At 65.0% G+C, this 55,527-nt stretch carries 56 protein-coding genes and 1 pseudogene (1 of these 57 only partly in view); 21 read left to right on the top strand and 36 right to left on the bottom strand.

Annotated features, from left to right (window positions below; translation table 11 throughout):
• Positions 1-17 carry the start of a bifunctional methylenetetrahydrofolate dehydrogenase/methenyltetrahydrofolate cyclohydrolase gene (locus tag AC3WTE_RS17160; protein WP_492439309.1) on the bottom strand. 835 nt of this gene lie to the left of the window's left edge, so only the first 17 of its 852 coding nucleotides appear in the window; the start codon lies at positions 15-17; its stop codon lies beyond the left edge, outside the window.
• A gap of 99 nt (positions 18-116) precedes the next feature.
• Between AC3WTE_RS17160 and AC3WTE_RS17155 the strand changes: the two genes are divergently transcribed.
• On the top strand, positions 117-2,822 hold the full coding sequence (locus AC3WTE_RS17155; RefSeq protein ID WP_492439307.1) for an FHA domain-containing protein: 2,706 nt from the start codon (positions 117-119) through the stop codon (positions 2,820-2,822).
• Between the two features lie 21 nt (positions 2,823-2,843).
• On the opposite strand, the gene AC3WTE_RS17150 is transcribed toward AC3WTE_RS17155, so the two are convergent.
• Together AC3WTE_RS17150 and AC3WTE_RS17145 are read right to left on the bottom strand one after the other, a co-directional pair.
• Positions 2,844-5,249, bottom strand: a complete 2,406-nt coding sequence (locus AC3WTE_RS17150; protein WP_492439306.1) for a CocE/NonD family hydrolase — start codon at positions 5,247-5,249, stop codon at positions 2,844-2,846.
• Between the two features lie 125 nt (positions 5,250-5,374).
• Complete coding sequence (locus AC3WTE_RS17145; protein ID WP_492439304.1) at positions 5,375-5,944, bottom strand: pentapeptide repeat-containing protein; 570 nt, start codon at positions 5,942-5,944, stop codon at positions 5,375-5,377.
• Between the two features lie 20 nt (positions 5,945-5,964).
• Between AC3WTE_RS17145 and AC3WTE_RS17140 the strand changes: the two genes are divergently transcribed.
• Positions 5,965-6,738, top strand: coding sequence for a DUF1906 domain-containing protein (locus tag AC3WTE_RS17140; protein ID WP_492439302.1), 774 nt, complete (start codon positions 5,965-5,967; stop codon positions 6,736-6,738).
• On the opposite strand, the gene AC3WTE_RS17135 is transcribed toward AC3WTE_RS17140, so the two are convergent.
• From AC3WTE_RS17135 to AC3WTE_RS17115, 5 genes are all read right to left on the bottom strand, one after another.
• A complete protein-coding gene (locus AC3WTE_RS17135) occupies positions 6,735-7,343 on the bottom strand; it encodes a GTP-binding protein (RefSeq protein WP_492439300.1) in 609 nt (202 codons plus the stop codon). The genes AC3WTE_RS17140 and AC3WTE_RS17135 overlap by 4 nt on opposite strands.
• Positions 7,324-7,710: a DUF742 domain-containing protein gene (locus AC3WTE_RS17130; RefSeq protein ID WP_492439298.1), complete on the bottom strand. Its 387-nt coding sequence runs from the start codon at positions 7,708-7,710 to the stop codon at positions 7,324-7,326. The genes AC3WTE_RS17135 and AC3WTE_RS17130 overlap by 20 nt, the downstream gene beginning before the upstream one ends.
• A 12-nt stretch (positions 7,711-7,722) precedes the next feature.
• On the bottom strand, positions 7,723-8,121 hold the full coding sequence (locus AC3WTE_RS17125; protein WP_459366417.1) for a roadblock/LC7 domain-containing protein: 399 nt from the start codon (positions 8,119-8,121) through the stop codon (positions 7,723-7,725).
• Positions 8,121-10,793, bottom strand: a complete 2,673-nt coding sequence (locus AC3WTE_RS17120; protein ID WP_492439297.1) for a HAMP domain-containing sensor histidine kinase — start codon at positions 10,791-10,793, stop codon at positions 8,121-8,123. Before AC3WTE_RS17120 ends, AC3WTE_RS17125 begins: the two co-directional genes overlap by 1 nt.
• A 233-nt stretch (positions 10,794-11,026) precedes the next feature.
• The gene (locus tag AC3WTE_RS17115; RefSeq protein ID WP_492439295.1) at positions 11,027-11,392 is read right to left on the bottom strand and encodes a DUF4345 domain-containing protein; all 366 of its coding nucleotides are present in this window, start codon (positions 11,390-11,392) and stop codon (positions 11,027-11,029) included.
• Positions 11,393-11,477: 85 nt separating this feature from the next.
• Between AC3WTE_RS17115 and AC3WTE_RS17110 the strand changes: the two genes are divergently transcribed.
• Positions 11,478-12,101 carry a TetR/AcrR family transcriptional regulator gene (locus AC3WTE_RS17110; RefSeq protein ID WP_492439294.1) on the top strand — a complete coding sequence of 208 codons (624 nt, stop codon included), beginning with the start codon at positions 11,478-11,480 and terminating at the stop codon, positions 12,099-12,101.
• On the opposite strand, the gene AC3WTE_RS17105 is transcribed toward AC3WTE_RS17110, so the two are convergent.
• Positions 12,102-12,503, bottom strand: a complete 402-nt coding sequence (locus AC3WTE_RS17105) for a hypothetical protein (protein WP_492439292.1) — start codon at positions 12,501-12,503, stop codon at positions 12,102-12,104.
• Positions 12,504-12,719: 216 nt separating this feature from the next.
• Here AC3WTE_RS17105 and AC3WTE_RS17100 point away from each other — a divergent pair, with 216 nt between their 5' ends.
• Complete coding sequence (locus tag AC3WTE_RS17100; RefSeq protein ID WP_492439574.1) at positions 12,720-13,181, top strand: tRNA (cytidine(34)-2'-O)-methyltransferase; 462 nt, start codon at positions 12,720-12,722, stop codon at positions 13,179-13,181.
• Between the two features lie 74 nt (positions 13,182-13,255).
• On the opposite strand, the gene AC3WTE_RS17095 is transcribed toward AC3WTE_RS17100, so the two are convergent.
• The 4 genes from AC3WTE_RS17095 to AC3WTE_RS17080 all read right to left on the bottom strand — a co-directional run bounded on the left by AC3WTE_RS17095 (position 13,256) and on the right by AC3WTE_RS17080 (position 19,779).
• Positions 13,256-13,897: a nitroreductase family protein gene (locus AC3WTE_RS17095; RefSeq protein WP_492439291.1), complete on the bottom strand. Its 642-nt coding sequence runs from the start codon at positions 13,895-13,897 to the stop codon at positions 13,256-13,258.
• A 92-nt stretch (positions 13,898-13,989) separates the two neighbouring features.
• On the bottom strand, positions 13,990-14,562 hold the full coding sequence (locus AC3WTE_RS17090; RefSeq protein ID WP_492439289.1) for a TetR-like C-terminal domain-containing protein: 573 nt from the start codon (positions 14,560-14,562) through the stop codon (positions 13,990-13,992).
• Between the two features lie 80 nt (positions 14,563-14,642).
• Positions 14,643-16,196: a succinic semialdehyde dehydrogenase gene (locus AC3WTE_RS17085; protein WP_492439287.1), complete on the bottom strand. Its 1,554-nt coding sequence runs from the start codon at positions 16,194-16,196 to the stop codon at positions 14,643-14,645.
• Between the two features lie 283 nt (positions 16,197-16,479).
• Positions 16,480-19,779 carry an error-prone DNA polymerase gene (locus tag AC3WTE_RS17080; protein WP_492439285.1) on the bottom strand — a complete coding sequence of 1,100 codons (3,300 nt, stop codon included), beginning with the start codon at positions 19,777-19,779 and terminating at the stop codon, positions 16,480-16,482.
• Positions 19,780-19,889: 110 nt separating this feature from the next.
• On the opposite strand from AC3WTE_RS17080, the gene AC3WTE_RS17075 reads away from it, so the two are divergent.
• Positions 19,890-20,318, top strand: a complete 429-nt coding sequence (locus AC3WTE_RS17075) for a BlaI/MecI/CopY family transcriptional regulator (RefSeq protein WP_492439283.1) — start codon at positions 19,890-19,892, stop codon at positions 20,316-20,318.
• A gap of 10 nt (positions 20,319-20,328) precedes the next feature.
• Here the strand turns inward: AC3WTE_RS17075 and AC3WTE_RS17070 are convergent, their stop codons facing one another.
• The 3 genes from AC3WTE_RS17070 to AC3WTE_RS17060 all read right to left on the bottom strand — a co-directional run bounded on the left by AC3WTE_RS17070 (position 20,329) and on the right by AC3WTE_RS17060 (position 23,128).
• Positions 20,329-20,703, bottom strand: a complete 375-nt coding sequence (locus AC3WTE_RS17070) for a histone-like nucleoid-structuring protein Lsr2 (protein WP_492439281.1) — start codon at positions 20,701-20,703, stop codon at positions 20,329-20,331.
• Between the two features lie 139 nt (positions 20,704-20,842).
• Positions 20,843-22,084 (bottom strand): GNAT family N-acetyltransferase, encoded by a 1,242-nt coding sequence (locus tag AC3WTE_RS17065; RefSeq protein ID WP_492439279.1) that lies wholly within the window; start codon positions 22,082-22,084, stop codon positions 20,843-20,845.
• 132 nt (positions 22,085-22,216) lie between these two features.
• On the bottom strand, positions 22,217-23,128 hold the full coding sequence (locus tag AC3WTE_RS17060; RefSeq protein ID WP_492439277.1) for an MBL fold metallo-hydrolase: 912 nt from the start codon (positions 23,126-23,128) through the stop codon (positions 22,217-22,219).
• Between the two features lie 370 nt (positions 23,129-23,498).
• Here AC3WTE_RS17060 and AC3WTE_RS17055 point away from each other — a divergent pair, with 370 nt between their 5' ends.
• Genes AC3WTE_RS17055 through AC3WTE_RS17045 form a run of 3 tightly spaced genes read left to right on the top strand, consistent with a single transcriptional unit; the run spans position 23,499 to position 26,712 of the window.
• Positions 23,499-24,680, top strand: coding sequence for an iron-containing alcohol dehydrogenase (locus AC3WTE_RS17055; protein ID WP_492439572.1), 1,182 nt, complete (start codon positions 23,499-23,501; stop codon positions 24,678-24,680).
• Positions 24,677-26,059 carry a MadS family sensor histidine kinase gene (locus AC3WTE_RS17050; protein WP_492439276.1) on the top strand — a complete coding sequence of 461 codons (1,383 nt, stop codon included), beginning with the start codon at positions 24,677-24,679 and terminating at the stop codon, positions 26,057-26,059. The genes AC3WTE_RS17055 and AC3WTE_RS17050 overlap by 4 nt, the downstream gene beginning before the upstream one ends.
• Positions 26,056-26,712 carry a MadR family response regulator transcription factor gene (locus AC3WTE_RS17045; RefSeq protein ID WP_459366431.1) on the top strand — a complete coding sequence of 219 codons (657 nt, stop codon included), beginning with the start codon at positions 26,056-26,058 and terminating at the stop codon, positions 26,710-26,712. Before AC3WTE_RS17050 ends, AC3WTE_RS17045 begins: the two co-directional genes overlap by 4 nt.
• Positions 26,713-26,760: 48 nt before the next feature.
• Here AC3WTE_RS17045 and adhP read toward each other — a convergent pair whose 3' ends face one another.
• Positions 26,761-27,828 (bottom strand): alcohol dehydrogenase AdhP, encoded by a 1,068-nt coding sequence (gene adhP / locus AC3WTE_RS17040; protein WP_492439273.1) that lies wholly within the window; start codon positions 27,826-27,828, stop codon positions 26,761-26,763.
• A 355-nt stretch (positions 27,829-28,183) separates the two neighbouring features.
• Between adhP and AC3WTE_RS17035 the strand changes: the two genes are divergently transcribed.
• On the top strand, positions 28,184-29,551 hold the full coding sequence (locus AC3WTE_RS17035; protein WP_492439570.1) for a TIGR00366 family protein: 1,368 nt from the start codon (positions 28,184-28,186) through the stop codon (positions 29,549-29,551).
• A gap of 14 nt (positions 29,552-29,565) precedes the next feature.
• Here the strand turns inward: AC3WTE_RS17035 and AC3WTE_RS17030 are convergent, their stop codons facing one another.
• Positions 29,566-31,011 carry a DUF2252 domain-containing protein gene (locus AC3WTE_RS17030; RefSeq protein ID WP_492439272.1) on the bottom strand — a complete coding sequence of 482 codons (1,446 nt, stop codon included), beginning with the start codon at positions 31,009-31,011 and terminating at the stop codon, positions 29,566-29,568.
• A gap of 44 nt (positions 31,012-31,055) precedes the next feature.
• On the bottom strand, positions 31,056-31,532 hold the full coding sequence (locus tag AC3WTE_RS17025) for a DUF1707 domain-containing protein (RefSeq protein ID WP_492439270.1): 477 nt from the start codon (positions 31,530-31,532) through the stop codon (positions 31,056-31,058).
• Positions 31,533-31,944: 412 nt separating this feature from the next.
• On the opposite strand from AC3WTE_RS17025, the gene AC3WTE_RS17020 reads away from it, so the two are divergent.
• Both AC3WTE_RS17020 and AC3WTE_RS17015 read left to right on the top strand, forming a co-directional pair.
• Positions 31,945-32,328, top strand: a complete 384-nt coding sequence (locus AC3WTE_RS17020) for an STAS domain-containing protein (RefSeq protein ID WP_492439268.1) — start codon at positions 31,945-31,947, stop codon at positions 32,326-32,328.
• Positions 32,329-32,369: 41 nt separating this feature from the next.
• Positions 32,370-32,819, top strand: coding sequence for an ATP-binding protein (locus AC3WTE_RS17015; RefSeq protein ID WP_492439267.1), 450 nt, complete (start codon positions 32,370-32,372; stop codon positions 32,817-32,819).
• 3 nt (positions 32,820-32,822) lie between these two features.
• Here the strand turns inward: AC3WTE_RS17015 and AC3WTE_RS17010 are convergent, their stop codons facing one another.
• The 6 genes from AC3WTE_RS17010 to AC3WTE_RS16985 all read right to left on the bottom strand — a co-directional run bounded on the left by AC3WTE_RS17010 (position 32,823) and on the right by AC3WTE_RS16985 (position 37,806).
• On the bottom strand, positions 32,823-33,269 hold the full coding sequence (locus AC3WTE_RS17010) for a response regulator (RefSeq protein WP_492439265.1): 447 nt from the start codon (positions 33,267-33,269) through the stop codon (positions 32,823-32,825).
• Positions 33,266-34,843: a sensor histidine kinase gene (locus tag AC3WTE_RS17005; RefSeq protein WP_492439263.1), complete on the bottom strand. Its 1,578-nt coding sequence runs from the start codon at positions 34,841-34,843 to the stop codon at positions 33,266-33,268. Before AC3WTE_RS17005 ends, AC3WTE_RS17010 begins: the two co-directional genes overlap by 4 nt.
• On the bottom strand, positions 34,840-36,057 hold the full coding sequence (locus AC3WTE_RS17000; RefSeq protein WP_492439568.1) for a PP2C family protein-serine/threonine phosphatase: 1,218 nt from the start codon (positions 36,055-36,057) through the stop codon (positions 34,840-34,842). Before AC3WTE_RS17000 ends, AC3WTE_RS17005 begins: the two co-directional genes overlap by 4 nt.
• Before the next feature lie 149 nt (positions 36,058-36,206).
• Positions 36,207-36,956 (bottom strand): SigB/SigF/SigG family RNA polymerase sigma factor, encoded by a 750-nt coding sequence (locus AC3WTE_RS16995; RefSeq protein ID WP_492439261.1) that lies wholly within the window; start codon positions 36,954-36,956, stop codon positions 36,207-36,209.
• Positions 36,953-37,372 (bottom strand): ATP-binding protein, encoded by a 420-nt coding sequence (locus AC3WTE_RS16990; protein ID WP_492439566.1) that lies wholly within the window; start codon positions 37,370-37,372, stop codon positions 36,953-36,955. The genes AC3WTE_RS16995 and AC3WTE_RS16990 overlap by 4 nt, the downstream gene beginning before the upstream one ends.
• A 278-nt stretch (positions 37,373-37,650) precedes the next feature.
• Positions 37,651-37,806, bottom strand: a complete 156-nt coding sequence (locus tag AC3WTE_RS16985; protein ID WP_492439259.1) for a hypothetical protein — start codon at positions 37,804-37,806, stop codon at positions 37,651-37,653.
• A gap of 274 nt (positions 37,807-38,080) precedes the next feature.
• Between AC3WTE_RS16985 and mbp1 (AC3WTE_RS16980) the strand changes: the two genes are divergently transcribed.
• Together mbp1 (AC3WTE_RS16980) and AC3WTE_RS16975 are read left to right on the top strand one after the other, a co-directional pair.
• On the top strand, positions 38,081-38,326 hold the full coding sequence (gene mbp1 / locus AC3WTE_RS16980; RefSeq protein ID WP_492439257.1) for a microaggregate-binding protein 1: 246 nt from the start codon (positions 38,081-38,083) through the stop codon (positions 38,324-38,326).
• A gap of 222 nt (positions 38,327-38,548) precedes the next feature.
• Positions 38,549-39,226 carry a hypothetical protein gene (locus AC3WTE_RS16975; protein WP_492439255.1) on the top strand — a complete coding sequence of 226 codons (678 nt, stop codon included), beginning with the start codon at positions 38,549-38,551 and terminating at the stop codon, positions 39,224-39,226.
• 40 nt (positions 39,227-39,266) lie between these two features.
• Here AC3WTE_RS16975 and AC3WTE_RS16970 read toward each other — a convergent pair whose 3' ends face one another.
• The 3 genes from AC3WTE_RS16970 to glgX all read right to left on the bottom strand — a co-directional run bounded on the left by AC3WTE_RS16970 (position 39,267) and on the right by glgX (position 42,915).
• Positions 39,267-39,713: a response regulator gene (locus tag AC3WTE_RS16970; protein WP_492439253.1), complete on the bottom strand. Its 447-nt coding sequence runs from the start codon at positions 39,711-39,713 to the stop codon at positions 39,267-39,269.
• 190 nt (positions 39,714-39,903) lie between these two features.
• Positions 39,904-40,650 (bottom strand): TetR/AcrR family transcriptional regulator, encoded by a 747-nt coding sequence (locus AC3WTE_RS16965; protein ID WP_492439251.1) that lies wholly within the window; start codon positions 40,648-40,650, stop codon positions 39,904-39,906.
• Between the two features lie 105 nt (positions 40,651-40,755).
• On the bottom strand, positions 40,756-42,915 hold the full coding sequence (glgX, locus tag AC3WTE_RS16960; RefSeq protein ID WP_492439250.1) for a glycogen debranching protein GlgX: 2,160 nt from the start codon (positions 42,913-42,915) through the stop codon (positions 40,756-40,758).
• A gap of 187 nt (positions 42,916-43,102) precedes the next feature.
• Here glgX and AC3WTE_RS16955 point away from each other — a divergent pair, with 187 nt between their 5' ends.
• The 4 genes from AC3WTE_RS16955 (at position 43,103) to AC3WTE_RS16940 (ending at position 46,215) form a co-directional block, all read left to right on the top strand.
• A complete protein-coding gene (locus AC3WTE_RS16955) occupies positions 43,103-43,258 on the top strand; it encodes a hypothetical protein (RefSeq protein WP_492439248.1) in 156 nt (51 codons plus the stop codon).
• A gap of 100 nt (positions 43,259-43,358) precedes the next feature.
• Positions 43,359-44,525, top strand: coding sequence for an AI-2E family transporter (locus AC3WTE_RS16950; protein ID WP_492439247.1), 1,167 nt, complete (start codon positions 43,359-43,361; stop codon positions 44,523-44,525).
• Between the two features lie 193 nt (positions 44,526-44,718).
• Positions 44,719-44,964: a microaggregate-binding protein 1 gene (gene mbp1, locus AC3WTE_RS16945; protein WP_492439246.1), complete on the top strand. Its 246-nt coding sequence runs from the start codon at positions 44,719-44,721 to the stop codon at positions 44,962-44,964.
• A gap of 162 nt (positions 44,965-45,126) precedes the next feature.
• On the top strand, positions 45,127-46,215 hold the full coding sequence (locus AC3WTE_RS16940) for an NADH:flavin oxidoreductase/NADH oxidase (RefSeq protein WP_492439245.1): 1,089 nt from the start codon (positions 45,127-45,129) through the stop codon (positions 46,213-46,215).
• Positions 46,216-46,283: 68 nt separating this feature from the next.
• Here AC3WTE_RS16940 and AC3WTE_RS16935 read toward each other — a convergent pair whose 3' ends face one another.
• The 3 genes from AC3WTE_RS16935 to AC3WTE_RS16925 all read right to left on the bottom strand — a co-directional run bounded on the left by AC3WTE_RS16935 (position 46,284) and on the right by AC3WTE_RS16925 (position 47,999).
• Positions 46,284-47,036: a hypothetical protein gene (locus AC3WTE_RS16935; RefSeq protein ID WP_492439243.1), complete on the bottom strand. Its 753-nt coding sequence runs from the start codon at positions 47,034-47,036 to the stop codon at positions 46,284-46,286.
• 6 nt (positions 47,037-47,042) lie between these two features.
• On the bottom strand, positions 47,043-47,369 hold the full coding sequence (locus AC3WTE_RS16930) for a DUF732 domain-containing protein (RefSeq protein WP_492439241.1): 327 nt from the start codon (positions 47,367-47,369) through the stop codon (positions 47,043-47,045).
• Positions 47,370-47,537: 168 nt separating this feature from the next.
• Entirely contained in the window at positions 47,538-47,999 is a 462-nt protein-coding gene (locus AC3WTE_RS16925; protein ID WP_492439239.1) for a nuclear transport factor 2 family protein, read from the bottom strand.
• Between the two features lie 93 nt (positions 48,000-48,092).
• Between AC3WTE_RS16925 and AC3WTE_RS16920 the strand changes: the two genes are divergently transcribed.
• A complete protein-coding gene (locus AC3WTE_RS16920; RefSeq protein WP_492439237.1) occupies positions 48,093-48,653 on the top strand; it encodes a TetR/AcrR family transcriptional regulator in 561 nt (186 codons plus the stop codon).
• Positions 48,654-48,679: 26 nt separating this feature from the next.
• Here the strand turns inward: AC3WTE_RS16920 and AC3WTE_RS16915 are convergent, their stop codons facing one another.
• Complete coding sequence (locus AC3WTE_RS16915; protein WP_492439235.1) at positions 48,680-49,096, bottom strand: DUF5313 domain-containing protein; 417 nt, start codon at positions 49,094-49,096, stop codon at positions 48,680-48,682.
• A gap of 185 nt (positions 49,097-49,281) precedes the next feature.
• Here AC3WTE_RS16915 and AC3WTE_RS16910 point away from each other — a divergent pair, with 185 nt between their 5' ends.
• Entirely contained in the window at positions 49,282-49,770 is a 489-nt protein-coding gene (locus AC3WTE_RS16910) for a MarR family winged helix-turn-helix transcriptional regulator (protein ID WP_492439233.1), read from the top strand.
• Positions 49,771-49,825: 55 nt separating this feature from the next.
• On the opposite strand, the gene AC3WTE_RS16905 is transcribed toward AC3WTE_RS16910, so the two are convergent.
• Complete coding sequence (locus AC3WTE_RS16905) at positions 49,826-50,362, bottom strand: hypothetical protein (RefSeq protein WP_492439231.1); 537 nt, start codon at positions 50,360-50,362, stop codon at positions 49,826-49,828.
• Positions 50,363-50,929: 567 nt separating this feature from the next.
• Between AC3WTE_RS16905 and AC3WTE_RS16900 the strand changes: the two genes are divergently transcribed.
• Together AC3WTE_RS16900 and AC3WTE_RS16895 are read left to right on the top strand one after the other, a co-directional pair.
• Complete coding sequence (locus AC3WTE_RS16900; protein ID WP_492439229.1) at positions 50,930-51,535, top strand: TetR/AcrR family transcriptional regulator; 606 nt, start codon at positions 50,930-50,932, stop codon at positions 51,533-51,535.
• Positions 51,528-52,133 carry a TetR/AcrR family transcriptional regulator gene (locus AC3WTE_RS16895; RefSeq protein WP_492439228.1) on the top strand — a complete coding sequence of 202 codons (606 nt, stop codon included), beginning with the start codon at positions 51,528-51,530 and terminating at the stop codon, positions 52,131-52,133. The genes AC3WTE_RS16900 and AC3WTE_RS16895 overlap by 8 nt, the downstream gene beginning before the upstream one ends.
• On the opposite strand, the gene AC3WTE_RS16890 is transcribed toward AC3WTE_RS16895, so the two are convergent.
• From AC3WTE_RS16890 to AC3WTE_RS16880, 3 genes and pseudogenes are all read right to left on the bottom strand, one after another.
• On the bottom strand, positions 52,119-53,384 hold the full coding sequence (locus AC3WTE_RS16890; protein WP_492439226.1) for an ABC1 kinase family protein: 1,266 nt from the start codon (positions 53,382-53,384) through the stop codon (positions 52,119-52,121). The two genes, AC3WTE_RS16895 and AC3WTE_RS16890, sit on opposite strands and share 15 nt — an antisense overlap.
• A gap of 772 nt (positions 53,385-54,156) precedes the next feature.
• Positions 54,157-54,495, bottom strand: coding sequence for a hypothetical protein (locus tag AC3WTE_RS16885; RefSeq protein ID WP_492439224.1), 339 nt, complete (start codon positions 54,493-54,495; stop codon positions 54,157-54,159).
• A 644-nt stretch (positions 54,496-55,139) separates the two neighbouring features.
• Positions 55,140-55,527 (bottom strand): annotated as a pseudogene (locus AC3WTE_RS16880) (hypothetical protein); the annotation flags it as partial.

Raw genomic sequence — 55,527 nt, 5'->3', positions numbered from 1 at the left:
AGCGTGATTGCACCCACGACGAACATTGTGTCAGGCCCGCAGAAATCCGTGCATGCCCACCATCTGACCCAGCAGGTCCCCAGGAAAGCCCACAGATACCGATAGAGTTGCCTTCGATGACTGGACCAGCCGCACTGCCAGCGCTCACCGTTCGCCATGATGCCGCCACGCGTACGTTCGCCCCGGGAAACGACGTCGTCGTCGGACGCGATCTGCGCGCCGACTTCCGTGTCGCGCACCCGCTGATCTCACGCGCACACCTGATGCTGCGCTTCGATCACGGCCGCTGGGTCGCGGTCGACAACGGCAGCCTCAACGGCATGTACGTCAACGGGCAACGTGTCCCCGCCGCCGATCTGCACAACGGTTCGGCGCTGAACATCGGCAACCCTGACGGCCCGCTGCTGACCTTCGAGGTCGGCCAGCACCTGGGCCCGGCCGGCACGCCGCCGACGACGTCCATGCCCGTCACCCCGGCGCCGACGACCAATAACCGGCCCAGCGCCACCTGGCCCAGCCAGCAGCCCTACACCCCGCCGTCAGCGGCGCAGCAGCGCTACCCGAGCGGCCCGCAGACCTTCAGCCCGTCGGGTCCGCAGCCGCAGTATCCGAGCGGGCCGCAGCCGCACTACGGCCAGCCGCAGCAGCCGCGCTATCCGACCGCACCCCAGCAGTACGCCGCGCCGCCGTCTGCACCGATGTCCCGACCGGCGCCGGCGCGAGTCGCACCGCATCCTGAAGAGTCGAGCTCGCCGGCTACGCAATTCGGGCCGACTGCTGTCGCGCGCGGCAGCGAGAACAACCTCGGCACGACGATGCTCAAGATCCTGCGGCCCGGCCGCAACGCCGACGTGCCGGCCGGAGCCATCAAGATCGGTCGCGGCACCGACAACGACATCGTCATCCCGGACGTCCTGGCATCGCGACACCACGCGACCTTGGTTCCGTCGGCGGCCGGCGGCGCCCAGATCATCGACAACCGGAGCATCAACGGCACCTTCGTCAACGGCCAGCGGGTCGACGAAGCGCTGCTCCGGGACGGCGACACCGTCACCATCGGCAACGTCGACCTCGTCTACAGCGGCGGCACCCTGGCCCGCCGCACGGTCACGACGGCCGACACCCGCACCGGTGGTCTCGAGGTCCACGGCCTGACCTGGACCATCGAGGGCAACAAGACCCTGCTGAACAACATCTCGCTCGACGCCCGCCCCGGGACGCTGACCGCGGTGATCGGCCCGTCCGGCGCCGGCAAGTCGACGTTCTCCAAGCAGGTTGCCGGCCTGACGCACCCGACCAGCGGCACTGTCACGTTCGAGGGCCACGACATCCACGCCGAGTACGCATCGCTGCGGTCCCGAATCGGCATGGTGCCGCAGGACGATGTCGTCCACGGTGATTTGACCGTCCGGCAAGCCCTGATGTACGCCGCCGAGCTGCGGCTGCCACCGGACACCACAAAGGAAGACCGCGAGCAGGTCGTCATGCAAGTGCTCGAAGAGCTCGAGATGACGAAGCACCTGGATACCCGCGTGGAGAAGCTTTCCGGCGGTCAGCGCAAGCGTGCTTCGGTGGCTCTCGAGCTGCTGACGGGGCCGTCGTTGCTGATCCTGGATGAGCCGACGTCAGGCCTTGACCCGGCGCTGGACCGCCAGGTGATGACGATGCTGCGGCAGCTGGCCGACGCCGGCCGCGTCGTGCTGGTAGTGACGCACTCGCTGACCTACCTGGACGTCTGTGATCAGGTGCTGCTGTTGGCACCGGGCGGCATGACGGCATTCTGCGGCCCGCCGAGCCAGATCGGTCCGGAACTGGGCACCACCAACTGGGCCGACATCTTCTCGTCGGTGGCCGGAGATCCGGAGGCGGCCCACCAACAATTCCTGGAACGATCAGGCCCGACGCCGCCGCGGCCACCCGCGGCAACACCGGCTGATCTGGGCGAGCCGGCGAAGACTTCACTGCTGCGGCAGTTCTCCACCATCGCCCGACGACAGGTAAGGCTGGTCGTGGCTGACCGCGGCTACTCGGCATTCCTGCTGTTCTTGCCGTTCATCATGGGTGTGCTGTCCCTTTCGGTCCCCGGGGGCGGCCCGAACAAGTCCGGTGTGGGCTTCGGTAAACCGCTCCCGGCCGGCCCACCTGATTTCGGTGCCGCGCCGAGCGAACCGGGCCAGATCCTGGTGATGATGAACGTCGGTGCCATCTTCATGGGCACCGCGCTGACCATCCGCGCGCTGATCGGTGAGCGGGCGATCTTCCGTCGGGAACAGGCCGTCGGCCTCTCGACCACCGCGTACCTGGCGGCCAAGGTTGCGGTGTTCACCGCATTCGCGGTCGTGCAGTCCTCCATCGTGGTGGCCATCACGATCATCGGCAAAGGTTGGGGTCCGGGTGCGGTCACCAATGGTGCGGTGATCCCCGGCCGCAGCCTCGAGATGTTCGTCGACATCTCGATGACATGTGTGGCTGCCGCCATGACAGGACTGGCATTGTCCGGTTTGGCCAAGTCCGCCGAGCAGATCATGCCGTTGCTGGTGGTGGCGGTGATGAGCCAATTGGTGTTCTCCGGTGGCTTGATTCCGGTCACCGGCCGGGTCGTGCTGGATCAGTTGTCCTGGCTCACCCCGGCACGGTGGGGTTTCGCGTCGTCGGCCTCGACCATCGATCTGACCAGATTGGTGCCCGAGCCGGTGCTGCCCAATGACAGGTTCTGGCATCACACCACCGGCGCCTGGTGGACCGATATCGGCGCCTTGCTGCTGCTCTCGACGTGCTATCTCGGCTTCGTGCGCTGGCGGATCCGCCTCAAAGCTGACTGACGTGGCTTGGCCGAAACTGGGTCACACCACAGTTTCGGCTTCGATCGCCGCCGGATCCGCCGTGGGCAGCGTGAGTTGCATGTTCGATACGTTCAAAACGCCCAGCGAGCCGATGTTTTCGTAGTCGGCGGCGCCCGCGACCAGTTGCAGCGTCAGTGTCTGTCCGGGACGAAGTGTTTGTGCGACGTCTTCCAGCGCAACGGTGATCGTGTGCGTCTGCCCATCCAATGTCACGGGGATGGGCGTGACCTGATTGCCCAGCACGAGACCTGTTGTGTTGTCGACGAGTTGGCCGTACACGTGGCTGGCGATCCCGGTGCCGGAATAGGTGAGCGTCAGCTGCGGTGCGCCGACAACGTAGGTGGTAGCCGTGCTTGCGGGAATCCTGAGATTCAAAGCGTTGAACGCCGGGCCACCGCCGATCGGCAATACGCCGAGCAGCGCCGAGCCGCCGATGAACGGGACCAGCGGCAGCTGGCCACCGCTGCTCGACGCGATGATCGGGTTGCCCGTGGGAATCGGATAGACGTCCGACGAGTAGTACTGGCCGTGTTGATCGACGAATTCGAACTTCGGGCCCGTCGACACCGTGGTGTCACCGTTTACGTACCGGTCGAGCCACTGCAGGGTCCGCTGCTCGATCAGCCTGCCGTCGGTGGGGTCGAGCAGGTCATTGGTACATACCCCGTGCCCACCGCAGAACCAGATCACCTTCGTTGGAACACCGTCGGCGATAAGCGTTTTCGCGTTGGCATCGGCCTCCTGCAAGGTGAACAGCGTGTCGACCGTGCCCTGAATCAGCATGGTCGGCGCCGTGATCTTGCTGACCAAATCGGCGGGACCTCGGCTGGCGAGCAGCGCTTGGTCGCTCGGGGTGATCATGCCGGTCAGGCCGCCGTAGATCGCGGCCGGCAGCAGGGCGGGGTTGGTGCGCGCGACGGTGCCGAGGAGAGCGACCTCGAGCAGTGTTCCCCAGCCGCTCTTGAACGCATCGTTCTTGTAAAGCGCGGTGTTCAGGCTGTGCCAGGCAATGGTCGGCACGATGGCGTCGATCCGGGGGTCGGTCGCGGCGGCCACCAGTTGGATGCCGCCACCATACGATGCGCCGACCATGCCGATCCGTGGATCAAGAAGTGCCGGGCTGCCGTCGAGCTGGACATCGGGCCGGGTCGCCAACCAGGTGATGATCGAGGAAACGTCTTTGGCCTCGAAATCCGGAGAGTCCACCTGCAGGACCCCACCCGACTGCCACTCACCGCGCGGGTCCCAGGTCACGACGTTATAGCCGGCATTGCGCAGGGCCGCGACGCCTACCGCGCCAAGGTTGTCGGTCAGCACTCCGTCGAGGAAGGTGCCGTTGACGTTTGTTGCTCCCGGCATGCCCAAGCCCGGACCATCAAGGATGGTCGGCGCCGTCTGCCCGGCCTGAAGTCCAGCAGCGGGCATGAAATGGACATAAATCTTGGTGCCGTCGAACGACGTCACCATCACGTCGGTCGGCGCCGGGGTGCCGGCTGGTAGCCCCTGCTGTAGCGGGTACCCGATGATCGGGTGGAGAACGTCGCTGATGATCGGAATCTGACTGATCAGCGCGACCACCGGCGTCACGAACAGCGGTCCGATGATCGGTATTTGCTGCAGTGGCGCCAGCAGTGGCGTCTGCACGGTAGCGACGACACGCGCGTGTGTCACCGGGTCGATAACCCCCGGAGCAACGGCGGCCGTGGGCGCGAAAGTCTCTTTGCTGGTAGCCGCGAGCATGGTCCACGCCAGCGGCGAATCTGCCGGCGCGGCCGGGTTGGTGCCGGCGAAAGGACTCGCGAGCGAGCCGGCCACGTGCGAGACGGCGGTAGCAACGACCGCAACCGGACCTGAGGAGGCCGAGATGGTCAACGTCCGCGCAACGGCCGCCACTGCCGTGATCTGAGTTGTGCTCGCTGTCGGTGTCGGCGGAGTCGTCGGCAGGGGCGTTGTCTGGGTGGTCGGCGTGCGGGCGATGGCGGTCAGCGCTGTCGGCGTGGGCCGGGTCAACGGGATTGTCGTCGGCGTCGTGGCCGGCGCCGGTGACGTAGCCGGTAGTGCTGAGGTAGCCGGTGTCGATGACGTGACCTTGGCGACCGGCGTCGACGGCGATGCCGTCGATTTGTGGTTGTCGCGCAGCTTCGCACTGAAAGGTGCTGCCTGCGAAGGTTTTTCCACTTCCTTCGCGACGTGGTTGCCGCCAGGTGCCGACGTACCGCCGGCCGTAGCCGGCGGCTTCGGCGACGACGAGTCCGATGATGGTGAACTCTTCGCTCCTGCGGAACTTGCCCCGGATTTCGGCGGCTGGTCGGCCCATGCCACGCCCCCGCCCCAGACCACTGCCGCGCCAATCCCCAATGCCGCTGCCAACCCGCCGATCCGCCCGATGCTCCCCGCTGCACCCATGCGTATATTCCTACCCCCGCCTCGCGGCGCGCGGAAGAGTCCGCTCGACGCACATGGTCATCGCGAAGGGGTATTTCCAGCAGGCGTCTACTCGCACGCCTCCTGCTGGAATGCCGTTTGGACTGCTAGGACGACAAATCCAGGCCGTGGGCCACCGCGTAGGCGATGGCCTGGTCGACGTCGATGCGGGCGCCGCGCACGTTTGCGGTGGTCCAGAACGTCGCGTCGGTCCGGGCCGCGCGCAGATCTGCCTGCTCGAACTTCGCGTTCTGCACCCGCGCGCCGCGCAGATCGGCGGCGCGCAGCACCGCCTTGCGCAGGTCGGTACCGACCAGTGAGGCCTCGGCCAGTCGGCAGTCCGTGAGGTCAACCGAACGCAGGTCGCAGCCGGCCAGCACGGCGAGCCGCAGGTCGACCTCGACCATGGTAATGGGCCGCATCGAGCACTCGGTGAATGTCGACCCGAGCAGCGTGCAGTGCCGGAAGGTGCTGTGCGCCAGCATGGTCCGGCGGAAGGTGCAGTTGCGGAACGCCGAGCCGGAATGTTCGGATTCAGTCAGGTCGACGCCACTGAAGTCACAGTCAGTGAAGACCACGCGCTCGGTGCGCAGCCGACTCAGGTCGGCGTCGCGTTCGTCGCGAAAGACAACTCCGGTGAATTCTGTGTCCTGCCAGTGCTCGTCGAAAACCGTCACGGTTCCGTACGATAGGCCCGATGGCCGACCAGGCACGCCCCACTGCCCATCTGTCGAGACGTGGTTTCCTCACAGTGACCGCTGCCGGATTGGCCACGACACTGGCAACCCCGATTGCCCTGGCCGACAACGGCAAACTGATCGACTTCACCCATCTGCAAGTCCCCGTCGACCAGGTCGTCGCAGCCGGCTACACCGGGGTCATCGTCTACGTCTCCGAGCTACGGCCGGGCGCCACCTTCGACTTCAAGCCCGTCGCCCGCAGCTACACGGATGCGCTGCGCGCCGCGGGTCTGCACGTCGTCAGCGTCTACCAGTACGGCAAACCCGGCTGGGTGAACAGCCCCTCGGACTTCACCCGCGGCTTCGACGGCGGCGTCGCCGATGCCCGCACCGCGCTGAACCTGCATGGCGCAGCCGGCGGACCGGATACCGCGCCGATCTTCTTCAGCGTCGACGAGGACATCTCCGCCGACACTTGGAAAAACGTTGCGTTGCAATGGTTCAAAGGCATCAATTCGGTAATCGGTCCGGCACGCACAGGGATTTATGGCGGCGCCCGGCAGGTCACCTGGGCGGCCGACGACGGCGTCATCGGCCGGTCCACCACCCCGGGCCACAGCTGGGCCTGGCAGACCCGGGCCTGGTCCGGCGGCGCCCGCGCGCCGATGGCGGTGCTCTATCAGGCGACGGTGGTGACGGCTTCCGACCCGGGCACCATGATCGGCGACATCCACGTCGACGAGGACGACATCCTGGCGCCCGACTACGGCCAGTGGGATCTAGGGCGTTAAGCCGGAGCACCCAGACTGGTCAGCGCGTATTCGGTGACGGTGATGAGCGCATCGCGCGCCGATTGCCGCTGCCGCGCATCGACGGTGACGACCGGGATGTGGTCGGGCAGCGCCAGCGCCTTGCGCACGGCATGGCCGGGATGCCTTGGTGCGCCGTCGAATTCGTTCACTGCGATGATGAACGGCAGGTTCCGCGCTTCGAAGAAGTCGACGGCGGCGAAGCTGTCCTGCAACCGGCGCACGTCGACCAGGATGACCGCCCCGATGGCGCCGCGCACCAGGTCGTCCCACATGAACCAGAACCGTCGCTGCCCCGGTGTGCCGAACAGGTAGAGCACCAGGTCGTCTGCGAGGGTGATGCGGCCGAAGTCCATGGCCACCGTCGTGGTGTTCTTGTCAGGAGTGCCGGCGAGCGCGTCGACCCCGGCCGAAGCATTGGTGACGATGGCCTCGGTCCGCAGCGGCATGATCTCGGAGACCGCGCCGACGAACGTCGTCTTACCGGCACCGAACCCACCCGCGATGACGATCTTCGTCGACGCGGGGGCGTGCCGATTAGAGAGCCCGTCAGAGGCCGGAGGCCGGTCAGAGAGCTCGAAGCCCACGCAGCGTCCTCCCTATCAAGTCTCGCCTGTCCTCGACATTATTCGTTGTGCCGAGCGTGGCGTGTACTTGAAGATAACCCTGCGTGACGAGGTCGCCGATCAGCACACGCGCAACACCGAGTGGTATTGCTAACTTTGCCGCGACCTCGGCCACCGAGGGCCGGGTGGAACCGAGCTTGAGAATCTCACCACGCACGTCGTTGCCGGGCCAGTGCGACGCCGGGGCGGCTGCCAGCGGGTAGATCGGCGCCTCCATGGGCAGCTCGATCTCGGTGGCGGTCCGGCCTGCGGTCAGCGTGTAGGGCCGCACCAGGCTGGGCTGCTCCGCGGTGAACGCGGACTCCCAGGCGTCAGAGGTCGGCTCCATGAGGTGTCCTCGCTACCGGACCCTGCGTGCGGATTGAACGACCGTCCCCACCCGTTCGACCAGAATCGCCATCTCGTATCCGATCTGGCCGATGTCGCAGGAGCGGGTCGCCAGCGTCGCGAGGTTCGAGCCGTCGCCGACACGCATCAGCAGCAGATAGCCGTGCTCCATCTCGACCACGGACTGCAGGACGTGGCCGCCGTCGAACAGCTGGGAGGCACCCGCCGCCAGGCTGGCCAGCCCCGAGGCGACGGCGGCGAGCTGGTCGGCCCGTTCGGTCGGCATCCGCGAGCTCGCGGCCATCAGCAGACCATCGGCCGAGACGAGGATGGCGTGTGCCACCCCGGATACCTCGTCGGCGAATTTCGTGACCAGCCAGTCCAGCGATTCGCGCTGAGTCGTACGCGTCATCACCGGCCTCCCGCGTCACGGGACTGCGAGCGACCGGCATGCACGCCACCGAAATGCCCGCCGATGCTCGCGCGCACCGCGGCCGGGTCACGCAGTGGCAACCCTTCGGCTTCCGGCTTGCCCTGGGCGTCCTCCTCAGGAGCACCGGGGATGAGCCGGGCACCGGGCTGACGCACTGGCAGGCCCGCTTCGGTGTGCTCGACGACCGGCGCATCCTGCGCTGCGGCCGCGGCCGACCACCCCTGGTCCCACACCGTCTGCCAATCGAGGTCGGTGCTGTTCGCCAGCTGCGTGGGGTCGTCGATCAGCCATTCCGACAGCATCTTCTGGTAGATGGCGTCCTCACTTCCGGCGGTGGCGCTCGGCTGGGGTCTCGGAGCCGGGCGGACGGGCGGCGCGGGAGCAGGCGCCGGCCGCGGCGGCTCAGGAGCCGGTGGCTGCGGCGACTGCGGCTGAGCCCGGGCCGCGAAGAACGACGACGTGTCGGTCGGCGCCTGCGCCGGCCGCTCGACGGGCGGCTCCGTGCGCCCGGCGATACCGCTCGCACCCGGGTTGCGCTGCGGCAGGTTGACGCCGCTGAGGTCACCGGCCTCGGCGGGGGCGCCGAAGCCGTTGCGCTGCTGCGGTGCCACAAGTGACGGTTCCGCCGGCGCCGGGGGCAACACGACGGGCCGTTCGACGGCGCCGAACGTCGCGAACCCCCCGGTGTCGGGACCGAGGCCCGGCAGTTCGGTCACCCCGGTTTCTGCCGTCGACGAGCCGTCCCAGTAGGTACCGAAGTCCGGGATCGCGGGCAGCCCCGCCAGCAGTTCGACCGGGACATAGATGCCGGCGGTCGTACCCGAATCCGGGTCGCCCTCGACAGTGTCGCGCAGCCGGACGACCAGTCCGTGCTGCGTGGCCAGCCGGCCGACCACGAACAGGCCCATGTGCCGCGCGGTGTACGTGTTGACCTCGCCGCCCGAGCGCAGTCGGCTGTTGGCCATGCGCAGATCGGCGTCGGTCATGCCGAGGCCGCCGTCGCTGACCTCGATCACCAGTGCGCCATTGGGCGCGTGCACCGCGGAGACCTGCACCTGTGAGCTGGGCGGTGAATACCGCAACGCGTTGTCCAGCAGCTCGGCCATCATGTGCACCAGATCGCCGGCGACCGAACCGTGGATCTGGGTGTCGGGGGCGGCGACGATGGCCACCCGGGTGTAGTCCTCGACCTCGGACGCCGCGGCATTGATCACCGCGGTCACGGGCACCGGCTCGCCCTGCTCGTGCGGCACGTTGGTGCCGGCCAGCACCAGGAGGTTGGCGCCGTTGCGCCGCATCCGGGCAGCCAGATGGTCCAGCCGGAACAGCTTGGCCAGGCGCTGCGGATCCTGTTCGTCGCGCTCCAGTTGGTCGATGACCGTCAGCTGCTGGTCGATCAGCGACCGACTGCGCCGCGACAGCGTCTCGAACATGTCGCTGACCTGCAGCTGCAGCCTCGCCTGCTCCCCCGCCAGCAGTACGGCCTGTTCGTGCAGTTCGTCGACCGCGTGCGCCACCTGACCGATCTCTTCGGTGCTGTGCACCGGCAGCGGCCGCACCGTCACGTCGGCGCCGGAACGGACCTCGTCGAGCTCACGGACCAGATCCTCGTGAGCGACCTTGAGGGCGCTGGTGCGCAGCCGGCGCAACGGCCGGATCAGGGTCCGCGCCATGTACAACACGACGAGCAGAGCCAGCACCATCACCGTGCCGACGACCACCGAGTCGCGGATGGCTTCGGTGCGTTTCGCGGTGGCCTGATCGTTGACCGCCGAGACGACGGACGCGGAAACGCTGTCCAGCAGCTTTCCGGCGATGCCGCTGGTGGTCTGGATCGACTGGCTCAGATCGGGGTTGTTGACCAGCTGCACGCTCGGGTCGGACATCATCGACATCCGCTTGACCATCTCTTGGGCCAGTTTCTGCGCCTCGGGCGAACCGACGCCCAGCACTTCGCTCATGCCGAACAACGTCGACGGCTCGGTGCCGGCCAGGGTGGTCATCGAGCTGCGCAGTTCGTTGTCCGGCAGTTCGCCGCCAAGGGTGACCAGCAGCTGCTGCATCATCATCTGGCCGCGAGCGCCGACGGCCCGGCTCAGACCCTGCGTCTGCGCCCGGATCTTCTCGTCGTCGATGCGCACCGAGCCGGTGATGGTGTCTTCGGCGGTCAGCAGGATGGGCGCGTACAGGGTGACGCGCTCGCGCAACCCGACGCTGTTGGAGGCCACCTTGTTGAGCAGCCCCTGACCACCATCGAGCAGGGTCTTGATGCCGGTACTGACGTCGGTCGCGACGTCGGTGTCCGTCAGCCGGTGCTGCAGACGTCGCTTGCTGTCGTCATAGGCGCTCAGCGCCTGTTGCGCGTCGCCGCCGGTGGAACTCGCGAGCAGCGCCGCGTCGAAGGTCGCCATGTAGTTCTCGATGGCCGGCACCATTTCGGCGCGGTCGGCCGCGCGACGCAAATCTGCCGCGTCGGTCCAGCCCGAATAGATCCGCATCCCCCCGAACGTTCCGGCCAGCACCAATGGCACAAAGGCGATGGCGAAAACTTTCCAGGCGACCGGCCAATTCGACGGCGCGAAGCGGGATGGGCGTTTCGCGGGCGCGCGGGTGACCTGATCAGCTGCCGAAAACTGTTGCGCAGCAGTCATCGCGGCTCGGCTTTCCCGCCGGCCATGGGACCGCAATCAAGTAAGGGCGCATGGTTCATAGTGGTGTTCCCCGCCGGATTTTTCAGCCCACTCGGGCGCGGGAATCCGCCTGGCAATCTGTCGCAGTATGACAGCGATGAGCAGCCGTTTCCATGCTTCACATCCAACGAACAGTGTTCGTGACCGATGTGTTGCACAGTTGTGTGGTAAAGCGCGCTACCCGACACGCCCGCTCAGCGAATGCGCTCGAGCAGAACCCAGTTGAGTACGGGGACCGCGATCTCGACAACGATCAGCAGCACATAGAAGGCATGTGGCACCCCTGTCTGCCAGATCGCAAGCAGCCTGGCCAGGCCGCCGGCCAGGAACAACCCGCTCAGCACATGCACCAGCGCCGACCGTCGGGCAAGGTCGGCGGCGGCCCAGATGAATCCCCCACCGAAGCCGATGAAGAGCGTCGCGTAAAACCGCAGTTCGCTGTCAATAGTGGCGTTGACCAGGCCGCCTGCGATAATCGATGGTGGCCCGAACACGAGGTGCACGATCCCGATCGCTATACATGCGGCACCGAAGACTCTCAACCACCACTTCGTCACCATGCCCCACCACCGCTATTAGACTTCATCTAATAGAAGGGTATCGGGCCCGCACGGCCACGGTCAACAGGTGAATTACAGTGCCTAAATGGCACGGAGTCGGTTGACCCCCGACCAACGCCGAGATCAGATCCTCGATCTCGGAATGGCGGCGTTCTCGGTCACCCCTTTCGAACAGGTATCGATGGAGGACATCGCGGCCCAGGCCGAGATCTCACGGGCCCTCATCTACCACTACTTCCCCAGCAAGAAGGAACTGTTCGCCGCGCTTTGGGCCAGGGCCCACGAGCAACTGTCCGCGGGTTCGCGTTTCACCCCGACCGCCGCGGTGCGAGACCAGGTCCGCGCCGCGCTCGCCACCTACTACTCGTTCTACGAACGCAACTTGACCTTGGTCATGATTGCCAACCGCAGCGCCATTGCGGCCGATCCGGTGGTGCGCGACCCGATCACCATGGAACTCAACGGCCTGCGTGACCGCATCGTGGACTCGCTGGACCTGACCGCAAATGGCCGCGACGTGATGGCTGTCGCGCTGTCCGGCTGGCTCGCACTGGTCCGCGAGATCGCACTGGAATGGCTTGGGCTACAACAAATCTCTCGCGATGCCGCCGTCGACCTGTGCATGTCGGCACTTGACGGCCTGGTGGGCCCGCACGCCGATCTGGACCAGCTACCCCGTGGGGTCACCGGTCCAGCGACGGCGCGCTGACTACTTGTGTCCGTTGCCGGTATGCGACATCACGCCGAGAGTCGTCCTGGTCGCGAGCGAATTGTTCGTGATCTGAGTCGGCGACATGGTGGTCTGCATCGGGGTGCTCGTGCCGTTGGCAGTGGTCCGCGCACATGCCGTGTCGTATTGCGACGGCGCACCCGCGCCTTGCCGGGCACTGTTGTAGGCCTGTCCGCCGGTGCCGCCGAGCGGGCTGTTGATGCCGCCTTCGTTGAACACCGAGCCCGGTGCCGTTGCGGAGTTACCCGGCGTACCGCCGCCGGCGGCTTCGATGTCCTGACAACTGAAGTTGTGGGTGGTGTTGTCGGCGAATGCCGGCGTTGCCATGCCGATCAGCGCGGCACCTGCCATGCAGCTTGCTGCCATCAGTGTGCGCATCATGCTCACCTACCTCGTTCCCATCGGATATGTCGCTGATTTCGCGGCGCGCATCATCGAGCGCCTACCTCAGTGACACGAGGCCCGAGTCGGTCGACGTTCAACGTTCGACGGCACAAGGCGCCCACGGAATTTGTCGTACCGGGCCGTACTGGTTGACTCTCCCGATGAAACCGGCGTCGGGCCGGCAGGTACAGGCAGGGAGGCCGCTGGGTGGCACTGAAAGTGCTGTTCTACTCACCGCGAATCGCGCCGAACACCGGCAACGCGATCCGGATGGTCGCCGCCACCGGCGCCGAGCTGCACCTGGTCGAGCCGCTCGGCTTCGACCTCTCCGAGCCGAAACTGCGTCGCGCCGGGTTGGACTACCACGATCTGGCGTCGGTGACGGTCCACCCCAACCTGCCGGCCGCATGGCACGCACTCATGCCGGCGCGGGTATTCGCCTTTACCGCGCACGCCAATTCGTCGTTCGCCGACGTGACCTATCAAGCTGACGACGTCTTGATGTTCGGACCCGAACCCACCGGCCTGGACGCCGAGACGCTCGCCGACCCACACATCACCGGTCAGGTCCGGATTCCGATGATCCCGGGCCGGCGGTCCCTGAACCTGTCCAACGCCGCCGCTGTCGCCGTGTACGAGGCGTGGCGTCAGCTCGGCTTCGCCGAGGGCATCTAGGCCGCCGGAACTACGGCTTCCGGCGCGAAATCGTCGAAATCACGCGAGAAACCGCAGTTTCGGCGATGAAAAACTCACCAGGCGTCCCAGTGCGCGAGCTGCTCGGCCGGCAGCCGCTGGGCCTTCTTGAAATCGGTGCCCTTGGTGTAGGCGATGGGGAACAGTCCGCCCTGCGTGTATCGCTCGAACGGAATGCCCAGGAGCTCGGCGGCCTGCCGCTCCCCGTCGCCCAGCAGGTGCAGTGTCGTCCACGCCGAGCCGAGACCGCGCGAGCGCAGTGCGAGCATGAAGCTCCAGACGGCCGGCAGCAGCGAGCCCCAATACGAGGCCTGCATGCCGGCTTCGGCGCCATCGGGCCGCCCCTCGAGGCACGGGATCATCAGCACGGGCGCCTTCTCGAAGTTCTCGTTGAGGTACTCCGCCGAACTCTTCACCGCGCCGGCCCGGTCGTCGCGCATATCGCCGCGCTGCGGAGCCTCCATCGCCAGATACGGGGTGGCGTTGGTCCGGTAGATCTCGGCCAGCGCCTTCTTCTTGGCCTCGTCCTCGACGAAGACGAACTGCCAACCCTGGTTGTTCGAGCCGGTCGGCGCCTGCAGCGCCAGATCCAGGCACTCCATGATCACCCCGCGCGGCACGGGCATCTCGAAGTCGAGTCGTTTGCGCACCGAGCGGGTGGAGGTCAGCACTTCGTCAGCGGTGAGGTTCAGCGTCATAGCCGCACAGTACCGCCATCAGAAATCCAGCGATTCGCACCGCGGCCGGGCCGGCGGCGATGATCACCGAACAGCTTATGGCGCAATGATTTTCAGTCTCCAGGAGCGACGGCGCGGCACACCATGCCGACCAGCGTTCGGCAAAACTGCTCGTCCACCGGCTCGTGAGTGAGCAGCAACCGCATGTTGATGGGCGCCAGCAACATCTGCAGGACCATCCGCGAATCAAGGTCGGCGCGCATTTCGTTACGGGCGACGGCCCGAGCGAATACGTCTTGCATCGTCGACGCCCGGCGTTGCCATACCTTCTGGCGGATGTCGATCCGCATCCCCGAGCGATTCGGAATCACCAGCGCGCTCTGAATCCGGCGCCCCGACTCCGAATTGAGGTACGCGGCCATGGCCATCACCAGGATCGTCAGATCGCCGGCGAGAGACCCGGTATCAGGTGGCCCCACCGTACGTCCCGGCCAATCGAGCAGCACGTCAAGTAGCAGCTCTTCATCGTCGGGCCAATGTGCCGCAATGGCCGTTCGATCGATACCGCTTCGGGCCAAAAGGCTTTCCACGCTGAAACGCTCGATGCCCCACTGGGTCACCTCATCCAATGCAGCGGCAAGGATCTGCTCACGCGTCGCATCCGGGACGGTCCCCGAATCGTCCACAGCGCCTCCCCGACACGTGCGTCAATAATCGACACAGTGATACCACAACGCGTCGCGACCGCGCCGACGTTGTTGCGCGCTTAGTGCCGAGGCAGCTTGGTCACCGCACGCACGATCGGCACCAGCGACTTCTGCCACAGCGACTTCGACAGACCGAATGGCGGGTCCAGGTTGAGCACCTTGGACGTCGAAATGGTCTGGGATTCGGTGTATTTCAGCAGGCCTTCGGCGCCGTGCCGGCGACCGACACCCGAAATTCCCATGCCACCCATGGGTGCGCCGAGACTCCCCCAGGCCAGGGCGTAGCCCTCGTCGACGTTGACCGTGCCGGACCGCAGGCGGGAGGCGATCTGCTCGCCCTCCTCGATGGAGGCGGCCCACACACTGGCGTTGAGCCCGTACTCGGTGTCATTGGCCTTGGCGATGGCCTCGTCGACGTCGGCGACCGGGTAGATCGACACCAGCGGACCGAAGGTCTCGTTGTTGGCGCATTCCATGTCGGAGGTGACGTCGGTGAGCACGGTCGGCTCATAGAACAACGGACCGATGTCGGGGCGGGCGTTGCCACCGGCAATCACCTTGGCGCCCTTGACCTTCGCGTCGTCGACGTGGCCGGAGACGGTCTTGAGCTGACCTTCGGAGATGAGGCTGCCCATGTCGACACTGAAGTCGTAGGCGGTGCCGAGCTGCATCTTGCGTACCTGGTCACCGAACTTGCGGGTGAACTCGTCGGCGATGTCGCGCTCGACGTAGATGCGCTCGATCGAGATGCACAGCTGACCGGCGTTGGAGAAGCAGGCCCGAGTGGCGGCCTTGGCCACCTTGTCGAGGTTGGCGCCGCGGGCGACGATCATGGCGTTCTTGCCACCGAGTTCGGCGGAGAACCCGATGAGGCGACGGCCGGCGTGCTCGGCGAGGTGGCTGCCGGTGGCCGAGGAGCCGGTGAACATCAGGTAGTCGCAGTTGTCGGCGATCGCGGTGCCGACCACCGAGCCCGGCCCGGGCACCACTGCGTACAGGGCGCGCGGCAGGCCAGCGCGGTAGAGCAACTCGGCACAGGCCAGCGCGCAGTAGGGAGTCTGGCTGTCCGGCTTGAGCACAACCGCGTTACCCGCGAGCAGGGCGGGCACAGCATCGGACGCGGTCAGAGTCATCGGATAGTTCCACGGCGAGATGACGCCGACGACGCCCTTGGGCTGGTAGGCGACGGTGGTCCGGTTCAGTCCCGGTAGCAGCGGCGCGACCCGGCGGGGCTTGAGCAGCTTGGCCGCGACCTTGGCGTAGTAGTCCGCATTGGCGAACAGGTCGATGATCTCTTCCTGGGCCGCCCACCGCGCCTTGCCGGCCTCGGCCTGCAGCAGGTCCATCAGGAATTCGCGGTTCTCGAGCACCAGGTCGCGGTAGCGCGCGATCACCGCGGCCCGCTCAGCAACCGGCCGCTTGACCCAATCACGCTGGGCGGCACGGGCTTTGACGAAGGCCTTCTCGGCATCCTCGGCGGTCGCGACCGGGATGGTGGTCAGCGCTTTGCCGGTGAACACCTCGTCGATGGTGCGGGTCGGCCGAGCATCGAGGTCTTCGATGGCGGCCAGTTGACGGAGACGATCGAAAACCTGCGCTGACGGTGCGGGCATACTGGCTCTCCTGGGTCGGTCGAGGATGCGCGATAATTTTGCGGTACCGGCGGTCTCGGTAACACTACGCGACAGCGTGCGGCTGCCATAGATCCAGCTTTTTACAAAACGGGCATTATGTCAATGAGATTGGCAAATTTACCCACTTCGTCTGGTCCCGGGCCAGTCATCAGAGTGATTCGGCTGGCGCTGTGCCACCGAGATCGACGAATTGGTCGCCGATGCGCCTCAAGAGCAACCATTTCGTCAATCTCGACACGACACAGGCATCAGACGCCTCGCCTCACCGGAAGTCCCGTGACTTGGCCGCCACCCGCAGGTCCAGCCGGCCCATCCGGTCCGCGATCACGGTGACCGCCCCGCTGGCGTTCTGCACGATGCCGCGCACCAGCAGCGCCGGCGCGGTCTGCGCCAATTTGCGATGTCTGGACCACACACCCGGTGCGCACAACACATTGACCATGCCGGTCTCGTCCTCCAGGTTGATGAACGTCACCCCCTGCGCGGTGGCGGGACGCTGCCGGTGCGTCACCGCGCCGGCCACCACGATGCGGGTGCCGTCGGGCACCTCCAGCAGCCGGTTGGCAGGCACCACGTCCAGTGCGTCGAGGTCCTCCCGCAGGAACTGAGTCGGGTAACTGTCCGGCGAGATGCCCGTGGCCCACACGTCGGCAGCCGCCAGTTCCAATTCCGTCATGCCGGGCAGCGCCGGAATGCCACCGGCCGACCCGACACCAGGCAACCGGTCGGGGCGTTCCGCAGCCGCCGCCCCGGCCGCCCACAGCCCCTCCCGCCTGGTGATGCCGAAGCACCCCAGCGCGCCCGCGGTCGCCAACGCCTCGGCCTGCGGCACCGACAGTTGCACCCGCCCGGTCAGGTCAAGCAGAGAAGTAAACGGCCCGCCCGCTTCTCGCTCGTCGACGATGCGCTGTGCCAGCTCATCTCCGATATGCCGGACCGTCCCCAACCCCAGCCGCACCTCGGTGCCGCGGTTCTCGCACGTCGCATACGCCAGGCTCGCGTTCACGTCCGGTCCGTGCACCAGCACCCCGTGCCGTCGGGCGTCGGCCACCAGCGACTGCGGCGAATAGAAGCCCATCGGTTGGGCCCGCAGCAATGCCGCACAGAACACCGCGGGGTGGTGCAGCTTGAACCACGACGAGGAGAACACCAGCGCCGCGAAGCTCAACGCATGGCTCTCCGGGAAACCGAAATTGGCGAAGGCTTCAAGCTTTTCGTAGATCCGTTCGGCGGTCGGGCCGGTGATGCCGTGCAGTTCCCGCATACCGTCGAAGAATCGTCCGCGCAGTTGCCGCATCCGTTCGGTTGACCGTTTGGACCCCATGGCCCGGCGCAGCTGGTCGGCCTCGGCCGGGGTGAAACCGGCGCAGTCGACGGCCAGCTGCATGAGCTGTTCCTGGAACAGTGGCACCCCGAGTGTCCGGTCCAACGCGGGCTTCATCGACTCGTGTTCGCAGTCCGGCTTTTCCAATCCGTTGTGCCGCCGGATATACGGGTGCACCGAGCCGCCCTGAATCGGACCGGGGCGGATCAGCGCCACCTCGACCACCAGGTCGTAGAACCTCTTGGGTTTCAGCCGCGGCAGCGTGGCCATCTGAGCCCGGGACTCGACCTGGAACACCCCCACCGAGTCGGCGCGCTGCAGCATCTCGTACACCGCGGGCTCGGTGAGGTCGAGCTTGGCCAGATCCACCTCGAGGCCCATGTGTTCCCTGGCCAGGTCGATCATGTAATGCAGAGCCGAGAGCATGCCCAGCCCCAGCAGGTCGAACTTGACCAAACCGATTGCCGCACAGTCGTCCTTATCCCACTGCAGCACACTGCGGTTCTCCATCCGCGCCCACTCCACCGGGCACACATCGGCGATCGGCCGGTCGCAGATCACCATGCCACCAGAGTGAATTCCCATGTGCCGCGGCAGATTTCTGACCTGCAGTGCCAAGTCGATCACTGCCTCGGGAATCTCCTCGACGTCCGGAGAGTCGGCCAGTCCGTTCCACCGGCTGATCTGCTTGCTCCAGGCATCCTGCTGTCCCTGCGAAAAACCCAGGGCCCGGGCCATGTCCCGCACCGCGCTACGGCCGCGGTAGGTGATGACGTTGGCCACCTGCGCCGCGTAGTCCCGGCCATACTTCTCGTAGACGAACTGGATGACGTTCTCGCGCAAGTCCGATTCGATGTCGATGTCGATGTCCGGCGGACCGTCGCGCGCCGGGGACAGGAACCGCTCGAACAGCAGCTCGTTGGCCACCGGGTCGACGTTCGTGATACCCAGCGCGTAGCAGACCGCCGAGTTGGCGGCCGACCCCCGGCCCTGGCATAGGATGTCACTGTTTCGACAGAACTCGGTGATGCTGTGCACCACCAGGAAGTAGCCCGGGAACTCCAGCTGCTCAATGATTTTCAGCTCGTGCTCGATCTGGCGGTACGCCTTCTCCTTGTCCGCATCCGGCTTCCAGCCGTAGCGACGGGCCGCCCCGTCCGCCACCAGCTCGCGCAGCCAGCTGATCTCGGTGTGTCCTTCCGGCACGTCGAACGGTGGCAATTTCGGTGCGATCAAACGCAATTCGAATGCGCACTGCTCCCCCAGCTCGGCGGCCTTCGTGACCGCCCCTGGGTGGTGGGCGAACAGCCGGGCCATCTCCCGTCCGGACCGCAGATGCGACCCACCCAGCGGAGCCAGCCAGCCTTCGGCCTCATCCATCGAATTGCGGGCGCGGATGGCTCCCATTGCCATCGCCAGCTTCCCCCGCGATGGCGCAGCGAAATGTGCGGCGGTGGTGGCGACCACATCGAGGCCGAACCGCGGCGCCAGGCCCGCCAGCGTCGCATTGCGTTCGTCGTCGAGTGGGTGTCCGTGGTGGGTCAGTTCAATGGTCACCCGGTCCGCGCCGAACCTGTCCACCAGGTCGGCCAGCGCCTTGTCCGCAGCGTCCGCGCCACCCGCCGACAAGGCCCGGCGCACATGTCCTTTACGGCAGCCGGTGAGGATCTGCCAGTGCCCGCCGGCGGCCTCGGTGAGGCTATTCAGGTCATAACGGAGCACGCCCTTCTCGCCGCCGGCCAGATGCGCCCGGGCCAGCTCCCGCGACAGCCGCCGGTATCCCTCGGTCCCGCGGGCCAGGACCAGCAGATGCGGACCGGGTGGGTCGGGCAACTCGGTACGCGGAGTGTTGCTGAGAGAGAGCTCGGCACCGAAAACCGTTGCCATGTCGAGTTCTTTGGCAGCCTCGGCGAACCGCACGACGCCGTAGAGTCCGTCGTGGTCGGTCAGTGCGATGGCCCGCAGATCCAGCCGGACGGCCTCCTCCACCAATTCCTCCGGCGTGCTGGCGCCGTCGAGAAAGCTGTACGCGGAATGTGCATGTAGCTCGGCATACGGCACCGATGTTGCCGGCCGGGCCGGACGGTCCACCGGTTGATAGTCACCACGCTTACGCGACCACGCCGGGCTGTCACCACCATCGGCCGGCGTCTCCGGAGAAGCACCGGCCACCCGAGGTTTACCCTCGAGCACCCGCTGCATCTCCGCCCAGCTCGGCGGACCGTTGTGCCAACCCACCACATCAGGATATTCGAAACTTTGTTCGAACACCAGGGGCGTGGAATCTGCGGGAACTCGGGCGATCCCCATCCGACTAGATCTCCGGGGACGTCGGAGAGGGACGGAAGATGGCCACGCTGAGGCACTTGGGCAATCTGGAACGCGAGGTGATGGATCACCTCTGGGACGCGGATGGCCCACAGACCGTTCGCGAGGTCCACCGCGCCATCTGCGCGGAGCGCAAACTCGCGTACACCACCGTCATGACAGTCCTGCGCAGACTTGCCGGCAAGGGCGTGGTCCGGCAACTGCGCGAGGCTCGTGCGCACCGCTACGTCGCATCGCACAGCCGCGATCAGCTGGTCGCCGGCCTCATGGTCGACGCGCTCGGGCAAGCTGCCGACCAGAGCGACCGGCATGCAGCGTTGGTCCACTTCGTCACGCAGGTCGCGGCCGACGAGATCGATGTTCTTCGGCGAGCGCTCGCCGCCGTGGACCGCTATTCATCCGGAACCAACAGCCCCGCAATGAATTTGACACCCAAGCTCAGCGCCTAGCGGATCGAATTCATCTCAGGTCACCGAGCAGGCCTTGTTCGACCCCGCCCTGAGCCAACTGATACCTCTGCAGCAATTCTTGAGGGAGGCGCCCGCGACTACCGACCTCGTGGCCGTTCATCCGCAGCCACTCCCGAGCTCGCTGATGGGGTGATTGCGCCTTGTCAGCCTGCGACTGTTCTGCGGGCCCGGTCCTACGCGCGGACCGACGGCTCGCCTTGCTGGCCGCCCGGATATACGGCTCCAAGCAGTCCCGCATCCGCACCGCGTTCGCCTCGGACAGATCGATCGCATACGTGACCCCATCGAAGGAAAACTCAAGCGTCGTCGCAGCGAGTGAGCCATCCAGATCGTCGGTCCACGCAGTTGAATACAGTTTCGCCACCGGAACACCCACCTCCACGCCACGGCGCCCTGCATTGTTTCCCCCAAAACAAGCTAGCGGAGCGGTCGGAGCCGAACTACGCGCTTTGGCCTCTTTTATCTCAGCCGAACGCGTGGTATGGCCCGAAAGGACGCTGTCCCTAGAAGTCGTCGGGCACGCCCGGTGCGACGGGCCAGCTGAACGCCACTGCGGTCCGGTGCACCGAACCCGGGGTCATCTCTTCGACGAGACCCGCGTTCGCCAGCGCCTGCAGGTTCACACCGCCCAGGTAGATGGCGCCCAGATCCCGCGCCGAGATAGCGATGTCGGCTGGCGCCGTGGACATTTCGCATTCAGCACCATCGGGTCCCCCAGATAGACGCCACCGGCCGCTGTTCCACGGGCAGAACTCGTCGGTGACATCCAGCACCACGTCGACCGGGGCGGCGTAGCTGCGCAACGTCAGGGCACGACGCACGTCGACGAGCCGTACGTAGATGCCGTCCCTGACTTCGCACGCCAGGGCACGCCGGTCGGCCACCAAGCTGAGCAGCGGCTCATCGACGGCGGCACCGTCGTACTCGACCGTCCTGACCAGATCCATATCGAGGAGATAGCGCCAAATCCTGGCGTACGCATGGTGATTGGTAGCCAGCACTTCCTGAATCCACAGTCCACCGTTGGGCTGGCCACGATCCGTCCAGTTGTTCTTGGGCCGGTAGATGGCGAATCCGCTGGCGGTGCCGTCGGCCTCGCGATGCAGGAGGAAGCGAATCTTGCTGGCTTCCTTGCGCCGTTCCTCGCTGTCGTGGATCCAGTGGTCCCACCACGGACCCGGTCGCTCCATCAAGCCGGGCCGCTGCACCACGGCTCGCTGATGAATCTCCGGCGCACTCGCCAGCAACGCCTCGGCGTCGACGTGGGTCACCGAACCGTCACCGAACTGGACCTCCCGGCGGAAGCCCAGTTCACGGACCTGGCCGGAAAGCTCCGCAATCGGCACCGCCATCCCGTAGCCGAAGCGCCCGTAGATCGAAGCCTCAGATGCGTACAACATGGCCAGCGCCTCGGTACCGCGTGCTCGGATGTCGTCGAGCTGGTGGCGCATCATCGCCGTGAGCAGGCCGCGGCGCCGATGGCTGGGTGACACCGTGACGGCGGTGACGGCCGCCACCGGTGCGATGCCACCTCCGGGCAGCGCGACGTGCTTGCGGAAAGCTCCGGCGGTGGCAACCCAGCTGGTGCCGTCGTGAAAGCCGAACATGCGGTCGTACTCGGTGAAGGCGCGGGCCAGGTCGATCTCGTCCTGCCGCGGATCCTGCAAGAACACCTCGTACGACGAGGCTGCGAACGAATCGTAGTCATCCCCATCGCTGACAGCACGCAGCGTCAAATCAGTCATGCCCCAACGGATATCACGAAGCCGTAGGACGAGTCATCTGAATTTCGCGGCGTCCGCGAGCCCTGGTCCGCCTCTGGTGCCGACGGCCGAATGCACCGCTTGGGTGTTTGCTCTGAGTATTACCTGAAGCGTCTATGTATCCACCGGGAAGTTCTCCCACACAAAGCCGTCGCGGTTTCGGCGGAGACCCAGTGGAGCGTGGACCGGAAAATGAGCGGTCAGGACCTTGAGACCCTCGTCAGCGCACCGGCCGAGCAGCGCACGGCGAGTCGCGATCGCTTGCACAGGGTCAGCGTCGGCGAAGAAGGGTAGGTCGGGAAACTGCGCCTGCATCGGATGATGAAGTGTGTCGCCGACGACCAGTACGGAGTTCTCCGGTGCGCTGATCTCGATCGCGAGATGTCCCGGCGTGTGGCCACCGGCGTCGATGGCGGTTACGCGCGTAGAGCCGCTGACGCAGATCTCATGACCGGCGTCGATGATCTTGTACTGTTCGCGCTCCAGGACCGGTAGCACGCTGTCGTGGTACACCCATCCCCCGTTTTCGGACCACCGTTGCACGGGAGACGATTTCCATTGGTCCGCAAGGTAATCGAGTTCAGTTGAGCGGAACAGGTATGTGGCATTCGGGAACGTGGGCGACCACACGCCGTCACTCAGGCAGGTGTTCCACCCGCAGTGGTCGGCATGCAGGTGGGTATTCACCACGATGTCGACGTCCCCGGGCTCGTATCCGGCCTGTTTGAGACGGATCAGATAGTCGGTGTCGAGCATGTGCAGGTCCGGAAACAAGGGTCGGTTCTTATGGTTACCCGAGCAGGTGTCGATGACGATTACGGTGCCGTCGAGTTCGACGATGTAGTTGTGGATGGAGAAGATCAGCTCGGTACCGTCGGCCGAGACGGCCACCGGCGCATACGTTTCCCGGGCGAACGCCTGCTGGTCGTCGCTGATGAGCGGGTACCACAGGCGCGGCGCGATTGGCCACACGTCCAGCTCTGTCAATTGGGTGATCGACGCGGCCCCAACGGCAAATGTGGTCACGGCACTAGGGAACGCGGACAGCAGGCGGCCTATTCCGTCTGTTTACTCCGGCAGCACACTGAGCGCGGGGTTCGACGACCGACAGCGATCTGCACCCCGTCGCGAGCCTGCGCCGAAATCCCGTTGAGGACTGTGGCGACGTAGTCGCCGAGGTGAGCCTGGCCTGCATCGGTCCGAAGTTGCCCAGCTCGTAGCGCGAGGCGCCGCGGCATTTGCCGACCATGTATGGCTACCTACCCGATCGGGTAGGTAGCGACCTACCCACGCGCACATTGGTCCGGACGGCGGGACGCCGTAGGCTACGGTGTATTACCTGGATCACAGGATGAGGAATGAGTCTGTGAGACTCGATGTGACGGCGCCCGCTCAGATCGCGGCGACGACGGCGGCGACGGCCCTGCCGACCCGGCTGTTGAAGTTCCATGCCCCTGAGATCGTCTTCGGCATCGACTCGATGGCAGAAGCAGCGCACGCCGCGGTCCGTCTGGGCGGACTGCGGCCGATGCTGGTCACCGACCCCGGCCTGATCGAGGCCGGTTGGGCAGCAGAGCTGGTCGGACATCTGCGTGCCCAGTGCGTCGAAGCGCACGTCTGGAGCGCTCTGACTCCGAACCCCAAAGACCATGAGGTCACCGCCGGCCACGAGTTCTATCGGTCGCATGGTTGCGACGTCCTCATCGCGCTGGGCGGCGGGTCGGTGATCGACGCGGCCAAAGGTATTGCGATCCTCGCGGCCAACGGCGGCCACATCCTCGACTACGCCGGAGTCGACAAGGCGACCGCGCCCATCCCGCCCTTGGTGGTGTTGCCGTCCACATCGGGCACCGGCGCCGACGTCTCTCAGTTCTGCATCGTCACCGATACGACGCACAACACCAAGATCACGATCCTGGGCCGGGCCCTGGTCCCCGACATCACCGTGATCGACCCCCGCCTGCTCACCACCATGCCCGAATGGCTCAATGCGGCAACGGGTCTGGACGCGCTGACGCACGGCATCGAGGCGTTCGTCTCTTTGGGACACAACCAGCTGACCGACCACCATGCCCTGCGGTCGGTCGTGATGGTCACCGAAAACCTGGTCACCACGATCGAGAGGCCGCAGGACATGCCGGCCCGGGTACTGATGGCCCAAGCCGCGCTGGAAGCGGGTCTCGCCTTCACCAATGCCATCCTGGGGGCCGCGCACGCCATGAGTCATCAGGTCGGTGGGCTCCTCGACTTGCCGCATGGCGTCATCAACGGCGTGCTGCTGCCCCACGTGGTGCGGTTCAACGCCGAGGCCGATCCGGCGCCCTTCGCCACCATCGCCACCTGCCTCGGAATCGCCGACAAGCGCGCTCCGGAACTGGAATCTGCGCTGGCACTTGCCGACCGAATCCAAGAGCTGGCCAGGCAGGTCGGCGTGCCGCGCGGGCTCGCCGAGTTGGGAGTGCGTGACGCCGACGTTCCCGTGTTGGCCCACAACGCACTTCAGGATGCATGCCTGACCACCAACCCCCGACCCATCGATGATGCGCAGCTGCGCGCCCTGTTCCGGGCGGCGTTGTGACCGCCCTGCCCGGCAATCCGGTGGCGCCGCAACGAGCGGCTGCGCCGGATCTGGACCAACTCACGGGAGTGCGATCCGGCAAAGGCACGTTCTATCCGGAATTCCGGGTGGCCGCGCAGCGCACCGAACGGGTGGTCGCAGCTCTCGACGCCATCTCCCGAGCTCTGGTACAGACCGTCAACGGGCCCGAGAATCTCGTGCGGGCCGTTGCGGAGGCGGCCCGCACGCATCTCGGCGCCGAATGGGTGCTGTTGGCGCTGGCCGACGGCGCCTTGCCGGAGGCACGACCGCGTCACCTCATCCTCGACGCCGATGGGCACGCGTACTCCTTCGAAGGGCTTTCGGGCACCAAACATCCGGTACCGCACCTTCCGGACGCGGTCCTGAACCGGCTCAACGACGTCCTTCGCGGCCGGCTTGCCCAGTTCCGGATACCAGTGATCGAAAGCCACCATTCACACGTCCCGATCGAACTCGACGGCGGCGTCGTCGGGGCATTCGCGGCCTGGACGCCACCACACCGCCTGCTCGACGGTATCGACGAAGCGGTGATGCGCATCCTGGCCAGCCAGACCGCGGTGGCGCTACAGAACTGTGAACTGTTTCAGCGTTCGCAAACCCTGCTGGCACAGTCCGAGGCACACAATGCACAGCTGCTGGCCACCCAACGCGAACTCGGTGCGGCACAACGCCACCAGGTACTGGACTCCGAGCGGCACCGGATCGCCAGGGAACTGCACGACAGCGTCACGCAAACCGTCCTGTCGGCAGGCATGCAGATCGAGGTGTGCCGCAGTGAGATCGAATCAGGTTCAGGCCCAGCAGGTCTGGTCGAACGGCTGGACACCGCCAAAACGTTGACCCGATCGGCGATCGACCAGCTCCGGTCGGCCATCTACGCACTCAACCATTCCTCCGACGCCGACCGATCCAGCCTCCCCGAGCTGCTCGAACAGCTCGCCACGGTGCACATGCCAAAAGATCTGCGGGTGACGCTGCGGGTCGACGGCGTCGTCGCCGAGCTGCCCAGCGCCGTCGAACGGAGCCTGCTTCGGATCGCCGGCGAGGCGCTGTTCAACACTGCCATGCACGGTCGCGCCACCCGAGCCATCGTGCGATTGAGCTACCGCTCCGGAGCGGTCGCCCTGTCGGTGTCCGACGACGGCACCGGCGACCCGGACAAACTCCGGCTGATGCTTCGGCTGGCCGATGTCGCCGACCTCGACGGACACCACCGAGGATTGGCGAACATGCTGGCACGGTGTCGCGAATACGGTGGCACCTTCACCGTCGGCAGGTCTCGCATCGGCGGCGTGCGGGTCGTCGCGACAATCCCGCAGGCACCAGAAGAAGCCTCAGGCGAAGGAGTCGTTTCATGACCGTTGACACCAGGACCGGGACCATCCGGCTGGCGCTGGTGGACGACCACGCCATTCTCCGCCAGGGGCTGCGTTCCTTACTGGAACGCGAGGACGATCTCGTGGTGGTTGGCGAGGCGTCCAGCGAACCGGAAGCGGTGGCCGTGGTCGCGGCGACGCTACCCGACGTGGTGCTGGTCGATCTCAAACTCTCGGCGGGTTCGGACTTCGAAGGATTGTCTTTGTGCGCCAAGCTTTCCGGCGCCCACCCTGACGTCGGTTTGCTCGTGCTCACCACATTCCTCGATGAGGACCTGGTGGTCCGCGCAGTGCATGCCGGAGCACGCGGATACGTGGTCAAGGACGTCGACACCACAGAACTGGTGCGGGCGATCCGCGCCATCTCCGCCGGGCAGAGCGCGTTCGACTCGCGCAGCGCAGCCGCCGTGGTCCGCTCGCTCAGCGGACGCGGCGAGCAACGCGACAAGCTCACCGACCGAGAGATCGAGGTGTTGCGACTGCTTGCGGCAGGGCTGTCGAATCACAAGATCGGTGAGCAGCTGTTCATCTCCGCGACCACCGCCAAGTTTCACGTCAGCAACATCATGCGCAAACTCGAGGTCAGCCGGCGGGCCGAGGCCGTATACGCGGCCAGTAAGCGAGGTCTGATCTAGGCCGACGATGCCGCTACCGGCATCGTCGGCCTAGAACGCCCTGCGCTGCTATGGATTTCGGTAGTCGATGACGATACGGCCGTCGATCTGTCCTCGCTCCATACGTTCGAACACATCATTGATGTCATCGAGACGCGCGCTGCTGATGGTCGGTTTGATCAGCCCGCGGGCGTAGAAGTCCAGCGCTTCGGCCATGTCTTGCCGGGTTCCGACGATCGACCCCCGGATGGTGAGTCCCTTGAGGACGATGTCGAAGATCGGCGCCGGGAAGTCGCCCGGGGGAAGTCCGTTGAACACGATCGTGCCACCGCGACGAGCCAGGCCGATAGCCTGACCGAACGCCTGCGGGTGCACGGCCGTGACCAGGACACCGTGCACTCCGCCCGTGGCCTGCTGTACTGATTCGACAACGTCAGCGGTACGGGCGTTGATGGCGACCTCGGCACCGAGTTTGGTGGCGAGTGCGAGTTTGGCGTCGTCGACATCGATCGCGACAACACGCAGACCCATCGCACGGGCATACTGAACCGCGATGTGGCCCAGCCCGCCGATACCGGAGATCGCCACCCACTGGCCGGGCCGGGTGTCGGTGACCTTCAGACCCTTGTAGACGGTGACGCCGGCGCACAGGATCGGCGCGATCTCTAGCGGGTCGGCGCCGTCGGGGATCCGCGCGGCATAGTCAGCGTTGACAAGCATGTACGTGCCGAAGCTTCCGTTCACGGAATATCCACCGTTGCGCTGACTTTCGCACAAGGTCTCCCACCCCGTCCGGCAGTATTCGCAGCGGCCACACGCCGACCACAACCAGGCGTTACCGACCTTGTCGCCGACCGCCAGGTCGACCACGCCCTCGCCAAGCGCTACGACCGTGCCATAGCCCTCATGCCCCGGCACGAACGGCGGCTGCGGCTTCACCGGCCAATCACCGTGTGCAGCATGCAGATCCGTGTGACAGACACCGGACGTCTCGAGCTTGACCAGGGCTTCGCCAAAGCCCGGTGTCGGCAATTGCATGTCGTGCACCTGCAGCGGCATGCCGAAGTCGGCGACGACGGCAGCCCGCATGGTGTCGGTGTGCCCTACCACGGTGTCGGTAGCCAGTGTCTGTGTCATTGATTCACTCCATTCGTGAGAACTGTTCCGGGATGAGGTTTTGAGCTTCCCCACGCGGGGCTGACGTTCTGGCCGGGATGAGGTGCGTGAAGCTCGTATCGCACAACACTATTGACAACCAGGGGCCGTCACATGCCCCGATCGGCCCGAGTACCGGCCCCACCCGGGTGGGTGCGAACTACCCATTCGGGCAGGGCCCCGGACGCACGAAGCCCTTGCGCAAAGACCTCACCGTGACGCCACTGACCCGCCATGATGAGTGCCGTAACCAGAAACTGTGAAGGTGGAGCAGGTGGCAACGAGCGAACATGAGAAGGACACGAACGCGGAAACCAAGCCCGAACGCCGCGGCATCATGCAGTCCCTCACCGCACTGTGTGTCCGCTACGTCGAGCGCCTGATGCCGGACCCTTACCTGTTCGCCGTCATCCTGACCGTCCTCGTCGCCACGATGGTTGCCCTTCTGGTGCAGGGCGCCACGCCCAGCGGCATGCTCAAAGCTTGGTACAGCGGCGTGTGGGGATCGCAGAACATTTTCACGTTCGCCTTCCAGATGGTGCTGATCCTCGTGACGGGCTACACGCTGGCGGAGGCGCCTGTCCTCAAACGGGCCATCGTCCACATCGCGAGTAAGCCGAACAACCAAGTCCAGGGGGCACTTCTGTGTTTCGGCGTCAGCGCCGTTCTGTCGCTGTTGAACTGGGGACTCGGCCTGGTCGCCGGTGCGCTGGTGGCGCGGCAGGTCGCGAAGCGTTTCGCCGACGCGCATTTCGGCTACCTGATCGCGGCTGCTTTCATGGGTTTCATCGTCTGGACGCAAGGGCTGTCGTCGTCCATCGCACTGGCGAACACCGACAGCGGCAGCCCGATCAACGTGATCCACAAACTGACCGGCGTCACTGTTCCGTTGAGCCAGACCATCTTCCAGCCCTACAGTTGGCTGTCGGTGATCGCGGTGCTGGCTCTGCTCGCGCTCGCGGTCTGGCGCATGGCACCGACGCAGAGCCTCGCACCCGACCCCGCCGTCTTCGAGGACGAGACTCCCCCTCCTTCGACTACCGAAGGAGGGAAGACCTTCGCCGAGTGGCTGGAAAACCTCTGGATCCTCAACGTCCTGGTGTTCGCCGCAGGCCTGGCCTACTTCGCGCTCAGTGGTTTTGCGCTGAACATTTCCTCGATGATCATGCTGTTCACGATCACCAGTGCGCTCCTGCATGGCACGCCGATCCGATTCATCCGAGCGTTCACCGGCGCCGCCAAGGTAGCCGGCCCGCTGCTGCTGCAGTATCCGCTGTACGGCGGCCTGGTCGGCCTGCTCGGTTATCAGGCGACGAAAGCCGACAAGCCGTTGCAGACGCTGCTGGCGGAGGCAGTCGTGAACGGCGCGACGGAGCACACTCTGCCGTTCCTGACCTTCGTCGGCTCGTTGATCATCAGCCTGTTCGTCCCGTCCGGTGGCGGGCACTGGGCGGTGCAAGGTCCCATCGCGGTCGATTCGGCGCTGGCGATCGGCCAGCATTCGCCGGCATATCTAGGACTGATCTCCATGGCGGTCGCGGTCGGCGAGGGTGTCGCGAACATGATCCAGCCGTTCTGGCTGCTGCCGTTGCTGGCGATCGCGAAGCTGAACGTCCGTCAGGTGATGGGTTTCACCGTCGTCGCGTTCCTGATCGGCGTGGTAGTACTGGGTGCCACCACTCTCATTGCGCCCCATGTGATCTGACGCGAGGGACGCGCTCACTCGTATTCGACGGGCAGCACACCTCGTTCGACGGCACTGACCAGTAGGGCATGGTCGGACTCCGTCTGGTCGGCGCACCGGCGGGCGAAGCCGCACAGTGCTTCGCTCACCCGGTCTGAATGCCCGAAATAGCCGGCGATCATCGACGCACCGCTGGTTCTGGCATGTCCCTTGGCCAGAAGTTGACCGACCACACTGGCGTAGCCAGTCAGCATCTTGCTGTTCAACTCGTCAAGCGGAATACGCCCCTTCATGTTTCGCAGCTGCCGGACGTAGAACTGGTGGCCGTCCACGGTGGTCCAACCCAGCAGCGGGTCGCTGACCGTCTGGAGACACTGCTGGTATTCGACGACGCGCTGCCCCTGGTGAATATGCCATGGCGATTCACCGTGCACATAGGGCGCCAGTACAGACCGCCGGGCTTGCTTGAGCTGAAGGAAGATGACGTCCTCGGGCGACGAGCCCTCCAGCAGTGCGACGTATGCGCGCAGACCGACGCTGCCGACCCCGACAACCTTCTGCGCCACGTCCAGCAGCGTGTAACCGCCGACCAGCCGACGCCAGTTCAGGGGCAAGGTCTCGAGATAGTCGTCCATCGCTTTCGCGAGCAAGGCCTCTTCCCGCGCCGGCAGCCGAGTGATCAACGGTGGCTCATCGACAATCTTTCGCTCTCCCGCGACCTCGTGAGTGAAGCGCGGCAACGCTCGGTCACCGGTGCGGCGCCGCGCCCGCTTCGCCGAGCGGGTGACAAGCCTTTCCAGAGGCCCGTCCGCTTCGGTTGCGAGACGGTCGACGCTGAGTCTGTTGAAAGCCCTGACGAACAGCGGCAGGTCGGCAAGCCGCCTCACCTCCTTGCGGTACGAGGTGACGCACGCCTCCACGGCGTCCCCACAGGCATCTTCCGACGCGTCGTTCTCGCGGCCGGCCACCCAGATGCTCGCCACCAGCCTGCGCAGGTCCCACTCCCAGCCGCCGGGGTGCGCTTCGTCGAAGTCATTCAGGTCGATGACCAGTTCTCGTTCGGGCGAGGCGTAGAACCCGAAGTTGCCCAGGTGCGCGTCACCACAAACCACCGGCATGATTCCTGTCGTCGGCAACTGCGCGACATCGTGGGCCATGACGACGGCGGCGCCACGCAGGAAACCGTACGGCGATGCCGCCATTCGTCCGACCCTGATCGGAACGAGCCGCTCGATGCGCCCCTGGTGACTTGCCTTGATCAGGTCCACAGGATCGGGCCGGCCGGCAGGCGGCGACCACCATGCCAGTGATCGCCGGGGCACCTTCTTGCGCAGCGCCCTCCCCAAGGCATACCGCTCGCCGCGCGTGGCCGGCGTCCGCAGCAGCGACCGGTACGTCTCGGTGCCGGTGCCGGTGACCACGGTGTGCCGGTCGGGAATCGCCGGATCGACAAGTGGCGGCGCGTCGTTCGTCCACGGCATATACCCGGCAGTGCGCCGGCCAAGCATGGCAAGGACTTGCAGTCCTAGTACCGCCGGCAGGTCCCGTGACCGGCCAACACACCGATTGCACTGGGAATCAACAGTGCGAAACCCCAGGGCACGGCTACCCAGAACGGCCAGAAGTAGCCGGCGCCGGTGGCGAGCCAGATCGCGAGGCACAAGAGGTTCACCACGACCCACGGCATCCACATGATCACGACCCACGTCGGAATCGATGGCCTCCGTTGTCGTTTCGGCGCACCACGCCCATCGGACCGTGGTAGGTCAGCGACGATTTCGGCGAGCTCGCCGCGGGTTTCCGCCTGGTAGAGCTGCTGCAGGCGGGTGTCGTACTCCGTCAAGGTCAGCCGTCCGTCGGTGACGGCACGGCTGAGCCGGCGGGAGACGACTTCGCGGTCGGCATCGCCGACCCGGATGTGAGTGTCCAGGGTGCCGGTCGCGGTGCTGCCGCCGGCGTTGCGCGACGCCTCGAAGAACGGGAAGTCCTCATGGTGGTGCATGGTGCAACTCCATTCGCCATAACGGTGTTATGGACATTCATAACACCGTTATGGCCTGGGGGCAAGGTTAATTCTCCGCGCCACGCCGGGGACACCGCGCGGAGCGATGGCCGACGACGGCCAGCGCGGCTGGACCGTCGGCGACCAGACGGCGCCGGTTCACTTTCCCCCAAGCGATCGATCTGCGGCACAATCGGATTGGAACATCGGCGCAGCCGTCGCGGTTGAGTCATGCACGGCGCCGGCCCGCAAAATCGGCCGACATGGATACCCTCGGATGAACCGGGCGAAACATGTTATTTGCCACACCGACGGACCGGCGCCGTCCTACTAGGTTTGGTGCGGCGGGCAGCGGAAGCGCCGATAGTATTTGGACTGTCGGCTCATGTGCGTGAGCCCCTCGGAGGTGACAATGACAAGCCAGCCAGTCCACGGAAGCGGCAATCCTGCCGCGGCGAGCTGCGCGGTCGAACAGAGCCAGATCGGCGCTGTCAGCGTGGTAGCAGTATCAGGAACGGTGGACATGCTCACCGCACCGCAGCTCGAATCCGCGCTCAGCACGGCGGCCATCGGCGCGGCCCAGGCGGTCGTCGTCGATTTGAGCGCCGTGGACTTCCTGGCCTCGGCCGGGATGGGTGTGCTGGTGGCGGCGCATGCGGAACTGGCACCGGCGGTGCGGCTCGTCATCGTCGCAGATAGCCCCACCACCAGTCGGCCGCTCAAGCTGGTCGGGATCGCTGACTTGATCGAGCTGTTCGCCACACGAGACGAAGCCCTCGCGGCTGTCACCGCCTAGAGCGGTCGTTGTCAATCGGAAGGTAGGTCGAGCGGGTCGATATGACGGAGCCGGACCAGTCGAGCAGCGGGGCACGTTTCAGCAAAACAGACGTGGTGGCAGTCCCCGAACATGCCGCATCCGTCCGTCAGGAGTTCTCCACTTGGTTGACGGGACACTTTGCGCTGGACCGGGTGAAAGCCAGCGATATCGTGCTCGCCGTCAACGAGGCGTTGGCCAACGCCGTGGAGGCCGCGTATGCCGATGCACCCGCGCCCGGTGTCATGCACGTTCGAGCCGACTTCGACCGTGAGGCGGGCCTGCTGACTGTCACTGTGACCGACGAAGGCACCTGGCGTCCAGCCGCCGCACAGCTCGCGAACTCTGCCCGGGGCCGCGGCATCCCGTTGATGCGGGCGCTGACGGACCACGCGTCGATCGAACCGACCGCTGCCGGCACCCAGGTGCGCCTGCAATGGGATGCCGTGGAAGCCGCAGCCGCCGGTGGATGACCTTCAGGGCTGCGGCAGCCGCACCACCTGAACGAAGAACTCGTCGATCTCCCGCACCGCCTTCATGAACTGATCGAGATCGACCGGCTTGGTCACGTAGGCGTTCGCATGCAGCTTGTAGCTGCGCAGGATGTCCTCCTCGGCGGCGGACGTGGTGAGGACGACGACCGGTATGTGACACAGGTCGGCGTCGGACTTGATCGCCTCCAGCAACTGCCGGCCGTCGTACCTCGGCAGATTCAGGTCGAGCAGGATGAGGTCCGGAGTCGGCGCGTTCGCATGGATACCGCGCCGGTAGAGAAAATCCAGACCTTCCTGACCGTCGCGGGCGACATGCAGAGTGTTCTTGATCTTGTTGTCCGCGAACGCTTCACGGGTTATCAACTCGTCCCCCGGATCGTCCTCGACCAGCAGGATGTCGACCACTCGGCCGGCTGACGACGCGCTCATGGATGACTTCCCTCCGGTTGGTCTGATGCGATGACGTTCGGTTCGGTGGTCGGCGTGGCCGGCAACGTGAACACGAACCGGGTGCCGTCGGTGTACGACGTGTCGATCCCGATGCTGCCGCCGTGATATTCGACGATCTTCTTGCACAGCGCCAAGCCGATGCCGGTACCGCTGTAGGCATCGCGGCCGTGCAATCGCTGAAAGATGACAAACACCTTGTCCACAAACTCCTCGGCAATTCCGATCCCGTTGTCCGTCACCGTGAATACCCAGTTGTCGGCGTCCTCACCCGTGCCAGATCGACAGTCGATGGCAATCCGAGGTGCTTGGCCCTCTCGCCGGAACTTCACCGCGTTACCGATGAGGTTCTGCCACAGCATTGTGAGCAGGGTGGGGTCGCCGTCGACCCGCGGTAGGCCGGCGGGCGGCAGCAACACTTCAGCTCCCGATTCCGCGATGGAGGTCGCAAGGTTCTGCATGGCCGACGCGACAGTTTCGCCCAGGTCGACCTCTGTGTTGGCGGCGTTGATCCGGCCGACACGGGAGAAGGTGAGCAGGTCGTTGATCAGCACCTGCATGCGCTTTGCGCCGTCGACGGCGAAGTTGATGTATTCGATCCCGCGCTCGTCGAGCTGGTCGCCGTACCGCTTCTCGAGCAGCTGGCAGAAAGACGCAACCTTGCGTAGCGGCTCTTGCAGATCGTGCGAAGCGACGTAGGCGAACTGCTCGAGCTCGGCGTTCGATCGACGCAGCTCTTCGGCTTGTTCGTCGAGGGCAAGGCGGGCGAACTGGGAGGCCTCGAGTTCCTCGACGATGCGCTGCCGCATCTCCTCGACATCGCCGGCGATAGCGCGAATGTCAGTGGGCCCCTGGGGAACTATGCGCTCATCGAAGTTGCCCTGCGTGATCCGGCGGCATGCCGCAGCGAGGGCACCCAATGGGCGGGTTACCGAACTCCGCACCAGCACCGCCAGAACCACCGCCATGACGACGAACGCGCCGACCATGGTGGCCAGCACTCGGTCGCGCCACTGGCGTATCGACGCCAACTGCGCGGTGTCGGCATCGCGCGCCTGTTCCAGGTGCCGGTTCTGTGCATCGAACAGCACGCGTAGGTTGTCGAACGCTTTCTTGCCGTCCTCGTTGGTACGGCTGTCCACGACGGTTGGATGCCCCACAATGACGCTGGCGATCAACGGCTGGGCATAGTTGCTGCGCCAGGTGGCAGCGGCTCGTTCGATCGCATCAAGGTCGGCGATCAGCGCATCGCGACCGCGGAGCATTCTCCGAATATCCTGCGCTGCAGCAGTTTCAGCGTGCTGTCCGCCCGCATACGGCGCCAGGAATTGGCTGTCGGCGGCGCTCGCGTAGCCGCGGACCGCGGTCTCTTGGTCTCGCAGTCCGGCTTGTAATCGGTAGGCCGCCACGCGCGCCGGTTGCAGGTGCTCGATCAGTTCACCCGAAACCGTGTCCGTCTGGTTCATCAGGAGGGCACCGCCGACGGCGCCGGAGAGGACCACCACGCCCATCGCCGAGAGAACCAGGTTCTGCCAGCCCTGCACTGTCAACTTCATGATGCCGAGCGCTCCACTCGAATGACGGCGATGTCGTCGGTGAGACCGCCGAAGGGCTCGGCCCGCGTCGCCGCCTCGCCGATCAGCGCTTTGACGAACTCGGTCCCGGGCAGGCGGGCCAGTGAGCGGGCCGTCGCCAGCAGCCCGGGTTCCCCGAGACGTTCGCCGGCGGCCCCTGCGGGTCCCTCGAACAGTCCGTCCGTCAGCAACATCAAACCGTCACCCGGTCGCAACTGGAGCCGGTTGACTGGCCATTCGGTGGCGCCGAGTCCCAGCGCCGGGCCGGCGGCCGGCTCCAGCCAGTCGACGGTACCTGCGCCTGCGCCGTGCATGAGCAGCCCGGGATGTCCCGCCCGCACCACGTCGTACTGCCCCGTATCGGGTGCCAGTGCCACACTGAGCAGGGTCGCGAAGGTGCCGCGGCTGGGACGCTCGGTGGTGAGGATCCGGTCGAGCTGACGCATCCGCTCATTGCCGCGCAGACCGGCGAAAGTCAGTGCGCGCCAGCCGATTCGCAGCGCAACGCCCAACGCGGCTTCGTCGGGCCCGTGGCCGGCCACGTCACCGATCATCACGTGGACGGTGCGGTCCGGGGTCTGCACAACATCGTAAAAGTCGCCCCCGATCAGGGCGTCACGCCTGCTCGGCAACGACTGCGTGACGATCTCGACGCCGGGACTGTCCAGAAGTAGCGGAGAGGGCAGCAGGCCCCGTTCCAGCCGGGCATTCTCCTGAGCGCGCAGTCGACTGGCGTGCAGGTCCACCGCCGTGACCTCGGCACGCTTGCGTTCGATCGCATAGAGCACCGCACGACGCAGCGTGTCGGGGTCCACGCGGCCCTTCACCAGGTAGTCCTGAGCACCGGACGCCATGGCGGAAACGCCGAAATGCTCGTCGTTCAGACCGGTGAGAACGACAATCGGCAGGCTCGGGGCCAGCGCACCCAATCGATCGAGGGCGTCGACACCGCCGGCGTCGGGCAGGTGCAGGTCGAGCAGCACGCAATCCGGACGGACGGTCTCGAGCGTGGTCGCCGCTTGGGTCAGCGTAGGAGCCCAGTGAAAGTCGATGTCGATCGCGGCATCAGCGATCAGCTCTTCGACCAGGAGGGCATCGCCGCGATCGTCCTCGACCAACAGCAGCGACAGCGGCCGCTCCGCGGTGGGTCCCACTCGGGGAGAAATGGAGCGGTTCATCCGCGGCTCTGCCGGCATGGACAAGTGGTCACATCCTTCGCCAAGGGGCCACCTACGTCGCGCTGACCTTCTTGTTTCGCTGTGTTTACCGCTGCGGACGTTACCAGTTGGTCCCACGGCGCTTGGACCATTGACGCGCGCCGCGCGTCGCCGGCCCCTGCCCCGAGTTACTCCAACTTCTCCCGTAGCTGCGCCAGGGTTTTCGCCAGTAGGCGTGACACGTGCATCTGGGAGATGCCCACCTTCGCGGCGATCTGTGACTGCGTCATCGACTCGAAGAATCGCAGCACCAGCACGGTCCGCTCGCGCTCCGGCAGTTCGGCCAGCAGCGGCCGGAGCGCCTCGCGATACTCGACCTTCTCCAGGCCGGGGTCGACGTCGCCCAGCGTCTCAGCAAGAGATGGGCGCTCCTCGCTACCCGCAGCACCGTCGATCGAGGTGGTCTTGTAGGAGCTCCCGGCCATCAGACCGTCCAACACCTCATCCCGATCGATATCCAGCTCTGCGGCCAATTCAGACGCAGTGGGCGCGCGCCCGAGGCGTTGCGACATTTCGGCGGTAGCCGACCCGATCTGCAGATGCAGCTCTTTCATCCGTCGCGGGACCTTTACCGACCAGCTGTTGTCACGGAAGTGGCGGCGGAGCTCTCCCATGATCGTGGGGACCGCGAAAGACGCGAAGTCCGAACCCATCTCGACGTCGAATCGCTTCACCGCGTTGATGAGGCCGATGCGCGCGACCTGCAGCAGATCATCGCGGGCTTCGCCTTTGCCCTCGAAGCGCCGCGCAATGTGGTCGGCCAACGGCAAACAGCGCTCGATGATCGCGTCCCGCTGCTCGAGGTATTCAGCTGAGTCCTCGGTGGCGTTCCGGAGCTGACGGAACATCTCGAGAACGTCCGCATACTCCGCCGTCACCGCTGCAGACTCACTCGTCTCGAGGTCAACGAAACACCCAGCACCTGGGTGCCGTCGATAGCCTGCTCGTCGGCGAAAGTCGATACCTCATCAGTCAGCGAGTTGAGCACATGCCAACTGAAGGTGTCCGGCTTGACCACCGCACTGCCGCGATTGTCATCAGCCGCACAGCGCGCCGAAGCGCGAATTACGACAGCATCATTCACCGGATCGACGACCACCCGAAGGCTCGACCCCGGCACCGCGGCGCGGATCAGGCCGGTACACGCCTCATCGACCGCCAGCCGGATATCGGAGATGGCGTCCAGATCGAAATCTTCGAAGGCGGCAACGGCTGCCACGAGCGTCCGCAGGACGGCCAGGCTTTCCGGAGACGCCGCAACGATCAACTCAACCGAGCGCTCACTCGACGCCATGTCGCCCTGCCCCACTGCTTCAACCACGTATACCCTCCAGCGTCCCCGTGCAGGCCACTCCACGTCGCACTTTGTGTACCCATTGTCCACGGCTGCTCAAACGAACGTGCATCGCCCGCCGCCACCCCTTCTCGACGGGGTCGATGCCCGCAGATACACGACCGCATCAGCACGCTTCGCTGCCTGCACAGCTGTTCGATTCATCCTGCGTCGCAGGCCATTTCGCTTACCGGCAACGATTCTCGACCGCCAAGGTGACCTCATCGCCACGCGCTCGGCTAGTACCAGTAGCGGCGGCCGGCGATCGGCCGTCCGGTCGCCCCCAGCAGCCAAAAAACCGCACCCACCACCAGCACAACAACGCCGGCCACCCACAAGGGGTAGATATTGAGGATCAGCCCAAGAGCGAGCAATACAGCTCCGACCAGAATCATGGTGCCTCTTTCCGTTGTGGGCAGCGCACGCACCTCGTCGCGGTACCTGCCCCGTCTGACCCATGTCGGTCAGCCGGCAGTCCTTCCTTACCCACGAGCATCGCCTGCCCAAACATTTCGGATCCGACCACCGGAATGTGCTGTGGGGCATCCGTATCCATGTGGCGTAGATCGCAGTAGTGACCGTTTGACGTTCGCCAGGGCTGGGAATTCTCGGCAGGCGTGGGGAACGCTTCTCCGTGCATCAATCCGATCCGCCAGCGGAAGGGTAGCCATGAGCGAGAACAACAAGTCCGGACCCGAGGAAGCCGTCCGGGGTGTCGTCGAAGGGGCGAAGGGTAAGGCCAAGGAAGTCATCGGCACCGTAGTTGGCCGTGACGACCTGGTTCGCGAAGGCCAGGCCCAACAGGATAAAGCAGACGGGCAGCGCGCGGCGGCCAGGAAGGAAGCCGAGGCCGAAGCGGCGCGCGCCGGGGCGAAAGCCGCTGAGGCGCGGGAACGCGCAGAACAGCAAAACTAGAAGAGCGCAAAGCACACGGCCCAGTCCAGCGCAATGCTGGACTGGGCCGCTCTTTGCGCGGACGGATGCGAAACCATTTGCAATGTAACGCTTTCCGGTGATCACGGGACAGAAAGCACTCGCCCCACCGCATGTCGTCAGAGGGTTTTGCTGGCCGATGGAGTGGGTAACCGGGAAGTTAGCTGACGCACTCGCGCGTTGCCCGACTCGAAGGAACCAGGGATGACACTCGAACTGATGGCGGCGCCACGAAGTGCAGACGAGACAGCGACAGCCGGTGAGCGAGTGGCCGACAGGGCCGCGACACCCGGCGTGACCGCCCATTTGCCGGTACTGCTGGTGGGGTTGCGCTGGTTGTTCGATACCGAACAACCCGCTGGTGCAGTGCAGTGTCCCGCCGGAGACAGCCTGCCTTCGGTGGGCGGGCGGGCTTTCCGCTTCATCCCGGCGGACCGCGACGGCCGGGCGGCCCTGGGCATAGCGGTGACCACCGGCATCGCCGGCGACGCAATCGGGGGTCACGAGGCGGCTGACTTCATCGATCTCCTCGAGGGCATGGGCGAAGAGGTTCTTGCCATCAACTCCGTCGCGGCAGGATCGTTCTACGTGCTGACCTTGGCGCGGCCGGCCCATCCGACGTTGCGAAGCGCAGTTGTGCGCCATCGCGCGCAATACCTCGAAGACTGCACCGCCTCACCATTCGGACCGGCGCGACCCGTCAGTGCCGTCGCCGCCGTGAGCGCAAGGGACCTGCAGCGACGGGCGGCCATGAGCGCTGGCGAACAGGGCAGCGAGCAATCAGCCGACGATGCCGGTGGCGTGCACTGGATGGACCGCTTCGGCGGTCCGACGACCATCGCGGCCACCGGCGCCGAGCTGTGTCTGGCGATGCAGGCCTAACGCAGGTCGCAGCGTCCGGCGCAGGATTAACCAGCAGGCCTCAGCCCCGCGGCAGCCGGACCACCTGGACAAAGAAGTCATCGATCTGGCGCACCGCACTCAAGAACTGTTCGAGATCGACAGGCTTGGTCACGTAGGCATTCGCATGCAGTTTGTAGCTGCGCAAGATGTCGTCCTGCGCCGACGACGTGGTGAGCACGACGATGGGTATGTCGCACAGTTCGATGTCCGACTTGACCTTCTCGAGCAACTGCCGTCCGTCATACTTCGGCAGATTCAAGTCGAGCAGAATCAGGTCCGGTCGCGGCGCATCCGCATGGGCACCGCGTCGATACAGGAAGTCCAAGCCCTCCTCGCCATCGCGGGCGACATGCAGAACGTTCTTGATCTTGTTGTCTGCAAAGGCTTCCCGGGTGATCAATTCGTCCCCCGGATCATCCTCGATCAACAAGATGTCGATCGCCCTGCTGTCGCGCGGCACTGTCACGTGCACACCTTCCCAACCCATACGTAGATGACGTTCGGTCCATCGTCCGGCCGCGCCGGGAACACGGCGGGTTCGGCCTTCCTTCTGCGGCGCCTGCCGACAGTCTCCTGCCGTGGCACGCGTCCCCGACCAGAGTCAGTTTACATTGTAAACAGGGGTGCTGTCCGCCAGGTTGCGGTGGCTCGCCTGGTCAGCGCCGCGGCAAATACGATTCGAGCCGATCCAGCAGCGCTTCGAGAGCTTCCTCGAACTCGGCTGCGCCGTGATCTTCCGACAGCAAGGTTTGCAGTCGCCGCAGCTGCGGATAGTCCGACAGCCTGGCCTTGGGGCGTTCGACTTCGTCAAGGACCGCCTCGGCGGGGCTCAACTGGGCGCCGCGGGCAGACACCTCCAACAACAGCTGTCCCAGCAAGAACGTGGTGTACGCCCGATACGCCGCCACGGCCGCGACGTCGTCGAACCCATACGAGAGCAGGGTGTCCAGGAAGCTCTCCATCCAGCGCATACTGCGCAGCGGTGGGCGCACCCACGGCGCCTCAGGCGCCTGGGTGGCCACCAGCGGAAAGACCTCGGGGTGCTGCAGCGCAATCTGACGCACGCCGTGGCCAAGGCGGATCAGATAGTCCTGCCAGCCGTCTTCCTGCCTACGAGCCGCCAGCTGGTCAGCGTACAAGCGGTCGATGACATGGTCGACCACGCCGGTCAGCAGATCCCCTCTGCTGTGCACGTACCGGTACAGCGCCATCGCCTCCACACCGCACGCGGCGCCCAACCGGCGCATGGTGAGCTTCTCCAGCCCATGCTGGTCAATGAACGCGATCGCGGTGTCCAAGATGTACTCGCGGGTCAACGACGCCGGGTGGCCGTCGCGCACCGCATGACCGGGCACTCCATCAGAGCCGCCCGAGCCCGCTGAGGCGACATCAGAGTCATTCAATCCCGACAACTCGCCCGACCTCCCAGCACTCGTGACATACCGCCCCCACGCTAGCTGCAGAAGGCAACGAAACAGCGGAGTGTCACCGCGTGCAGCGTGCTTGTTTCAGGAACAGGTCCGAAACACCTTCAGGGCGCGGCCGTCGACCGTGACGGTGGCCTCCGCCGCCAGCGGCGTTGCCTCGTCATCAACGGTCGCCAGACCACTGGCGGTATCGAGAAGTAGCTGCCATCTCGAACCGAATTGCCCTGTCGGCAGCGTGAATTCGATGGCTTTGTCGTGGGCGTTGAAACACAACACAAACGAGTCGTCGACGACCCGCTGCCCGCGTTCGTCCAGGTCCGGGATGCCTTGTCCATTGAGGTAGACCGCAACGGACTTGCCGAAGGCGGTGTTCCAATCGTCGTCGGTCATTTCCGAGCCGCTGGGGGTGAAGAAGGCGACGTCCGGCACGTCCTGCGATCCCCGGGCGCGCACCGGCCGACCGGTGAAGAAGCGGCGACGCCGGAAAACCGGATGCGCCGTCCGGATTGCGGCGACGGCGCCGGCGAACGCGATCAACTCGGTGTCGGCGGATTCCCAGTCGATCCACGTCATTTCATTGTCTTGGCAGTACCCGTTGTTGTTGCCGCCTTGGGTGCGGCCCAGTTCGTCGCCGTGACAGATCATGGGCACGCCCTGACTCAGGAGGGTTGTGGCCAGGAAATTGCGTTGCTGGCGTCGACGCAGAGTCTCGATGTCCGGATCGTCGGTCGGGCCTTCCACACCGCAGTTCCAGGACCGGTTGTTCGATTCGCCATCGGTGTTGTCGTCACCGTTGGCCTCGTTGTGTTTCTCGTTGTAGGAAACCAGGTCCCGCAGCGTGAAGCCGTCATGGGCGGTGACGAAATTGATCGAGGCGACCGGCCGGCGCGAGGTGTGCTCATACAGGTCCGCCGACCCCGTCAGGCGCGAGGCGAACTCGCCGAGCGTGGACTCCTCACCACGCCAGAAGTCACGTACGGCGTCGCGGTATTTGCCGTTCCATTCCGTCCACTGCGGCGGGAAGTTCCCGACCTGATAGCCACCAGGCCCGACATCCCATGGCTCGGCGATCAACTTGACCTGGCTGATGACCGGATCCTGCTGGACCATTTCGAAGAACGTCGAGAGCCGGTCCACGTCGTAGAACTCCCGCGCCAGCGTCGACGCCAGATCGAAGCGGAAGCCATCGACGTGCATCTCGGTCACCCAGTACCGCAACGAATCCATGATGAGTTGCAGCGCGTGCGGATGACCGGCATTGAGACTGTTGCCCGTACCCGTGTAGTCCATGTAGAACTTCTGGTCCCCGTCGACCAGTCGGTAGTAAGCGGCGTTGTCGATGCCCCGGAAGGACAGCGTCGGGCCCAGATGGTTGCCTTCCGCGGTGTGGTTGTAGACCACATCGAGGATCACTTCGATGTCCGCTTGGTGCAGGGCGCGGACCATGGCCTTGAATTCTTGGACCTGCCCACCGGCGGTCACCCCGGAGGTGTACTTGGGATCTGGCGCGAAGAACCCGATCGTGTTGTATCCCCAGTAATTCGACAACCCTTTGTCGATCAGCACGGAGTCGTTGGCGAAGTGGTGCACCGGCATCAACTCGACGGCAGTGACACCGAGGCCCTTCAAGTGGTCGATGATCGCGGGATGTGCGACACCCGCGTAAGAGCCGCGGTCGCGCTCTGGAACGTCGGGGTGAAGCTGCGTGAGCCCCTTCACGTGGGTCTCGTAGATCACCGAGTCCGTGTATGCATGCTGCGGGGGCCGGTCGTTACCCCAGTCGAAGTACGGGTTGATCACCACCGCCTTGGGCATGCCGGCAGCAGAATCCTCGTCGTTCCGGCTGTCTTCGTCGCCGAAGTTGTACGCGAAAAGCGTTTGGCCCCAGAGAAATACACCGTCGATCGCCTTGGCATAGGGATCGATGAGCAGCTTGTTCGGGTTGCAGCGCTGCCCCGCAGCCGGATCGTACGGCCCATGGACCCGATAGCCGTAGCGCTGCCCGGGTACGACATCGGGGAGGAAACCGTGCCAGATGAATCCGTCGACTTCCGGCAGCACCACCCGAGTTTCGGCACCGTCGTCGTCGAACAGGCACAGCTCGACACGCTCCGCAGCCTCACTGAAGACTGCGAAGTTGGTTCCCACCCCGTCATAGGTGGCTCCGAGCGGGTACGCCTTGCCCGGCCACACCTCGGTACGATCGGTCCCGCTGTCCGTCAAATTGACCGACTCCGCCATGCACATTCCTTCGAGTCGAATGATCGGGCGCAACACCCGCAATCAATGAAGGTGTACCAGAGATAGCCCCGATCGGCTCCTTCCAATCATTCCTGCGCGCGGTTGGTTTGACCGTGCATCGACTCGGGTACCTGTAAGCCGCCGGCTGTGACGAACACGTCAACGCCCTGAGCGAGGAGCGCAGCACATGATCATCTTGGGCATTGTCTTGCTTGTCCTGGGATACGCCTTGGGAGTACCGATTCTGGAGACCATCGGTGGAATCCTGGTCGTGATCGGTGCGGTCCTGTGGATCTTGGGCGCCGTTGGGCGGCCGGTCGCAGGACGCAAGGTGTGGTTCTAGCCGGGCCCGTAACCAGGCCGTCCACACCGCGGGCGTTGTGGTGACGCGGGCCGGCGCCGACGCCAGGGGGCGGCCCACCGGCGAGGCGAAAGACGTTGGGATGGCGGATGATGCCGGCCGGACGGCTCACCACGAGATGGTGGCGCGGCCCCACGGCGCGGATGAGGAACCGATCGCTGCCGCCGAAGCCGTGGCTGCGGAGATGAAAACCGACACGAGTCCCCACGGAGAACCAGGCCGTCGGTTTGACCGGCATGCGCCCTTCTTTGTCGGGATGACGGCAGCGGCCGGCGTTGCCGTGACGTACGCCGCCGTGCACATGTTGGTTGCGGCACAGTCGGTGCTGGTCCTGATCGGGGTGGCGTTCTTCCTGGCGCTGGGATTGGAACCCGCTGTCTCGTGGTTCGTCAACCATCACTTACCGCGCTGGCTCGCCACCACAACCGTTTTCATCATTTTTCTCGCCTTGCTGGCTGCCTTCGTGGCGGCCGCCATTCCTCCGCTCTCGCAGCAAGCCACCCAACTGATCCATCAGGCGCCGCACTACATACAACAAGCCCAGAGTCACTCGTCGACGATCGGAAAGCTCAACGACCGCTTCCATATTCAGCAGCGGATCACCGACACGATGAACGGATCGGGCGGCTCGATACTCAACGAGATCGTCACCGCCAGCTCGGCGGCATTCGCCGCATTGGCCGACGTGCTCATCGTCATCGTGCTCACCGTCTACTTCCTGATCGACTTTCCCCGCATCCGCGCGACGCTGTATCGCCTTGTCCCCCAGACCCGTCGACCGCGGGCGATTCTCATCGGGGACGAGATGTTCGCCAAAGTCGGCGCCTACGTGCTGGGCAATGTGGCGATATCCGCGATCGCCGCGGTGGCCACGGCGGTGTGGCTGACCGCCTTCGGGGTGCCGTATCCGCTGCTGCTCGGCATCTTCGTCGGACTGCTCGATCTGGTGCCGGTCGTGGGCTCGACGATCGCCGGTGTGGTGGTGGCGGCGGTGGCTCTGACGGTATCTCTACCCGTATGTATCTCAACCGCAGTATTTTTCGTGGTGTTCCGAGCACTCGAGGACTACCTGCTGGTCCCCCGTATCATCGGGCACGCGGTCAAGGTGCCCGCGTTGGTCACCGTGGTGGCAGTTCTCGTCGGAGGCGCATTGCTCGGGATCGTCGGGGCGTTGGTGGCCATCCCCATTGCCGCCGCAGTGCAACTGATCGCGAACGAGGTGCTGTTCCCGCGTCTCGACGACACCTGACGACCAGGGCCCCTTGGCCCACAGGAAACACTCGCCGTTGTGTCGACCGCATCGAACCTGCAGCGATGTCCGGCAGGTCACAGCACCGCTGCGTTTCGTCACCCGCCAGGACGGAAATCCCCAAACCAGGGCGCGGCATACAGACGCCGCTCCTGAAGCAATCCGTCCATTCATCAGTAGCGGAAAGGCAGACATGACCGAGAACAAGAACACCGGACCCGAGGAAGCCGTACGCGGCGTGGTGGAAGGTGTGAAGGGTAAAGCGAAGGAAGTCATCGGCACCGTGACAGGCCGCGACGACGTCGTGCGCGAGGGTCAGGCCCAGCAGGACAAGGCCGACGCGCAACGCGACGCCGCAAAAAAGGAAGCAGAGGCCGATGCGGCGCGCGCCGGCGCCGAAGGTGCCGAGCGGCGACAGCAGGCCGAACAGCGGCGCTGACTGAGTACCGACGAGAGGCCCAGCCCAGTTCATCCGGCTGGGCCTCTCGCGCGTCGGAACCCAGATGTGGGGACGGCATCGCCGCCAATGGACCTGGGGCGCGAGCCTGCGGCAGCAGCTACCCTGCAGAAGTCCGGCCCGAACATTCTTGGGAGTGAACCGATGTCAACGCTCTTCACACCGCTCACGCTGCGCGATGTGACGTTCGCTCACCGGGCGTGGATGTCGCCCATGATGCAATTCTCCGCCGTTGCCGAGGGACCGGAAGCCGGTACCCCGACCGACTGGCACCTGCAGCACTTCGGTTCGCGGGTCGTCGGCGGCGTCGCGCTGGCGATGGTCGAAGCCACGTCCGTGGACCCCGTCGGCCGCAGCAGTATCTACGACCTCGGTTTGTGGAACGACCGGCAGATCCCGGCGTTCCAGCGCTTGACCCGCTTCATCACTTCCCATGGCTCGGTGCCGGGCATTCAGATCGTGCATGGCGGCCGCAAGGCATCCACCGGTCGGCCTTGGCCTGACCCCATCCGAACCCCCGAGTCCTGGATGACGCTGGGCCCCAGCGCAATTCCGTTCGGTTATCGGCCCGTTCCCGCCGAGCTCGACGTCAACGACATCGACCGAGTCGTGGCAAGCTTCGCCGACTCCGCCCGACGCGCTGCAGAAGCCGGCTTCCAGGTCCTCGAGATCCACGGCGCGCATGGCTATCTCATCCACCAGTTCCTGTCTCCGCAGTCGAACACGCGGACCGATGCGTACGGCGGTTCGCTCGATAACCGAATGCGATTCGCGCTGCAGGTCACTGAAGCTGTTCGCGCCGCGTGGCCTGAGCACCTGCCGTTGTTCTTTCGGGTTTCAGCCACTGACTGGCTCGCCGGAGACACCGACGACCCGCGCCCCGGCTGGACCGTCGCCGATACGGTCGCTCTCGCCACCCGTCTGAAGCAGGCCGGTGTCGACCTCATTGACGTCTCCACCGGCGGAGCCGTCCCCGACGCACGGATTCCGGTGGCCCCCAGTTATCAGGTGCCATTCGCGAAACGGGTCCACGTTGAGGCAGACATCCCAACCGCCGCAGTCGGATTGATCACAGAGGCCGAACAAGCCGAAGCGATCGTCTCCGGCGGCGAGGCTGATGCCGTCTTCGTGGCCCGTGCCCTGCTACGCAATCCCAACTGGGTTCGCGATGCCGCTCAACACGTCGGGGTCTCGCTGCCATACCCGCCCCAGTACTCACGGGCATTCCGATGACACCCCGAGGCGGCCAGGCTCGGCTGCCGGCACTGTGAGCCAACCTTGCCCAGGTGCCGGCCGGAGCGTCAGTCGACAAGCTTGGTCAAGCAGTACACCCGCTGCGGGGACGTGAACACCATCGCCTTCGCCGCAGTGGCACAGGCCGTTTCATCGACGCTGCCGTCGACGCGCTGGGTCACTTTGAATACGCCTGTGTGCGAGTTCGCGACAGTCGGAGCCTGCGCGCAATCGATGTTCCTGATGCTCTTGCCCGTGAGGTCCAGCGCGTAGCAGTCCCCCTCATGCAGGTTCAGCGCGAAGCACAAGGTCGCGGCCTTGGGGTCATCCTGATTGCTGGTGGCGTAGAAGTACGGGCCTTCCGACGGCGCCTTGCCATCCGGACACAGACCCTTCGCCGTCTCGCCCGCCAATTCGTAGACGGCATCCGATGATTCGCAGCTGGTCGAGGTGAAGTGGAACTTCTCGTAGTCGGCGGTGGTGACGCACTGCCCCGACTTCAGCTGAGCGCCGAAGCCGTTGGTGTGCAGTCCTTTACGGACCACGTTGGATACCCCGCCGACCAGTGCGAGCAACAGCACCACACCCACAATCCACATCCACGGCTTGAGCCCTGACTTGCGCGGCGGCGGCGGATAACCCGGCAGCGGGGTTGACGGACCGTAGTACGGCTGCTGGCCGGCCCAGGGTGGCGGGGTCGGCGCCGGCCAACCGGGCTGCGGTTGCCACGCCGGTGCTGGGTTCGGTGGGCCCGGTGGGCCGACCGACGGTCCCTGCTGCGGATCGCCCCACGGGCCTTGGTGCGGTGGTGGTTGCGTCACGGGCGGTCAGTTCGGGGCCGAGGTGCAGAGGATGCCGTGAGCCGCCTTGACGAGCGCACCGGCAGGGCCCGCGTCGGCCCCGTACTGCCCGGCCAACGCACCGACGACGTCGGGCCGCGACTGCCCGCTGAACGCCATTTGACAAGCCTGCAGGCCGGCCTGCATGACCGCGTCGTCATCGCCGGGGAAGCCCGCGTTGCGGGCCTGGTTGATGAACCGCTGCTGTTCCGGCGTAAACGGCATCGGCCACGCCGACGCGGGACCCGCAGCGGCCACGGACAGCGCGGCGGCCGCGGCAAGGGCGCCACCAGCCAGACGAATTTTTGCGATCATCTCTCCCCCAGGTGTCTGACTCCCACGGGTCGCGGGACGTCAACATGAATGAGCGTAAATGTCCCCCGCGGGCCCCACCAGTGCCGCACCCGCCCGCCGAACGACAACGCCGGTCCGGCCGCATCTGGCTGGACCCAGGCCCTGCGCGGAAAATGCCGCGCCCGTGGACTATTGGAGTGGAAGCTCGACTCCACGGTCGTGCGCCGGCCGCGGGTCGAAGATTCGTCGATCAGCCTCGTCGATTCGCACGTCGTTGATGCTCGCCTCGCGGCGTTCCATCAAGCCATTCACATCGAACTGCCACAGCTCATTGCCGTAGCTGCGCCGCCATTGGCCGGCGGCGTCGTGGCATTCGTACTGGAATTGCACGGCGATACGGTTCTCGTGGAACCCCCATAACGTCTTGCGCAGGGCGTAGTCGAGCTCTCGCTCCCACTTGGCGGTCAGGAACTGGACGATCTCCTCGCGACCAGTGACGAACGCGTCGCGGTTACGCCAAGCCGAGTCGGGCGTGTAGGCCAGTGCGACACGCTGCGGATCGCGTGTGTTCCACGCGTCCTCGGCTGCCTGCACCTTCTGGAGTGCGGTTTCTCTGGTGAACGGCGGGACCGGCGGGCGTAGATCGCTCATGATTTCTCTTCTCCTCGAATCGAGAACGTGCGTTCTCTACATGACTCGACTAGCGTAGGGAACGCACGTTCTCAATGTCAAGGAGTGATCTCGATGCCGGCGCCGATCAGCGACGAACAGAAGTCCCGCGACCGGGAGGCGCTGCTTGATGCCGCCGAAGCGCTCTTCTACGAGCGTGGCATCCAGACCGTCGGGATGGACGACATCCGCGCCACGGCGGGTATCGCCCTGAAACGAATCTACGGGCTCTTCTCAACCAAGGAAGACCTCGTTGTCGCCGTCCTGCAACGTCGCGACAGGAGGTGGAGAGGCAACCTGACCGACTACGTAGAGCGGCGCCAGGACCCGCAAGAACGCGTACTGGCAGTCTTCGACTGGCTTGAGCAATGGTTCACCGAGCCTGATTTCCGCGGTTGCGCCTGGGTCAACGCCTTCGGCGAACTGGGTGCTACCTCGCCGGCAATCCTGACCGAGGTACGCGCCCACAAACAGGCATTCCATGAACAGCTGGCCGCATGGGTCACGGCCGCCACCGACGCACCGGCCGAACCGGTGTACCTCTTGGCCGAAGGTGCGATCGTGACCGCCGCCATCACGGGAGATGCCGAGCCAGCGCGTCGCGCTCGGGAGGCGACAAAAATCCTGATCACGTGACCGGCATTCGGCTGGTCACGCGAACGTCAGAACGGCCGGCTGTTCGCCTGCCATTTGGCCGATTCCGGTCGCGGGCCGAAGCGCTCGACGTAGCGGTCGTGCATGTGCGACTGTTTCTGCCGCAGGACTTCGTCGATCAGGTTGGGGTCGAGTCTGTGCTGGCTCAGGCGGTAGCGACGCCAGACTTTATTGAGCACGAACGCCATCACGAGAGCCCAGAAGTAGATCGGCAGCGTCATTTCGGAGTGCACATACACCGATGCCGGCAGCAGCCACAGCGGAGCCAGCACAAAGATCGGCGGGATCGCGTATCGAATCATGTGCCGGCGGACGGCCCCCTCGCCAGTCAGGTCATCACGAACCCAATCCTGCAAATGGTCCGGTAATCGGTGTCCGTAGGCATAGCTGATGCGCTGCCAGAACGTCGGACTGTCGGCGGCCATGACGACTCCCTTGGCTGATCGGATCGACGAGCACCATTCGATTAGTACCCTAATAGTTAGGACGCTATCAGTTAGCCTCCTATTCCTCGATGGCAGGGAAATCTGACTAGGGCGATGCCGACCACCTCCGTCAGACATGACGGGCACAAACTGTTAGGGCCCTAGCTGGTAATAAACTGACCAGCATGTCCGCTATGTCCGAAGACGTCGACCCCCTGGCCCTCGAACGGCAGGTCTGCTTCGCGCTGGCCATCACCAACCGGGCAGTACTTGCCATCTACCGGCCGCTACTCGAACCGCTCGGGCTGACACATCCGCAATACCTGGTCCTGCTGGCGTTGTGGGACAACGCGAAATCCAAGCAGGACCCGTTGACCGTCAAACAGATCGCCGCGCTGCTGCAGATGGACTCGGCCACGGTGTCGCCGATGCTCAAACGCCTCGAGGCCCTGGAGCTGATCCGCCGCACACGCAGCGCCACCGACGAACGCACCACCCACATCACGCTGACACCGAAAGGTGTCGCCCTACGTCGCCGTGCCCTGAAGATTCCACCGGCGGTTGTCGAGCAACTCGGCGTGGACCTCGCCGAGTTGGAACGTCTTCACTCGGTGCTCACCAGAATCAACGCCGCCGCGGTTGCGGCCGGCACGCTGACGTCGAATCCCGTTTAACCGCAGGCAATGTCGACAGTGCTGGCGCAAGGTAGCCGTCGAGAAATGGCCGGCATCATCGATGGCGGGACGCCACACCCGCGGTCGAAAAGCCCGGCCGGCTGGCCACGGGGACGAATCCCGGTTCTCCGTGAAGGAGCACATTGACTTCGCTTGGACCGGATACCGGGTACTCGCTGTCGGAACCCTCGAATTTGATCGCGTCGATGTCATAACCGAGGTAGACAGTCACCCGCACCACCGAAGGTGGCCCGAAAAGCAACAGGCGGTCCGGATTGTGCCGATACCCCAGGGCAAAGACACCACTCGCGACGTTGAGTTCGCCGTCAAACGCCCGCACCCCAAGGCGGCAGTTATCTGCGCCCGCGAACACCCGCACCAGTACCGGGCGGCCCACAACGTCGCATTCGTGATCGCTCATGGTGTGTACCCACAGCGCATCCTGCACCCCGGCCGCCTGACAATCGTGATCAGCGTGCACGTAGACCCCCGAATTCCCCTTGGCGCCAACATCTTCGATCACCAAGACGCAGCCATCCGGCGTAATCTGCGTATTGCACAGCAAGGTGTTGGATATCGTTCGCATCGCCAACCTCTTTCGTGTCCGCCCCTCGGCGGTCAGGCAGCACGGACATCGCGCGGGAACACCCCGACCCCGACGGCTTGATCCGGGCGCCGCAACGGCTACGCCAGGCGTTGCCGCACGGCACCAACCATGTCGCAGGTCACCCGCACTCATAACGATGACCGAGTCGTCTGGCGCGGCTCGTCAACAGCAACCGCGCCCTCCCCGCGATCGGATTTGCCGACAGCAAACTCCGGCAACCTTCGACGAGGCGATGTCTCATCCCCTCGCAACCGACCAAAGCACCGCGCCTTCGCGATGGCCGGCCCATCGACTTGCCTGGTACATCAACTGATAGAGGAGCATTCCATAGACGGACTGACGCGTCAACACCAAATAATTGATCGCCGATCGCCCACCGCGCTCCCCCGGTAGCACTGTTTACGGCTCACCGGGAAACTTGCTATTGGGTCGAGTCGGACCCCTAAACTGTGCCGGGTGTCGAGTTCACGTGGAGCTGCGTCTGCCGGTGAACCACGCCCTCGAGGTCGGCCGGCCAATCCTGCGGCGAAGGCCGCACGGCGCAGAGCCATCGTGCAAGCGGCGTATACCGTCTTGACCGAACGCGGCTATGACCGAACGTCGATGTCGGACATCGCGCGTCAAGCCAAGGTCGGGCAGGGCACCTTGTACCGCCACTATCGCAGCAAGCGCGTGCTCCTCGACGACGTCTTCGATTACGCGGTCGCGAAGGTCATGCGGGCGCTGCGCCCGGGTTCATTGGCTCGCATGGATCTGACCGACTATCAGCAGGCATTGGACCTGATCACGGTGTTCGGCGGGCGTATGTTCGCCCTTGTCGATGACGATCCGAACATCGTCAGGCTGATCACAGTGGAAAGCAACGCCATCGACTCAGAGCTTCGGTACCGCGTGCACGGCCTCTTCTCGGCGATGGATGTGATGTTGACGCGCTTGTTTGAAGCCGTGAATCCTGACCGCGCGACCGAGACCAACCGTCCGGTCTGGGCACTCCTCGGCCGCATGGTGATGGGATTGGCCGGCCCGGGCTTGCTGATGTCGGTGCAAGGGAACACATCGGCCGAGGCGCGGTCTACATTTCTGTCGTCGATCGCGGCGATCGCCGATCACGGGCTGCTGACCGATGAGTCCGTTGAAGAACAGGCGGGCAATGCCTGAGCGGGCATCGCAGCTGTACACAGCTGCAATCGAGCTGTTTATCGAGCGGGGTTATCGCGACGTCGACGTGGCTGACATCGTCGAGCGTTGCGGCGTCGCCCATGGCACCTTCTATAACTATTTCCGAAGCAAGCGCGACATTCTCGACGCCATCTTGACCCGAACCATCCAGGAGCTCGCGGCCACGCTGGACGGCCCGAATGGGCGCGCCAGGCCTACCTGTCGCGCAGACTATGTCGCTGAATTCACCGACCGGGTCCGCAGGGCAATCGATTACATCGCCGACAACCGCAAGCTGCTCTCATTCACATTGGTCACCGCACCCGGTGTCGATGAGCAGGCCTACGCCGCGGCGGTGGCCGGCTACGGCAACCTGGGCGCTCAAGTCACGGCCATTCTCGCCGAGGGACGCGAAAGTGGTTGGATCCGCAAGGATCTCGATTTGTCTGCGGCCGGGCTGGCTGTGGTGTCAAGTGTCGTGGCGGCGACGCTGCCGGTGCTGCTCGAAGATGGTGCTGACTTCGATGCCCCGCAGGTCGCCGAGGCGTGTGCTGCATTCCTGCTCGGCGGGGCGCGCCGGGCTTTACCGGATTCCTAAGCGCCACTGTTCAATCCGCCGCCCCATCGGCGTAGATGGCGGATTTCCCAACGCCCATTCGCAGACGATGTCGTACCAGATACCGCGGGCCTGCAGGGTTCCGAGCAGGGCGCACACACTCATCTCGGTTCGCCTTGAGAACGTATGCGCACTGGGCATCTGCTGCTTGTAGATTCCCGAGCGGAAATCAGACCCCGGCAGCATCGCCTGCGCCACCGCCCGGTGAGCAACTTTGTCGGTCATTTCCACCACGCCTGGTGTCAGGTACCAACCAGCGACTTCCCGCATGTAGCGCATGGCCATCTCGGGAGGCATCGCGTCAGAATCGAGGATGAAGCCTGCGGCGCGGGCCAGCCGGTACGCCGTGTCGGTATCGTTGCGAATCACTGCCTCGAGCACCGACCGTTGGAGAGTGACCTCACTTTCGCTCATTCGCACGTACAAGCCGAAGTCGATGAATCCCACCCGATTGTCAGCGAGCAGCAGAATGTTGCCCGGATGCGGGTCCGCACAGAAATTCCCGGTGGTGTAAACACCACCGCAGTAGAAGCGGAAAACTGCTTCACCGATCTGGTCTCGGGCCGACTGATCGATGTCGGTGAGCTGATCCAGCGGTGTGCCGTCGAGGTACTCGGTGACCACGATGCGGTCCGTACACAGGTCATCGATCGGCGCCGGGATCACGAACACCGGATGGCCGCGGTGCGCGTCGTAGACGGCACGGTGATTGGCGACTTCCGCACGGTAGTCCAACTCCGCGGTGATCTGCCGACTGATTTCGTCCACCACAGCGTCCAAGCCTTGAAAAGGGAACGGCGTCAAGCGCATTCGCACCAACAACGCGAGGTTCTTCAAGTCAGCACGTACCGCCTGACGCACCGACGGATACTGGACCTTGACGGCCACTTTGCGGCCGTCGACCATTGTGGCGCGGTAGACCTCCCCTAGGGATGCAGTCGCGACCGGCTCAGGTTCGATAGAGCGCACCAAGTTTCGGCGGACGCCCCATTCACTCTCCATCAAACGGAGCATCACGGCGCTGTCGACAGCAGGAGCACGGCTGAACAAAGGCGACAGCCGACGGGAGAACTCGTCTCGAGTCTCCGCCGAACTGAGACCGAAATTGAGCAGTGAAATCGCTTGGCCGAGCTTCATCGCCGCGCCCTTCATCGTGCCCAGCGTCGCGACGAGGTCGTCGGCCAGACGCAACACCTGTTCGTCTCGAGCACGAGCCTTTTCGTCTTCGGTCAAGAACGGCTCGCGGATGGCGCCGGTGGCTCGACGAGCCAGGTGCCGGGCGGCGACCTGCCCGACGCGTGCACCGCGTGCAGCTCGATTGGTCGGTTCGTCGTCGGGGGTCACGAAAATCTGCCTAGAAATCGATCGTTGGTCTTTCCGTAGGTGCCGGCGTTCTGCCTCATAATCGTTCAGTCTGGCTGAAAACGAGAGCCTTTGGCCAAGGCGGGCAGCTGTCACCTCCGCCGAAAATCAGGACGGACCGAAGATCTCGAACCCTGGACGACCCGATCCCGGCATCAGCGGATATCGAGGCTGATGCCGGCGACTGGCCGACACGACAGTGTCACGCCCTATGCACTTATCGCCCACGCCGAGCTACGCGAGCGGCATCGCGCTCCCACAGGAAGATGGCCGTCGTAATCGCTGCTATCGCCGCCGGCAGCACCATCGGATATGCGTAGACGACCACTGTGGCGATGGTCGCGCCCACGAGATACGCGGCAACCCGCAAAGCTGGCAGTACCTGGCGGCGACGTGGATGTCTCACCCTCATGTCCGCCGCCCATTCACGATGAAATCGGTGGGGCAACCCGTCGCCCGCGGATGTCTCTGGTGGCTCGAGTGCACAACAGAGCAGGCCCGGAACTCACCGGCAGCGTGCGCCAGCCTGCGTCCGATAGCCCCCATCAACAACCCCAATGAGGCCGCAGTGGTGAAGGTCAGGACGACACCGCTCATCGGATCGACCATTGGCGTGAATCCTCTCTGATTTTCAGGGCTCCGCTCAATCCGCCGGACACCCCGCGGGGCCGCAATTTCCAGGCGCAGTCTGTCTTGAGACGGTCACGTCGCCGTGAAGCGCGTCGAGCAGCCGGCGTAGATAGTGGCGGTGGTCGGCACTGAGCCACCTCATGTCATTGGCCAGCGCGTGGGCTGCACCGACGTTGCCGTCGGCGGTTCGGGCGAAGACGACCAAGGCTGTTTCGCTTTTGCCGTAAGGGATTTCGGCGATGAACCCGTAACGTGCGATCGGCTCGCCGAGCGCGTGAATCCCCCAGCCTGCGTCAATGAGTTGGCGCGCCCTCCAGTATGCGACGCGGACCTCCGGCGCCGGCTGGGTCAATAGCCGGGGTATGGCCCCGGCATGTGGCGCGCTCCGCGAAGGCGCCGAATGCACCAGGGCGTGGAGTGGGTGCAGCTCAGGACGTATCCCGGGCCCAGCATCTGCGCCGCCGCCGACCTGCGCATCGCCCGATCTTCGATGTGTCGACATGCGTCCTACCCCCGCTGCAAAACTGCTTACCGCAATGACGCATCCGCCCCGCGCTCTTGGTGTTTCAGTCGCCTGCCCGTCGGACGAGACGGCAACGCCCGCCTGCCCAAGGCGAACGCGGCATGGGGTTGATCTCGGTAGGTGCCGTCACCCCTGCGGCACCTACCACCCGCTGCGCCGTTGACGATCCCATCTAACGGACTGACGTGTCAACCCTAACCCGCGATCCCGTAGTAGAAAGTGGCCAAAGTTGCCATTCGGCACCCAAAGTCCATGATGTCTCGCCTGCGAGAGGATGCCCACGTTTTGCCGATATCGCGCCCGCGGCCGCGGAAAGGCGCGCCGTCCGAGTCGCTGCAGGCTGAATACCGTGTCGCTTGGGTTCGCGCGCGACTACATCTTGCGCAGGCTTATATCCCCCTGAATGAAGCGCCCGAATCAGGCATACACACGTAAGCCTGTGGCCGGCGACGGTCATCTCGTTCAGAGCCTCCTCAAGACCCGAAGATGAGCGTGTGCGTTTGCCCACTCGGGTGTGATTGCCGAGTGATGCGAATGACATCGCGCGATTTGGCCGACGGCTTGCCGGCTTTCGAAAGAACTGCCCGGTACCCGGACTGGATGCTAACCACCCGTGCTGCAAACGATCTGGTGACATCCTGACGAGGTCCGGCCTGTTTCAAGATCAATTTCCCTGCATGTGGCGGAACTCCGCGGAGATCGTTGAGAACAATCTTGATCAAGGATTGACTGAGGTTGCTGTGGTCGATCTGCGCAACCATTGAAAAGCACAATCGGAGCGCTCTGTTAACGACGGTTGAAAATCCGGCCAGTCGCGACGGCTGAAAAGTAGGCCACCCAATCAGATTGGATGGGTGATCT

It is taken from the genome of Mycobacterium sp. FW102-FHT13B02, from assembly GCF_058790275.1.
The sequence above is the reverse complement of the archived record's forward strand: the minus strand, read 5'-3'. Positions and strand labels throughout refer to the sequence as shown.

Excerpts from the sequence above, each read along its gene's own strand:
- AC3WTE_RS17015 (WP_492439267.1), top strand. The coding sequence starts at position 32,370 with ATGACGGAGCCGGACCAGTCGAGCAGCGGGGCACGTTTCAGCAAAACA.
- AC3WTE_RS17000 (WP_492439568.1), bottom strand. The coding sequence starts at position 36,057 with ATGCCGGCAGAGCCGCGGATGAACCGCTCCATTTCTCCCCGAGTGGGA.
- AC3WTE_RS17035 (WP_492439570.1), top strand. The coding sequence starts at position 28,184 with ATGCAGTCCCTCACCGCACTGTGTGTCCGCTACGTCGAGCGCCTGATG.
- AC3WTE_RS17140 (WP_492439302.1), top strand. The coding sequence starts at position 5,965 with ATGGCCGACCAGGCACGCCCCACTGCCCATCTGTCGAGACGTGGTTTC.
- AC3WTE_RS17120 (WP_492439297.1), bottom strand. The coding sequence starts at position 10,793 with ATGACTGCTGCGCAACAGTTTTCGGCAGCTGATCAGGTCACCCGCGCG.
- AC3WTE_RS17075 (WP_492439283.1), top strand. The coding sequence starts at position 19,890 with ATGGCCACGCTGAGGCACTTGGGCAATCTGGAACGCGAGGTGATGGAT.
- AC3WTE_RS17110 (WP_492439294.1), top strand. The coding sequence starts at position 11,478 with ATGGCACGGAGTCGGTTGACCCCCGACCAACGCCGAGATCAGATCCTC.
- AC3WTE_RS17115 (WP_492439295.1), bottom strand. The coding sequence starts at position 11,392 with ATGGTGACGAAGTGGTGGTTGAGAGTCTTCGGTGCCGCATGTATAGCG.
- AC3WTE_RS17020 (WP_492439268.1), top strand. The coding sequence starts at position 31,945 with ATGACAAGCCAGCCAGTCCACGGAAGCGGCAATCCTGCCGCGGCGAGC.
- AC3WTE_RS16920 (WP_492439237.1), top strand. The coding sequence starts at position 48,093 with ATGCCGGCGCCGATCAGCGACGAACAGAAGTCCCGCGACCGGGAGGCG.
- AC3WTE_RS17125 (WP_459366417.1), bottom strand. The coding sequence starts at position 8,121 with ATGACGCGTACGACTCAGCGCGAATCGCTGGACTGGCTGGTCACGAAA.
- AC3WTE_RS17130 (WP_492439298.1), bottom strand. The coding sequence starts at position 7,710 with ATGGAGCCGACCTCTGACGCCTGGGAGTCCGCGTTCACCGCGGAGCAG.
- AC3WTE_RS17030 (WP_492439272.1), bottom strand. The coding sequence starts at position 31,011 with ATGCCGTGGACGAACGACGCGCCGCCACTTGTCGATCCGGCGATTCCC.
- glgX (WP_492439250.1), bottom strand. The coding sequence starts at position 42,915 with ATGGCGGAGTCGGTCAATTTGACGGACAGCGGGACCGATCGTACCGAG.
- AC3WTE_RS17045 (WP_459366431.1), top strand. The coding sequence starts at position 26,056 with ATGACCGTTGACACCAGGACCGGGACCATCCGGCTGGCGCTGGTGGAC.
- AC3WTE_RS16950 (WP_492439247.1), top strand. The coding sequence starts at position 43,359 with ATGGCGGATGATGCCGGCCGGACGGCTCACCACGAGATGGTGGCGCGG.
- AC3WTE_RS16985 (WP_492439259.1), bottom strand. The coding sequence starts at position 37,806 with ATGATTCTGGTCGGAGCTGTATTGCTCGCTCTTGGGCTGATCCTCAAT.
- AC3WTE_RS17095 (WP_492439291.1), bottom strand. The coding sequence starts at position 13,897 with ATGACGCTGAACCTCACCGCTGACGAAGTGCTGACCTCCACCCGCTCG.
- AC3WTE_RS17085 (WP_492439287.1), bottom strand. The coding sequence starts at position 16,196 with ATGCCCGCACCGTCAGCGCAGGTTTTCGATCGTCTCCGTCAACTGGCC.
- AC3WTE_RS16895 (WP_492439228.1), top strand. The coding sequence starts at position 51,528 with ATGCCTGAGCGGGCATCGCAGCTGTACACAGCTGCAATCGAGCTGTTT.
- mbp1 (WP_492439246.1), top strand. The coding sequence starts at position 44,719 with ATGACCGAGAACAAGAACACCGGACCCGAGGAAGCCGTACGCGGCGTG.
- AC3WTE_RS17010 (WP_492439265.1), bottom strand. The coding sequence starts at position 33,269 with ATGAGCGCGTCGTCAGCCGGCCGAGTGGTCGACATCCTGCTGGTCGAG.
- AC3WTE_RS17105 (WP_492439292.1), bottom strand. The coding sequence starts at position 12,503 with ATGATGCGCACACTGATGGCAGCAAGCTGCATGGCAGGTGCCGCGCTG.
- AC3WTE_RS16975 (WP_492439255.1), top strand. The coding sequence starts at position 38,549 with ATGACACTCGAACTGATGGCGGCGCCACGAAGTGCAGACGAGACAGCG.
- AC3WTE_RS17025 (WP_492439270.1), bottom strand. The coding sequence starts at position 31,532 with ATGCACCACCATGAGGACTTCCCGTTCTTCGAGGCGTCGCGCAACGCC.
- AC3WTE_RS16955 (WP_492439248.1), top strand. The coding sequence starts at position 43,103 with ATGATCATCTTGGGCATTGTCTTGCTTGTCCTGGGATACGCCTTGGGA.
- AC3WTE_RS16915 (WP_492439235.1), bottom strand. The coding sequence starts at position 49,096 with ATGGCCGCCGACAGTCCGACGTTCTGGCAGCGCATCAGCTATGCCTAC.
- AC3WTE_RS16940 (WP_492439245.1), top strand. The coding sequence starts at position 45,127 with ATGTCAACGCTCTTCACACCGCTCACGCTGCGCGATGTGACGTTCGCT.
- AC3WTE_RS16930 (WP_492439241.1), bottom strand. The coding sequence starts at position 47,369 with ATGATCGCAAAAATTCGTCTGGCTGGTGGCGCCCTTGCCGCGGCCGCC.
- mbp1 (WP_492439257.1), top strand. The coding sequence starts at position 38,081 with ATGAGCGAGAACAACAAGTCCGGACCCGAGGAAGCCGTCCGGGGTGTC.
- AC3WTE_RS17150 (WP_492439306.1), bottom strand. The coding sequence starts at position 5,249 with ATGGGTGCAGCGGGGAGCATCGGGCGGATCGGCGGGTTGGCAGCGGCA.
- AC3WTE_RS17065 (WP_492439279.1), bottom strand. The coding sequence starts at position 22,084 with ATGACTGATTTGACGCTGCGTGCTGTCAGCGATGGGGATGACTACGAT.
- AC3WTE_RS17155 (WP_492439307.1), top strand. The coding sequence starts at position 117 with ATGACTGGACCAGCCGCACTGCCAGCGCTCACCGTTCGCCATGATGCC.
- AC3WTE_RS16990 (WP_492439566.1), bottom strand. The coding sequence starts at position 37,372 with ATGGCGTCGAGTGAGCGCTCGGTTGAGTTGATCGTTGCGGCGTCTCCG.
- adhP (WP_492439273.1), bottom strand. The coding sequence starts at position 27,828 with ATGACACAGACACTGGCTACCGACACCGTGGTAGGGCACACCGACACC.
- AC3WTE_RS17005 (WP_492439263.1), bottom strand. The coding sequence starts at position 34,843 with ATGAAGTTGACAGTGCAGGGCTGGCAGAACCTGGTTCTCTCGGCGATG.
- AC3WTE_RS16925 (WP_492439239.1), bottom strand. The coding sequence starts at position 47,999 with ATGAGCGATCTACGCCCGCCGGTCCCGCCGTTCACCAGAGAAACCGCA.
- AC3WTE_RS16910 (WP_492439233.1), top strand. The coding sequence starts at position 49,282 with ATGTCCGCTATGTCCGAAGACGTCGACCCCCTGGCCCTCGAACGGCAG.